49 protein-coding genes (2 of these 49 running past the window's edge) are annotated in these 57,671 nt (G+C 53.6%); 35 read left to right on the top strand and 14 right to left on the bottom strand.

Features of this window, described 5'->3' with window-relative positions; all coding sequences use genetic code 11:
- Both AC0LWF_RS08730 and AC0LWF_RS08725 read right to left on the bottom strand, forming a co-directional pair.
- On the bottom strand, positions 1-252 hold the beginning of the coding sequence (locus tag AC0LWF_RS08730; protein WP_474651153.1) for an endo-1,4-beta-xylanase. Its footprint begins 4,662 nt before the window's first position; the window shows 252 of its 4,914 coding nt (coding positions 1-252); the start codon lies at positions 250-252; the stop codon falls past the left edge of the window.
- A gap of 119 nt (positions 253-371) precedes the next feature.
- On the bottom strand, positions 372-1,250 hold the full coding sequence (locus tag AC0LWF_RS08725) for a LysR family transcriptional regulator (RefSeq protein ID WP_474651229.1): 879 nt from the start codon (positions 1,248-1,250) through the stop codon (positions 372-374).
- Between the two features lie 167 nt (positions 1,251-1,417).
- On the opposite strand from AC0LWF_RS08725, the gene zwf reads away from it, so the two are divergent.
- From zwf to fsa, 3 genes are all read left to right on the top strand, one after another.
- On the top strand, positions 1,418-2,962 hold the full coding sequence (zwf, locus tag AC0LWF_RS08720) for a glucose-6-phosphate dehydrogenase (RefSeq protein ID WP_474651152.1): 1,545 nt from the start codon (positions 1,418-1,420) through the stop codon (positions 2,960-2,962).
- Positions 2,940-4,934, top strand: a complete 1,995-nt coding sequence (gene tkt, locus AC0LWF_RS08715) for a transketolase (RefSeq protein WP_474651151.1) — start codon at positions 2,940-2,942, stop codon at positions 4,932-4,934. Before zwf ends, tkt begins: the two co-directional genes overlap by 23 nt.
- 66 nt (positions 4,935-5,000) lie before the next feature.
- Entirely contained in the window at positions 5,001-5,666 is a 666-nt protein-coding gene (gene fsa / locus AC0LWF_RS08710; protein WP_474651150.1) for a fructose-6-phosphate aldolase, read from the top strand.
- A 1,050-nt stretch (positions 5,667-6,716) separates the two neighbouring features.
- Here fsa and AC0LWF_RS08705 read toward each other — a convergent pair.
- Positions 6,717-7,385, bottom strand: coding sequence for an ankyrin repeat domain-containing protein (locus tag AC0LWF_RS08705; protein ID WP_474651228.1), 669 nt, complete (start codon positions 7,383-7,385; stop codon positions 6,717-6,719).
- Positions 7,345-7,605 carry a hypothetical protein gene (locus tag AC0LWF_RS08700; RefSeq protein WP_474651149.1) on the bottom strand — a complete coding sequence of 87 codons (261 nt, stop codon included), beginning with the start codon at positions 7,603-7,605 and terminating at the stop codon, positions 7,345-7,347. The genes AC0LWF_RS08705 and AC0LWF_RS08700 overlap by 41 nt, the downstream gene beginning before the upstream one ends.
- A 148-nt stretch (positions 7,606-7,753) precedes the next feature.
- Between AC0LWF_RS08700 and AC0LWF_RS08695 the strand changes: the two genes are divergently transcribed.
- From AC0LWF_RS08695 to AC0LWF_RS08665, 7 genes are all read left to right on the top strand, one after another.
- Entirely contained in the window at positions 7,754-8,941 is a 1,188-nt protein-coding gene (locus tag AC0LWF_RS08695) for an acyl-CoA dehydrogenase family protein (RefSeq protein WP_474651148.1), read from the top strand.
- Positions 8,934-10,145: an acetyl-CoA C-acetyltransferase gene (locus AC0LWF_RS08690; RefSeq protein WP_474651227.1), complete on the top strand. Its 1,212-nt coding sequence runs from the start codon at positions 8,934-8,936 to the stop codon at positions 10,143-10,145. The genes AC0LWF_RS08695 and AC0LWF_RS08690 overlap by 8 nt, the downstream gene beginning before the upstream one ends.
- A gap of 64 nt (positions 10,146-10,209) precedes the next feature.
- Complete coding sequence (locus AC0LWF_RS08685; protein ID WP_474651147.1) at positions 10,210-11,070, top strand: 3-hydroxybutyryl-CoA dehydrogenase; 861 nt, start codon at positions 10,210-10,212, stop codon at positions 11,068-11,070.
- Between the two features lie 9 nt (positions 11,071-11,079).
- Complete coding sequence (locus AC0LWF_RS08680) at positions 11,080-12,213, top strand: acyl-CoA dehydrogenase family protein (RefSeq protein ID WP_474651146.1); 1,134 nt, start codon at positions 11,080-11,082, stop codon at positions 12,211-12,213.
- Positions 12,214-12,283: 70 nt separating this feature from the next.
- Positions 12,284-13,198, top strand: a complete 915-nt coding sequence (prpB, locus tag AC0LWF_RS08675; RefSeq protein ID WP_474651145.1) for a methylisocitrate lyase — start codon at positions 12,284-12,286, stop codon at positions 13,196-13,198.
- 3 nt (positions 13,199-13,201) lie between these two features.
- Positions 13,202-14,500 (top strand): citrate/2-methylcitrate synthase, encoded by a 1,299-nt coding sequence (locus tag AC0LWF_RS08670; RefSeq protein WP_474651144.1) that lies wholly within the window; start codon positions 13,202-13,204, stop codon positions 14,498-14,500.
- 28 nt (positions 14,501-14,528) lie between these two features.
- A complete protein-coding gene (locus AC0LWF_RS08665; RefSeq protein WP_474651226.1) occupies positions 14,529-15,995 on the top strand; it encodes a bifunctional 2-methylcitrate dehydratase/aconitate hydratase in 1,467 nt (488 codons plus the stop codon).
- Between the two features lie 332 nt (positions 15,996-16,327).
- On the opposite strand, the gene AC0LWF_RS08660 is transcribed toward AC0LWF_RS08665, so the two are convergent.
- The gene (locus AC0LWF_RS08660; protein WP_474651143.1) at positions 16,328-18,145 is read right to left on the bottom strand and encodes an APC family permease; all 1,818 of its coding nucleotides are present in this window, start codon (positions 18,143-18,145) and stop codon (positions 16,328-16,330) included.
- A 232-nt stretch (positions 18,146-18,377) separates the two neighbouring features.
- Between AC0LWF_RS08660 and hisJ the strand changes: the two genes are divergently transcribed.
- From hisJ to AC0LWF_RS08630, 6 genes are all read left to right on the top strand, one after another.
- Entirely contained in the window at positions 18,378-19,205 is an 828-nt protein-coding gene (hisJ, locus tag AC0LWF_RS08655; protein WP_474651142.1) for a histidinol-phosphatase HisJ, read from the top strand.
- Positions 19,206-19,241: 36 nt separating this feature from the next.
- Positions 19,242-19,982 carry an MgtC/SapB family protein gene (locus tag AC0LWF_RS08650; protein WP_474651141.1) on the top strand — a complete coding sequence of 247 codons (741 nt, stop codon included), beginning with the start codon at positions 19,242-19,244 and terminating at the stop codon, positions 19,980-19,982.
- A 38-nt stretch (positions 19,983-20,020) separates the two neighbouring features.
- Positions 20,021-20,971 (top strand): metallophosphoesterase family protein, encoded by a 951-nt coding sequence (locus tag AC0LWF_RS08645; RefSeq protein WP_474651140.1) that lies wholly within the window; start codon positions 20,021-20,023, stop codon positions 20,969-20,971.
- Between the two features lie 237 nt (positions 20,972-21,208).
- Positions 21,209-21,766: an SLOG family protein gene (locus AC0LWF_RS08640; RefSeq protein WP_090580158.1), complete on the top strand. Its 558-nt coding sequence runs from the start codon at positions 21,209-21,211 to the stop codon at positions 21,764-21,766.
- Between the two features lie 21 nt (positions 21,767-21,787).
- Positions 21,788-22,126, top strand: coding sequence for a DUF1904 family protein (locus AC0LWF_RS08635; protein WP_474651225.1), 339 nt, complete (start codon positions 21,788-21,790; stop codon positions 22,124-22,126).
- A 368-nt stretch (positions 22,127-22,494) separates the two neighbouring features.
- On the top strand, positions 22,495-24,543 hold the full coding sequence (locus AC0LWF_RS08630) for a YheC/YheD family protein (protein ID WP_474651139.1): 2,049 nt from the start codon (positions 22,495-22,497) through the stop codon (positions 24,541-24,543).
- A 74-nt stretch (positions 24,544-24,617) separates the two neighbouring features.
- Here AC0LWF_RS08630 and AC0LWF_RS08625 read toward each other — a convergent pair whose 3' ends face one another.
- Positions 24,618-26,540, bottom strand: coding sequence for an S-layer homology domain-containing protein (locus AC0LWF_RS08625; RefSeq protein ID WP_474651138.1), 1,923 nt, complete (start codon positions 26,538-26,540; stop codon positions 24,618-24,620).
- Positions 26,537-28,333 carry a YheC/YheD family protein gene (locus AC0LWF_RS08620; protein ID WP_474651137.1) on the bottom strand — a complete coding sequence of 599 codons (1,797 nt, stop codon included), beginning with the start codon at positions 28,331-28,333 and terminating at the stop codon, positions 26,537-26,539. Before AC0LWF_RS08620 ends, AC0LWF_RS08625 begins: the two co-directional genes overlap by 4 nt.
- Before the next feature lie 539 nt (positions 28,334-28,872).
- Here AC0LWF_RS08620 and AC0LWF_RS08615 point away from each other — a divergent pair.
- Entirely contained in the window at positions 28,873-29,799 is a 927-nt protein-coding gene (locus tag AC0LWF_RS08615) for a nucleoside hydrolase (protein WP_474651136.1), read from the top strand.
- 71 nt (positions 29,800-29,870) lie between these two features.
- On the opposite strand, the gene AC0LWF_RS08610 is transcribed toward AC0LWF_RS08615, so the two are convergent.
- Positions 29,871-30,779 (bottom strand): M15 family metallopeptidase, encoded by a 909-nt coding sequence (locus AC0LWF_RS08610; RefSeq protein ID WP_474651135.1) that lies wholly within the window; start codon positions 30,777-30,779, stop codon positions 29,871-29,873.
- Between the two features lie 279 nt (positions 30,780-31,058).
- Between AC0LWF_RS08610 and AC0LWF_RS08605 the strand changes: the two genes are divergently transcribed.
- From AC0LWF_RS08605 to AC0LWF_RS08585, 5 genes are all read left to right on the top strand, one after another.
- Positions 31,059-32,690: a glycoside hydrolase family 26 protein gene (locus AC0LWF_RS08605; RefSeq protein ID WP_474651134.1), complete on the top strand. Its 1,632-nt coding sequence runs from the start codon at positions 31,059-31,061 to the stop codon at positions 32,688-32,690.
- Positions 32,691-32,803: 113 nt separating this feature from the next.
- Positions 32,804-32,977, top strand: coding sequence for a hypothetical protein (locus AC0LWF_RS08600; RefSeq protein ID WP_474651133.1), 174 nt, complete (start codon positions 32,804-32,806; stop codon positions 32,975-32,977).
- Positions 32,978-33,071: 94 nt separating this feature from the next.
- A complete protein-coding gene (locus AC0LWF_RS08595) occupies positions 33,072-33,278 on the top strand; it encodes a hypothetical protein (protein WP_126014522.1) in 207 nt (68 codons plus the stop codon).
- A gap of 65 nt (positions 33,279-33,343) precedes the next feature.
- Complete coding sequence (locus AC0LWF_RS08590) at positions 33,344-33,820, top strand: MEKHLA domain-containing protein (RefSeq protein WP_474651132.1); 477 nt, start codon at positions 33,344-33,346, stop codon at positions 33,818-33,820.
- A 3-nt stretch (positions 33,821-33,823) separates the two neighbouring features.
- On the top strand, positions 33,824-34,171 hold the full coding sequence (locus AC0LWF_RS08585; RefSeq protein WP_474651131.1) for an MmcQ/YjbR family DNA-binding protein: 348 nt from the start codon (positions 33,824-33,826) through the stop codon (positions 34,169-34,171).
- 35 nt (positions 34,172-34,206) lie between these two features.
- On the opposite strand, the gene AC0LWF_RS08580 is transcribed toward AC0LWF_RS08585, so the two are convergent.
- Complete coding sequence (locus AC0LWF_RS08580; RefSeq protein ID WP_474651130.1) at positions 34,207-34,995, bottom strand: lipase family protein; 789 nt, start codon at positions 34,993-34,995, stop codon at positions 34,207-34,209.
- A 152-nt stretch (positions 34,996-35,147) separates the two neighbouring features.
- Here AC0LWF_RS08580 and AC0LWF_RS08575 point away from each other — a divergent pair, with 152 nt between their 5' ends.
- Complete coding sequence (locus AC0LWF_RS08575; protein ID WP_474651129.1) at positions 35,148-36,323, top strand: PP2C family protein-serine/threonine phosphatase; 1,176 nt, start codon at positions 35,148-35,150, stop codon at positions 36,321-36,323.
- A 379-nt stretch (positions 36,324-36,702) separates the two neighbouring features.
- Here the strand turns inward: AC0LWF_RS08575 and AC0LWF_RS08570 are convergent, their stop codons facing one another.
- From AC0LWF_RS08570 to AC0LWF_RS08550, 5 genes are all read right to left on the bottom strand, one after another.
- Positions 36,703-37,914: a magnesium transporter CorA family protein gene (locus AC0LWF_RS08570; protein WP_474651128.1), complete on the bottom strand. Its 1,212-nt coding sequence runs from the start codon at positions 37,912-37,914 to the stop codon at positions 36,703-36,705.
- Between the two features lie 169 nt (positions 37,915-38,083).
- Positions 38,084-38,860 (bottom strand): sigma-70 family RNA polymerase sigma factor, encoded by a 777-nt coding sequence (locus AC0LWF_RS08565; protein ID WP_474651127.1) that lies wholly within the window; start codon positions 38,858-38,860, stop codon positions 38,084-38,086.
- Entirely contained in the window at positions 38,860-39,339 is a 480-nt protein-coding gene (gene rsbW, locus AC0LWF_RS08560; RefSeq protein WP_474651126.1) for an anti-sigma B factor RsbW, read from the bottom strand. Before rsbW ends, AC0LWF_RS08565 begins: the two co-directional genes overlap by 1 nt.
- A gap of 43 nt (positions 39,340-39,382) precedes the next feature.
- Positions 39,383-39,706 carry an STAS domain-containing protein gene (locus AC0LWF_RS08555; RefSeq protein ID WP_474651125.1) on the bottom strand — a complete coding sequence of 108 codons (324 nt, stop codon included), beginning with the start codon at positions 39,704-39,706 and terminating at the stop codon, positions 39,383-39,385.
- A gap of 81 nt (positions 39,707-39,787) precedes the next feature.
- Positions 39,788-40,930 carry a GntR family transcriptional regulator gene (locus tag AC0LWF_RS08550; protein ID WP_474651124.1) on the bottom strand — a complete coding sequence of 381 codons (1,143 nt, stop codon included), beginning with the start codon at positions 40,928-40,930 and terminating at the stop codon, positions 39,788-39,790.
- A gap of 493 nt (positions 40,931-41,423) precedes the next feature.
- On the opposite strand from AC0LWF_RS08550, the gene AC0LWF_RS08545 reads away from it, so the two are divergent.
- From AC0LWF_RS08545 to AC0LWF_RS08490, 12 genes are all read left to right on the top strand, one after another.
- Positions 41,424-43,031 (top strand): glycoside hydrolase family protein, encoded by a 1,608-nt coding sequence (locus AC0LWF_RS08545; RefSeq protein WP_474651123.1) that lies wholly within the window; start codon positions 41,424-41,426, stop codon positions 43,029-43,031.
- Between the two features lie 146 nt (positions 43,032-43,177).
- Complete coding sequence (locus AC0LWF_RS08540; RefSeq protein WP_474651122.1) at positions 43,178-44,944, top strand: type 2 periplasmic-binding domain-containing protein; 1,767 nt, start codon at positions 43,178-43,180, stop codon at positions 44,942-44,944.
- A 75-nt stretch (positions 44,945-45,019) separates the two neighbouring features.
- Positions 45,020-46,000, top strand: a complete 981-nt coding sequence (locus AC0LWF_RS08535; RefSeq protein WP_474651121.1) for an ABC transporter permease — start codon at positions 45,020-45,022, stop codon at positions 45,998-46,000.
- 14 nt (positions 46,001-46,014) lie between these two features.
- Positions 46,015-46,893 (top strand): carbohydrate ABC transporter permease, encoded by an 879-nt coding sequence (locus AC0LWF_RS08530; protein ID WP_474651120.1) that lies wholly within the window; start codon positions 46,015-46,017, stop codon positions 46,891-46,893.
- A 7-nt stretch (positions 46,894-46,900) separates the two neighbouring features.
- Positions 46,901-48,595: a hypothetical protein gene (locus AC0LWF_RS08525; protein ID WP_474651119.1), complete on the top strand. Its 1,695-nt coding sequence runs from the start codon at positions 46,901-46,903 to the stop codon at positions 48,593-48,595.
- Positions 48,596-48,598: 3 nt separating this feature from the next.
- Positions 48,599-49,348, top strand: coding sequence for a phytanoyl-CoA dioxygenase family protein (locus AC0LWF_RS08520; protein ID WP_474651118.1), 750 nt, complete (start codon positions 48,599-48,601; stop codon positions 49,346-49,348).
- A 27-nt stretch (positions 49,349-49,375) separates the two neighbouring features.
- The gene (locus AC0LWF_RS08515) at positions 49,376-50,581 is read left to right on the top strand and encodes an enolase C-terminal domain-like protein (protein ID WP_474651117.1); all 1,206 of its coding nucleotides are present in this window, start codon (positions 49,376-49,378) and stop codon (positions 50,579-50,581) included.
- 393 nt (positions 50,582-50,974) lie between these two features.
- Positions 50,975-51,499, top strand: a complete 525-nt coding sequence (locus AC0LWF_RS08510) for a general stress protein (protein ID WP_474651116.1) — start codon at positions 50,975-50,977, stop codon at positions 51,497-51,499.
- 174 nt (positions 51,500-51,673) lie between these two features.
- Positions 51,674-52,744: a LacI family DNA-binding transcriptional regulator gene (locus tag AC0LWF_RS08505; RefSeq protein WP_474651115.1), complete on the top strand. Its 1,071-nt coding sequence runs from the start codon at positions 51,674-51,676 to the stop codon at positions 52,742-52,744.
- Positions 52,745-53,115: 371 nt separating this feature from the next.
- Entirely contained in the window at positions 53,116-55,980 is a 2,865-nt protein-coding gene (locus AC0LWF_RS08500; RefSeq protein ID WP_474651114.1) for a beta-galactosidase, read from the top strand.
- Positions 55,981-56,124: 144 nt separating this feature from the next.
- Positions 56,125-57,000 carry an ABC transporter permease gene (locus AC0LWF_RS08495; protein ID WP_474651224.1) on the top strand — a complete coding sequence of 292 codons (876 nt, stop codon included), beginning with the start codon at positions 56,125-56,127 and terminating at the stop codon, positions 56,998-57,000.
- Positions 57,001-57,011: 11 nt separating this feature from the next.
- On the top strand, positions 57,012-57,671 hold the 5' portion of the coding sequence (locus AC0LWF_RS08490) for a carbohydrate ABC transporter permease (protein WP_474651113.1). Its footprint extends 246 nt past the window's final position; only the first 660 of its 906 coding nucleotides appear in the window; the start codon lies at positions 57,012-57,014; its stop codon lies off the right edge, out of view.

Genomic DNA, 57,671 nt, shown 5'->3' with positions numbered 1-57,671 from the left:
GTTACGGGAAGTACGGCCTGTGAATTTCAACGACTTGCTACCATCGGAAGCAATGTCCGTAGAGACGGCAATGTCCCCGTTCCCGCCCCAAGACAGCTTCTCCCATCCGCCGAGCTCGCCATTCTCGAAGCTCTGCTGAAGCACAATTGCCGGGTTTACTGCCGCATCGGCCCGAAGTGCGAACCAGCTCTGCGGGATAAGCAACGCGAATGCCATTAGAAGCGATATCGCTCTTCTGATGCTTGTTTGCATGTGTGTCATTCCCCCTATCAGTCGTTTAATAAAGCGCTTACATTAACAACTACATTATAAATGCCGCCCAAATTAGGCGGCACCGGAGGAACTATAGTTCATTCCTAATTAATTAAACATTACCCAATCATCTCCATAAACCTCACCGCTGCACTAGACACAGGCATGCTGCGCATCGTCATGATGCCGACCTGCGAAGGCGGCAGCTGCACGTCGAGCTTAATTTCGAACAGAGATCCGTCCTCAAGCTCCTTGGATACGAACTCCCGTGTTACATAAGAAATACCGAGACCTTTGCGCGCAAGTTCGATGAGCAGATCGACGCTGCCGACTTCAATCTCTGGCTTTATCGTATGACCGTAGCTCTGGAACAGCTCCGATATCGCCATCCGTGCCCGGCTGTTGCGCGAGAACAGAATAATAGGATATTGCTGCAGCTTCTCCAGCGACAGCGACACATTCCTCAATTCCGCATAATGCGGTCCTGCAACGAAGCAGTCCTGCAGCTGCAAGCTCTCCCGCACCTCAAGCTGTGGATCTGTAATCGGCATTCGCACGACCCCGAGATCAATACGCCCTTCTTTCAGAAAAGAGATGACCTCCGGCGTCGTCCCATGGTTTAGGTGAAGCCGTACGCCAGGATACTTCCGATGATATTCCTCTAAGTACGGGAGAATATAGTGTTTGAACAGGGAGTCGCTTCCGCCGATGCGCAGCTCGCCGCTGTCGAGATTTTTGAGCGCGGCCATCTTCTCTTCCGCGAGTGAGATGAGAATTTGCGATTGCTCGATATAAGAATATAGAACAGTTCCTTCTTGCGTGAGCGTCACACCTTTGGGATTGCGATAAAATAGCGTGATGCCGAAGCTGTCCTCCAGCTGCTTAATCGCGTGGCTGACACTTGGCTGCGTAATGTATAACGCTTTGGCTGCTTGCGTGAGACTGCCCGTCTTCGCAGCCCAGTAGAATACTTTGTACAGCTCGTAGTTTATGTTCATAGACATGGTCTATAGCTCCTGTGAAATATATTAATTACATGTATATGTGTTAATCGTATTATAGTGGAATTAACGAAGAGATGCTAGCGGCAACAAGCGGCCAGGCGATCAGTTATAGCAAGCCGCCCTGACAGAGCTGCATGGCAAAGGAAGGAGAACGATTACTTATGGAATCAATGACGCTTATTCTGTTCGGTGCCACAGGTGATTTGGCCAAACGCAAAATCTACCCGGCACTCTACAACCTATATATCGACGGCAAGCTGCCGTCGTCTTTTTCCGTATTCGGGCTTGGCAGAAGAGAACTGACGAATGAAACGTTCCAGGCGAATGTAGAGCAATCGCTGCGGACGTTCTCCAGAAGAGAACCAGGCGATGAGACAGTGGTGAAAAACTTCTCGAACGCGTTCCGCTACAGCGTGCTTAATATCGGTCATGAAGAAGATTACGCGAAGCTGCTTCGCCTTGTTGAGGAGCGGGAGGCCGCACTCGGAGCAGTGCCGAATCGGATGTTCTATCTGTCCGTCGGACCGGAGTTCTTCGAGCCAATCGCAGCGAATATTCAGTCCAGTGGGCTTGGCGGCGCTGACGGCTGGAAGCGTCTGATTATTGAGAAGCCGTTCGGTCACGACCTGCAATCGGCGAGAGAGCTGAATGAGAAGCTGAGCGGCGCTTTTGCCGAACAGGAGATTTTCCGCATTGACCATTATTTGGGCAAGCCAATGGTTCAGAAGTTAGAGTATTTGCAACGCTCGAACCCTGTCATTCAGGCGCTTTGGACGAACCGCCACATTGCGAATGTGCAAATTACCGCGAATGAGACGGTCGGCGTTGAAGAGCGCGCAGGCTATTACGATCATTCTGGCGCAGTCAGAGATATGTTCCAGAACCATATGCTGCAGCTTCTTATGATGCTGGCGATTCATATTCCGAGTAACGGCACCTCCGAGGTTGTGCGTCTGCGGAAGAAGCAAGTGATGGAGGCGCTCGTGCCATTGCAGAGCGACAACATTCAATCCTCAATCGTTCGCGGTCAATATGCTGCGGGGAACATGCAAGGCAAGCCGGTTAACGGTTATACATCCGAGCAGGGAATTCCGGAAACGTCGATGAACGATACGTTCATTGCAGCCAAGCTTGAGATCGACGATTATTTCTGGCGAGGCGTTCCGTTCTATATTCGCACCGGCAAAAGAATGCAGGAGAAATCCACGCGTATCGTAGTCGAATTCAAGGAACCGCTGAAGCAGCAAGGAACGCAGCAGTCTGAGCAGCTGGAGCCGAATTTGCTGGTCATTGATATTGGCCCTCAAGAAGGCATCACACTGCAGCTGAATATGAAGGACTCGCGGGAAAAGGGTGCTTTTGAACCGATGAATATCGAATTCCATACGAGCTCGCAAGACGTGCCGGAAGCCTATGAGAATTTGATTCACGATGCGATGCTCGGTGATCCGACGTTCTTCGCGCATTGGGATGAGGTTGAGCTGTCCTGGCAATGGGTGCAGCCGATCCTTGATGCTTACCAGGCAAACCGCATTCCGCTGCTTCCTTATCAAGCGGGATCTTATGGACCGCGCGCATCTGAGGAGCTGCTCGCCAGAGATGGTCACCGCTGGTGGTTAGATAAAGAATTGGAGCAAGAGCAAAAACAAATAAATGAGATCAAAGAAGGAGAAGAAACAACTTATGCCTACAACACAAACGATTGATCAGTTAGCGATTGATACGATCCGGACATTGTCCATCGACGCGATTAACAGCGCGAATTCAGGACATCCGGGATTGCCTATGGGAGCTGCGCCAATGGCGTACACGCTCTTCGCCAATCATCTTAGCCACAATCCGGCGCATGCCAAATGGTTCAACCGCGACCGTTTCGTTCTATCTGCGGGCCACGGCTCGGCTTTGCTGTACAGCCTGCTGCATCTGACTGGCTATCAAGTCAGCATTGAGGATCTGAAGCAGTTCCGCAAGCTGAACAGCAAGACGCCTGGTCATCCGGAGTTCGGCCATACAGACGGCGTCGATGCGACAACTGGACCGCTCGGTCAAGGTATTGCGAATGCAGTCGGCATGGCGATGGCAGAAGCGCATCTCGCTTCGAAGTACAACCAAGAGGGTTTCCCGGTTGTGGATCATTATACGTTTGCTCTAGTCGGAGATGGCTGCTTGATGGAGGGAATCTCCTACGAAGCGATGTCAATGGCGGGCCATATGAAGCTCGGCAAGCTGGTCGTGCTGTATGATTCCAATGATATTTCGCTTGATGGCGACTTGAACCTCTCGTTCGGCGAACAAATGCAGAACCGCGCAGCGTCCGCGAATTGGCAGTACCTGCGTGTTGAGGACGGCAACGACATCGAGGCGATTGGCGCAGCGATTGCAGCGGCGAAGCAGCATGATTCGCAGCCGACACTGATTGAAGTTCGTACCGTTATCGGCTATGGCAGTAAAAATGCAGGTACGCACAAGGTACACGGCAATCCACTCGGCAAAGAAGAAGCTGTCGCGACAAAAGCGGTATACGGCTGGAAATATGAAGAAGAGTTTACGGTGCCGGCAGAAGTGCGCGCGCATTTCAACGGGCTGAAGGAGCAAGGCGCGGCGAAGGAAGCGGCGTGGAATAGCTTGGTGTCGGAGTATACAGCTCAGCATCCATCGCTAGGTAAGGAGCTTGCAGAGGTCATTGATGGATCGGTTACGATCGATGCAGCGGATATCCTGACATTTGACCCATCCAAGACGGTCTCGACTCGTGTTGCTAGCGGCAATGCGATTAACCATTATGTGAAGCTCGTGCCTTCGATCTTCGGCGGCAGCGCGGATCTATCGCACTCGACGATGACAGATATCAACGGTGAGAAGAAGTTCGCAGTGGAATCCTATGCAGGACGTAATGTTTACTTCGGCGTTCGTGAGCATGCGATGGGCGCGGCGGGTAACGGTATGGCGCTGCACGGCGGCGTGAAGCCTTTTGTCAGCACGTTCTTCGTATTCAGCGATTACTTGCGTCCGTCGATTCGTCTGGCAGCTTTGCAAAAGCTTCCGGTCACGTATGTGTTCACACATGACTCCATCGCGGTGGGCGAAGATGGACCGACGCATGAGCCGGTTGAGCATCTTGCAGCGCTGCGGACGATCCCGGGTCTGACGGTTATCCGTCCAACGGATGCGAACGAAACGGCAAGCGCATGGGCCTATTCGCTGCAGCAGCAAGAAGGACCAGTCGCTCTCGTGCTGAGCAGACAGAACCTGCCTGTGTATGAAGCGACAAGCGGGAACATCGACGCTGTATCCAAAGGCGCTTATGTGCTGACGGAAACGAACGCGAATCCGGATGTGATTCTAATCGGAACAGGCTCTGAAGTATCGCTGGCAGTAAATGCGAAGGCTGAGCTGGAGAAGTCTGGCGTGTCTGTACGCGTCGTTGCGATGCCGAGCCGTGAGCTGTTCGAGCGTCAGTCTGCGAGCTACAAAGAGTCGGTGCTTCCTGCGGCAGTGACGAAGCGCGTTGCGATTGAAGCGGGCATTTCGCTCGGTTGGGATCGCTATGTTGGACCAAGCGGCACAGTGCTGTCGATTGATACATTCGGCGCGTCCGGTCCAGGCGGGGAAGTTATGGAGTATTTCGGTTTCTCGGTAGGCAATGTGGTTCGATTGGCAAAAGAATTGCTGGTGTAAACGGCTGTCGCTGTCCTACGGCAAAAGCAAGTTAAAAATATAATCGTAATGGAGGCAAGAATTGCGATGAAATTTTTTATAGATACTGCGAATTTGGAAGACATTAAGAAGGCGTATAGAGTCGGGGTGCTCTCCGGCGTAACGACGAATCCGTCCCTGGTTGCGAAGGAAGGCGTGAAGTTTGAGGATCGGATCGCGGAGATTTTGCGGGAAGTGCCTGAGGTTGAATCCGTTTCGGCTGAAGTAACGCCCGACGCACTGACGGCGGAAGAGATGATCGCACAAGCGAATGAGCTTATCAAGATCAACGACTACGATAAGAACATTACGATCAAGCTGCCAATGACGCTTGCCGGTCTTGAAGCTTGCCGTTACTTGAGCAAAAAAGGCGTCAAAACGAATGTCACGCTCATCTTCACCGTGAACCAAGCGTTGCTCGCGGCTCGCGCCGGTGCGACATACGTCTCTCCGTTCCTCGGACGACTTGACGACATTTCGGAAGATGGCGTTCAATTGGTCGCAAAAGTAGCTGAGCTGTTCCGCATTCATAACCTGGAAGCTCAAATCATCGCAGCATCTGTTCGCCACCCAGATCACGTTACTCGCGTAGCGATGGCTGGCGCGCACATCGCGACGATTCCGTTCTCGGTTATCGAGCAGATTTCTAAGCACCCGCTGACTGAGCAAGGTATGGAGAAATTTGCAGCGGATTGGAAGAAAGCTGTGTTGTAAGTTTGAGTGGACGGGACCGAGGCCAGTAGGGCTTGGTCCCGTTTTTCGTTTGTAGCGGGGCTTGGGGTCAGTAGTTGAGCAGTAGCAGAGCAGCAGCAGAACAGCTGCGCCGATCGATATTGTGACAATCTTCGGCGGTAGCTGAGAATCTTGGTGAGTTCCTAGGTGGTGGATCATCGGTGAACCCTTCGGTAGAGCATCGGTGACTCCTCCCCCGGCTAACGGACTCAGGAGACGTTATTGGTTCGTTTTTGACCGGTTCGGAATTGTAACGAATCTCAGCTGCGTTATTCCTGGCTTTTGCCCCCGAAATCGCCTCAAAAGTGCTCAATAACGACGCTACGATCCGTTAGAATTTTTTTACAGTCGTTTCGACGTCAATAAACGTTGTATGATCCGTTAGAAGATCAGCACATCTATAAGAGGACCTCCTGAATGCTGATTCAGGAGGTCTTTTATTTGGGATTAGTTTGTGGGGGAGTGTGTTTGGAAGCTGCTTACCTCATTTCCGCGAAACTTCCACTTTAGCAGTTAAACGAACCACTCACTTTGCCTCGGTTCACGGCTGGCCGTGAAGGAGTCCAGCAGACCAGCTACATTGGCCGAAAGATACTCAAAAACGTAGACGAGGTCCAGCAGACCAGCTAAATTCGCATGTTCTGGCGGAGTGTGGACCCCGGTTAGTTGGAAAAAGGGAGGCCTGGACATCAAATTGTCGTAGAAACGGGAGGTTGGTGAGCAAGAAGGGTACCTGGTACACTATATGGTCAGGAAATGGAGTAAATAGCGAGCAAGAGGGGTAACTGGTACTCTACATGGTCAGGAAATGGAGTGAATAGCGAGCAAGAGGGGTAACGGATACTCTACATGGTGAGAGAATGGAGTGAATAGCGAGCAAGAGGGGTACTTGGTACTCTACATGGTGAGAGAATGGAGTAAATAGCGAGCAAGAAGGGTACTGTGTACTCTTACATGGCGAAGAACAGTTACATAGCACGAGCCCACAAAAAAGAGAGGTACGCAGCCGGTACCTCTCCTTCCCCTACTAACCTAAGCTTCGCCGCCGAGCTGCTTCAGAAGCGCTTCGGTCTCCGCCTGCTTGAAGTGATTCGCCCATCCCGCCGGAGTAGAGTTGTACCGGCGATCGCGCTTGCCGAGGTCGGCGCCGCGGCTGTGCAGAAGCTCCACGAGCGCGGCGTTGCCCGATGCCGCAGCCCAGTGGAGCGCGGCTCCGCCGGTCGCGTCGAAGCCGCGCGGGATCGCGTTCACGTCCGCGCCGCGATCGAGCAAATACCCAGCGGCTTCCACTCTGCCGCCGATACAAGCGTAAATGAGCGCTTGTTGCAGCAGCTCATTCGCTACAGGCTCGCCGGTTATCGGCGTATTGACCGGCTCCCGGTGCACGCCGGCGCTCTCCAGCAGCTGGCCGTCTTCGCCGAAGAAGCCCGGCAGCAGCTCGGCGCGCCCCACGGCGGCAGCCAGTTCAAGATCAAGCGCCGCGCCGCGAGCGAGCAGCAGATCCCGCACCTGCGTGCAGCCATACCAGATCGCTTGAGCCAGCGGCCGGCGGTCGTCGTTCAATCCATTAACGGATGCGCCTGCATCCAGCAGAAGTGCAGCCATTTGCACATCATCGTTGCTGGCGGCCCACTGCAGCCCGGTTTCGCCGCAATCTAGATCAATTGCGCGCGCATTCACATCTGCGCCTGCCGCAAGCAGAGCCTGTCCAATCTCCAGCTGGCGCGGATAATGGCCAGCAGAGATGATGCAGCAGCGTGCGCCCCTGTATGGAGCGCGCCGCTGCAAGCGCCGGAAACTCCAGCAGCAGCTCCTCCAAACGCTCGACTGAGCCTGATTTTACCGCGCGACATGCCTCACGGAACACTTCGGATAACGCCTCGTCCCGCGCCTCGAAATCAACCTCGTTGCTATTATTCATGCAGCGAACAGCTCCATCCCTCGAATTGTCAAAACAAGCAGCTTTATCCTCACTCTATCATGAATTAGCGAACGCGAAAATACGATGTAATAAGCACCCATAGTGAAGCAGCTCTCTGTCTTTAGCCGAAGAGGGAGGAGCGTACAAGATGGATTTTCAGCTTACGGATGAACAGCTCATGATTCGCGAAATGGCGGCCCGGTTTGCAGAAAATGAAATTGCGCGTGCAGCAAACAGTTTGGATGAGGCGGAATTGTTCGATCGCAGTTCGTTTCAAGCGATGGCGGAGCTTGGCTTCACCGGCTTGCCCTGGCCCGAGGCTGCAGGCGGAGCGGGTGGCGGCTTCGTCAGCTTCGTGCTCGTGCTGGAGGAGCTGTCCCGCGTTAGCGCATCGCTCGGAGCGGCTCTATGGGCGCATGTTTATTTGGCGGCTTGGCCGCTCTATACGTACGGCAGCGGCGAGACGAAGGGGAACTACCTGAAGGCGCTCATTGACGGCAATCGAATTGGTTCAGGCGTCCTTCCGGGAACAGTGTCCGGCAGCACCTCGCTGCGCGTTGGCGTGGCGGCGGCAAGGGTGGGTGCAGAGGCGGAAGAGGAAGAGGAAGGCTACGTGCTCGACGGTGTGCAAAAATATGTCCTCGGCGGCACGACCGCAGACTTCTTCATCATCTATGCGGAAACAGGGCTGAGCAAGGCGGGCAGAAGGAAGCGCTATAGTGCGTTCATCGTGGAGCGAGATTGTCCTGGCCTCGTTATTTTGCCGGTCATGAAGAAGCTCGGGCTGCGCTCGGCGGGTATGGCGCATCTCAAATTCACGCAAAGCCGCATTCCGAAGCGGCAGCGGATCGGGCGCGAAGGACAAGGCGGTGCGATTGCGAGGCTTGCGGCGGCAAGCGTTCGCTATGGACTAGCGGCAGTAGCTGCGGGCATCGCGCAAGGGGCGGTGGATGCGGCGCTCGCTTACGCGATGGAGCGGACGCAGTTCGGCAAGCCGATTGCGAAGCATCAGGCGGTAGCTTTTATGCTTGCGGATATGCGGACGGCGGCGGACGCCTCGCGGCTTCTCGTTTATCAAGCGGCACATCGGGAGGACAGCGATGGTGCTGGTGACGATAGGAAGTCGGAGCTTGCTCTTGCTTTTGCAGCGGATGCGGCTGTCAGGTCGACTATCCAGGCCGTGCAAGTATTCGGCGGCTACGGGTATATGAAGGAGTTTGCGGTAGAGCGGTATATGCGAGACGCCAAAGCCGTGCAAATCTGCAAAGGACTCGAGCTTGCCGTGCCGAAGCTGCCGCGCAGGAAGGAGGGGCGCAATCGCCATGTCCATGGCTGAGCTTGTAATTGCCGGAGGGGCGCGTACCGCCTTCGGCAAGTTTGGCGGTGCATTGAAAGGAATGAGAGCGGTCCAGCTTGGAGGCATCGCAATCCAAGGGGCGCTGCAGAAGAGCGGGGTCCAGCCGCAGTCGGTGGACGAAGTGCTGATGGGCATGGCCGTTCAAGCGGGGGCGGGGCAGAATCCGGCGCGGCAAGCGGCGGACTATGGCGGCATACCGCCTGCTGTGCCTGCGGAGACCATTAATAAGGTGTGCGCTTCCGGCATGCGCAGCCTGACGCTCGCTTCGCAGATCATTGCCGCAGGAGATGCGGAGCTAATCGTAGCCGGCGGCATGGAAAGCATGAGCAACGTGCCATACTCGTTGCCGGATGCACGCTTCGGTCTCCGCATGGGTGACAGCAAAGTGCTCGATTTGCTGCAGCGGGACGGTCTGCGCTGCGCCTTCGCCGATATGCACATGGGTGATTATGCAGATAACATCGCTGCTGATTACGGCATTACAAGGCTTGAACAGGACGAATGGGCACTGCGCAGTCATGAACGAGCGGTGCAGGCGAGCATGCAAGGGTTGTTCCTCTCGGAAATTATTCCGGTTCCGCTGTCGGCGGGCACGCCTGCTCAGACGAAGAGCCATGTGTTCGCTATTGATACCGACGAAGCGCCGCGAGGGGATACAAGCGCGCAGAAGCTTGCCGCACTCTCCCCAGTGTTCAAGGGCGGCAGCTCCGGCACGATAACCGCCGGCAATGCCCCCGGGCTGAACGACGGCGCGGCTGCGCTCGTCGTCGCTTCGAAGGAGAGAGCGCAGCGGGACGGCTTATCCGTCCGTGCGGAGCTGCTCGGGCATGCAGCGGTCAGCGTGGAGCCGCGCAACTACCCGATTGCGCCAGCGTTCGCGGTGCAGAAGCTGCTTGCGAAGCAAGGGCTTCTGCTCGCCGCGATTGACCTTTTCGAGATCAACGAAGCTTTTGCGGTCGTTGTGTTAGCATGCAATAAGCTGCTTGGCTTGGAAGCGGACAAAGTGAACGTGCATGGCGGTGCTATCGCGCTCGGGCACCCGATTGGCGCGAGCGGTGCACGCATCGTGCTTACGCTCATTAATAGCCTGGAGCGGCGCGGCGGCGGCCTCGGCATTGCGGCGATCTGCAGCGGCGGCGGTCAGGGAGATGCGGTGCTGGTGCGAGTAGGGAGCAGTGCCTGAGCAGCTGTTAGCTGTTGTTCGGCGCACTTCCGATACACGAGCCTTTCGGAGGTGAACGAGTCAAGTGATCATTAACCATGTCGCCGTTATCGGCGCAGGGCAGATGGGCAGCGGAATTGCCCAAGTTGCGGCGCAGGCGGGCTGCCAGGTACGGTTGTACGATGCCGAAGCGGAGCGGGTAACAAAGGCGCTGGCTGGCATCGGGAAGCAGCTTGCCGGCGGAACCGCCAAGGGTAAATGGACGCAGGAGCAGGCGGAGCAAGCGCGCGATCGCATCGTGGCGGCTGGTACTCTGGAAGCAGCTGCTGAAGGCGTCGACCTCATCATTGAAGCGATCATCGAGAGCATGCCAGCGAAGAAGACGTTGCTTGCGCAGCTGGATGGACTTTGCGACGTGCATACCATTCTCGCGAGCAATACGTCTTCGCTGCCTGTTACGGAGCTTGCTTCGGCGACGAGGCGGCCAGAGCGAGTCATCGGGATGCATTTTATGAACCCGGTGCCTGTAATGAAGCTCGTCGAAATCATTCGCGGCTTGCGTACATCGGATGAGGTATACGCCACGGTGGCGGAGCTTGCGGAGCGGATGGGCAAGACGGCGCTGGAAGTGCGCGATTTTCCCGGCTTCGTGTCCAACCGAATTCTAATGCCAATGATTAACGAGGCGGTTTACACGCTGTATGAAGGGGTTGCGTCCGTCGAGGCAATCGACGGTGTCATACGGCTCGGGATGAATCATCCGATGGGGCCTCTGGCGCTTGCGGATCTGATCGGGCTCGATACATGTCTCGCGATTATGGAGACGCTGCATGAAGGCTTTGGCGATTCCAAGTACCGGCCGTGCCCGCTGCTTCGCAGCTATGTGCATGCCGGATGGCTTGGCCGCAAGAGCGGACACGGATTTTATACGTATGAAGGGGGCTGACTTCTTCTTGTGAAGCTGAAATTTACGACGGAGCAGGAGCTGCTGCGGAGCAGCGTGAGGGCGTTTGCGGCAAGCGCTGTAGCTGCGGCAATTCCTGCAATGGAAGAGAACGATACGTTTCCGAGGCCGCTCATCGATGAGATGGGGCGCCTTGGATTTATGGGCATACCGATTGCCAAGGAGTACGGTGGCCGCGGCCTTACGCTGACCTCTTATATTTTGGCGATTGAGGAGCTGTCTCGGGTAAGCGCGGCAGTTGGGGTCATTCTGTCCGTGCACACGTCGGTCGGGACGCTGCCAATCGTGTATCACGGCACCGATGAGCAGAAGCAGACGTATTTGCCGAAGCTTGCGAGCGGTCAGTGGCTCGGCGCATTTGCGTTAACGGAGCCGCACGCGGGCTCGGATGCATCTACAATCCGGACGGCAGCCGTCCGGGATTCCGATACGTATGTGCTGTCCGGTTCAAAGCTGTTCATTACGAATGGCGGCGAAGCGGACAATTACATTTTGTTCGCTGCGGTGCAGGACGGCTACACGGGAAATCGCGGCGGGATTACCGCGTTTCTGGTGGATAAGAACACGCCGGGCTTCCGCGTCGGGAAGAAAGAGAAGAAGATGGGGCTCCACGGCTCCAACACGTGCGAGCTCATTCTTGAAGAAGCGATCGTGCCAGCGGATCGGCGGCTTGGGCAGGAGGGGCAAGGCTTCGCCATTGCCAAGTCCGCTTTGAACGGCGGGCGAATCGGCATCGGCGCGCAAGCGCTCGGCATTGCGAGAGGCGCGCTTGAGCTTGCCGAGCAGCAGGCGACGGCGATGCCGCAGCGGCAGCGGAGCAGGGCGGCGTCGGAGCTGCGCGACATGGCAGCTCAAGTCGAGGCGGCAGCGCTGCTCGTGTATCGCGCGGCGGATATGCACGAGCGTGGTATCCGCTGCACGAAAGAGGCGTCGATGGCGAAGATGTTCGCGAGCGACACCGCGATGGGCATTGCCACGAAGACGCTGCAATGGTGCGGCGCAAGCGGTCTTGCCGATGAGCTGCCTGCGGAGCGGTTCTTCCGCGATGCGAAGGTGACGCAAATCTACGAAGGAACGAACGAGATTCACCGGATGGTCATATCGGGCGAGCTGCTGCGCGGCTAAGGCCGGGGCTGAGGCTTTCAGGTTGAAGCTGCGATGAGCAGCTCGCCTCTCGAAAGGAGTGAGGCCGGCTATGAGCATGACGAATATGAATCGAAGCTCGCCGGGCCGCCGGTTCCGCGAGGCGCTGCAGCAGGAGAAGCCGTTGCAAATCGCCGGCGCTATTAACGCCTATTCGGCGATGCTAGCGCAATCGACCGGGTTTCGCGCTCTCTATGTATCGGGGGCGGGGGTGGCGAACGCCTCCTTCGGCCTGCCCGATCTTGGCATCACGACGCAGGGCGACGTGCTGGAGGATGTGAGGCGCATTAGCGCCGCCGTAGAGCTGCCGCTGCTCGTTGATGCGGATACGGGCTTCGGCTCGGCATTCAATATCGCCCGGACGGTGCGGGAGATGATTCGCGCCGGAGCAGCGGGCATCCATATCGAAGATCAGGTTGCCGCCAAGCGCTGCGGGCATCGGCCGAACAAAGCGATCGTGAGCACGGCTGAGATGGCGGATCGCATAAGAGCTGCGGCGGATGCGAAGAGCGACGCGGATTTTGTACTGATGGCGCGCACGGATGCGCTCGCTTCGGAAGGGATGGAAGGCGCTGTCGCAAGAGCGCTCGCTTATGTGGAGGCGGGCGCAGATATGATTTTTCTCGAGGCGGCGGGAAGTTTGGTAGATTATGCGGCCTTCACCTCGCAAGTGAAAGTGCCGGTGCTAGCGAACATTACGGAGTTCGGGCGTACACCGCTGTTTACAGTGGAAGAGCTCGCCGGAGTCGGCGTGTCGATGGTGCTCTATCCGCTCTCGGCGTTCCGAGCGATGAATGCGGCAGCGCTGAAGGTCTACGCCGCGCTTCGCTCGCAAGGGACGCAGGCAGGTGTGCTTGGCGACATGCAGACGAGGGAGGAGCTGTACAGGTATTTAGGCTACTACGAGTATGAGCGCAAGCTGGATGCGCTGTTCGCACAAGTCGACGAGCCGTATGAGGGGGAGTGAACGATGGCTGTGAAGAAGCCCGGAGGCTTGGCCGGTATTGAGGCCGGTTCCACAGCAATCAGTACAGTAGGAAAAGATGGCAGAGGCCTAACATACCGAGGCTACTCCATTGAAGATTTGGCGGATCATGGAAGCTTCGAGGAAACGGCGTATCTGCTCATTCATGGCAAGCTGCCGAATATTGATGAGCTTACGAGCTATCGGCGTAAGCTGGCGGACGCTAGCGTCCTGCCGGAGACGCTGGCGCGCATACTGGAGCTGCTTCCGGCGGATGCCCATCCGATGGAGGTGCTGCAGGTTGGCTGCACCGCGCTCGGCACAATGGAGCCAGAGACGCAGACGCGGACGGCCGCAGATCTCGCGGACCGGCTCATTGCGCTCACAGGTCCGATGCTGCTGCATTGGTATCACTATCACCGCGGCTCGGACAGCGGCAACACGGCTCCAGCCGGCTCTCCTCCTGCAGCCGATGCCGCAGAAGCAGCAGACTCGAAGTCTTCCGCTCTCGTCATTACTGCGGATACCGCGGTGGATGACCCGCAGCAAGCTCCGACGCTGCAGCCGTCGGCAGACGTAGCTGCACCTGCATCTGCCACACCTGATGATCCGCAAGAATACGACTTCAACAATTACAGCGTTGCCGGTCATTTCCTCTATCTGCTTCACGGGCGTCACGCTGAGCGAGCAGCGATGCGCGTCTTCGACGTATCGCTCGTTCTCTACGCCGAGCATGAATTCAATGCATCGACGTTCGCAGCACGGGTGACCGCTTCGACGCTATCGAACTACCATTCGTGCATCGCCACAGGCATCGGTACGCTGCGCGGCAACTTGCACGGCGGCGCGAATGAAGCGGTAATGGAGCTGATCACCTCCTTCGAGACGCCGGAGGAAGCGGTGGCCGGCACCCGCGAACGGCTCGCAGCGAAGCAGCTCATTATGGGCTTCGGTCACCGCGTGTACACGGTGTCTGATCCGCGCTCCGACATTATTAAGAAATGGTCGGAGACGCTCTCGCTCTGGGCGCAGGATGGCCAGCTATACGCGATTTCCGAAGCGATTGAAGACGTGATGCGGCAGGAGAAAGGATTGTTCCCGAACCTCGATTTCTACAGCGCTTCCGCGTATCACTTCATGGGGGTCCCGACGCCGATGTTTACGCCAATCTTCGTCATCTCTCGTATTACGGGCTGGACCGCCCATGTTATGGAGCAGCGGCTCAATAACCGTCTCATCCGTCCGTCAGCGGCGTATATCGGACCTGACAACCAGCCGTGGGCCGATGTTCATTCGCGATTTTAGATTTAGAGAGGGGATCGAGGTGCTCTTCGTGGGAAACGGACATGGAATCGATCATAGCGGGGACAACAAAAGGCCAGAGCCGGACCAAGTGCTAGTCGATATGGCTGATTACGTAACGAGCTCTGTCATTGACAGTGAGCTCGCATACGAGACGGCTAGGCATTGCCTGATGGATACGCTCGGCTGCGGTATTTTAGCTTTAAAATACCCCGCTTGCACTAAGCTGCTAGGCCCAGTTGTACCCGGCGCGGAGCTGGCTGGCGGTGTTCCTGTTCCAGGCACAAGCTATCGTCTCGACCCGGTAACGGCGGCATTCAATATCGGCTGTATGATCCGGTGGCTCGATTATAACGATACGTGGCTTGCGGCGGAGTGGGGCCATCCTTCCGATAATCTTGGCGCCATTCTTGCTGCGGCTGATTATACGAGCAGGCTTCGCCTTGCTGCTGGGGAAGCGGCGCTTACGATGCGCGATGTGCTTACGTCGATGATCAAGGCGCATGAGCTTCAAGGCGCGATGGCGCTTGAGAACAGCTTCAACCGCGTCGGCCTCGATCACGTTGTACTTGTTAAAGTCGCATCGACGGCAGTTGCCGCTGGACTGCTCGGAGGCAGCAAGACCGACATCATCAACGCGCTTTCGCATGCTTGGCTTGACGGTCAGGCGCTGCGCACATATCGACATGCGCCGAATACCGGCTCTCGCAAGTCCTGGGCCGCGGGTGATGCGACAAGCCGCGCGCTGCGGCTTGCGCTCATCGTACTGCGGGGGGAGATGGGCTATCCGTCGGCGCTATCGGCGAAAGGATGGGGATTCTATGATGTATCTTTCAAAAGCCAGCCGTTCAAACTTAGCCGTACATACGGCTCCTACGTCATGGAGAATATACTATTCAAAATTTCCTTCCCCGCCGAGTTCCACGCACAAACGGCGGTGGAGAGCGCGATCCGTCTGCATCCGGCGGTCGCAGGCCGATTAGAAGATATCGCGAGCATCCGCATTCGGACGCATGAGTCTGCGATACGGATCATCGACAAGAAGGGGGCGCTGCATAACCCGGCTGACCGCGATCATTGCCTGCAATATATGACGGCCATCGGCCTGCTCCACGGGGAGCTTAACGCTGACCATTACGAGGATGAAGCGGCTGCTGATCCGCGCATTGACCAGCTGCGCGGCTTGATGGAAGTGACGGAGCATGTGCCGTATTCGGTCGATTATCTCGATCCGGAGAAACGCTCGATTGCGAGCAGCGTGCAGGTGTTCTTCAAGGACGGCAGCGCGACAGCGGAGCTTGCGACGGAATATCCAATCGGGCATCGTCGCCGGAGGGCGGAAGGCATTCCGCTGTTGAAGCAGAAGTTCGAGGCGAATCTAGCGACGAGATATTCCGCTGACCAAGCGCAGCGCATTGCCGAAGTGTGCAATGACCGCGAGCAGCTGGAAGCGATGACGGTGCCCGCCTTTATGGAGCTGCTTGCGCTTGTTGAATAACCTGAACGATTCTTCCACTCGCTCGTTCATTGTCTGATAGCTCGCCCTATCGCACATCACCGATAAGTGGGAATATCCACTTATCAGAGGCGATTTCGCAGCAAAGCTCGCTCATTAGTGCGAAACTCCACTTATTTGCGGCGGAATGGACGTTTTCGCGAGATTGAGTAAAGAAGAAGTGGCTATTCGCACTTATTTCTGTCGAGAACGCAAAACCTCGCCAATTAAGTGGATATTTCCACTTATTCGAAGTCAACGAAGGCAGCTGACGAGCTCGCCGGTTGCCTCAACACGAAGAAAGCCGCCCCACATCAGGGCGGCTTTCACTCGATTTATTTATGCAAACGGTAAGGCACCGTCGCAATAACGACGTCTTTCTGCGTAAACAGATATGCCCGCAGCAGCAAGCTGGATTGGTTGTGCAAAATATTATGCCACCAATGCTTCGTGATGAACTGTGGAATCAAGACCGTAATATGGTCGGTCTCTTGCGTCTTCCATTCCACGGTCTCGATAAAGCGGACCAGGGGACGGATAATGCTGCGATAACTGGAGCGCAGGACGATCAGGCGAACGCCCGGGTCCCACTCTTCCCATTTGCGCTCGAGGCGCTCGATCTCTTCTTCGTCAAAGCCGACATAGACGGCTACAACGTTGTCAGTCAGCGACTTGGCATAGCTGATCGACTGGAGAACGACTTGCGTAATGCCGGCAACTGGCACGACGATGGTGCTGCCCTTAATCGCTGGCTTCTCTTTATCAATGTTCACTCGCAGCTCGTCGGCCGTGTTTTGGTAGTGACGGTTGATCTTGAAGAAGCCCATGATAACGATCGGCAGGAAGATGAAGACCATCCAAATCTGACTAAACTTCGTGAAAATAAAGATGAGCGTAATGATCAGCGTTGTCAGCATCCCGATCGTGTTGACGCACAGGCCGACACCCCATCTAGCAGGCTTCAGCTTAATCCACCGAACCATCATGCCAAGCTGAGACAACGTGAACGGAATGAATACGCCGACCGCATAGAGCGGGATTAGATTCTCCGTGTCACCATGGAACAGCACGACAAGCAGTGCCGAGAAAACGCCTAGAAAAATAATGCCGTTCGAGAAGCCGAGACGGTCGCCGCGCACTTTGAAGGCGTTCGGCATGTATTTGTCCTTCGCCAGCATGAAGGCAAGCAGCGGGAACGCGGAGTAAGCCGTGTTTGCTGCCAGGAACAGGATGAGAGCCGTAATCGCTTGAATCGCGTAATAGATCATGCCGCGTCCGAAAGTCGCATTGGCGATTTGGGAAACGACGGTTTCCTTCTCGTTCGGCACAATGCCGTACCAGTAAGCGAGCAAGCTGATGCCGATAAACATCGCACCGAGAATCGTGCCCATCATAACGAGCGTAATGGCTGCGTTGCGTTCTTCCGGCTTCTTGAAGTTCGGAATGGCATTCGACACGGCCTCGACGCCTGTGAGCGCCGAACAGCCGGAGCTGAACGCCTTCAGCAGCATGAACAGGCTTATGTTCGACACGGCTGTCCCGATCTCCGGAATATCGGAATGTACGCCGTATACAACGACTTTAAAGACGCCTGCGATAATGAGGACGAAGACAGCGATGACAAACAGGTAGACGGGATAGGCGAGCACCGAAGCTGATTCCCCGATTCCGCGCAGGTTCATGATCGTGAGGAATATAATCATAATTAGCGCGATGAATACCCGATGATCATGCAGTGACGGGAATGCCGACGTGATCGCATCCGTTCCTGCCGAAGAGCTTACGGCAACCGTCAGGATGTAATCGACGAGCAGGGAGCCCCCTGCGAGCAGTCCAGTCGAGACGCCCAAATTATCCTTGGCGACGATGTATGCGCCGCCACCCTTCGGGTAGGCGTAGATCGTTTGGCGGTACGATATGATTAGTACGAGCAGCAGCCCGAGAACCGCGATGGAGATTGGAATGGAGTACCAGACGGCAGCGAAGCCTGCTGCAATCAAGACGAGCAGGATCTGCTCGGTACCGTACGCAACCGACGACAAGGCGTCGGACGACAGCACGGCGAGTGCCTTCAGCTTGCTAAGCCGTTCTCCTTCCAATTCTGCGCTCTTCATCGGACGCCCGATTAAAAATCGTTTAAATCGGCTGATCATGGAGTATTATTCATCCTCTTTTCTTCACCATATAAGGTAAAAGTTCACTTTCATCTCAAGGATTGTATTAGAATATCCGAAATGAACAAATTTCATTATATCAAAAATATGGTTGGTTGAAAGATACAGTTTCGTGAAGGCGCAAACATTTAGTTGAAGGCGCATAACACGGTGGTATACTTGGGTAACACAGGTTTGCCACAATAAAGGTAATGGATAGGAGAAAAAGACGATGCCGCCGATCAAATGGGATGGACACACGCACACGAAATTTTGTTATCACGGTAATGATGCTGAAGAAGAGCAGTATGTCGATCGAGCGATGGAGCTTGGTTTCGAGCGCTATTCCATTACGGAGCATCCGCCGCTGCCGTCAAACTGGGTATCGGATGAGAAGCTGATGCGGGAGCTTGCGATGCCAAGCGAAGAGCTGCCGTTGTACATGGACTATGCCAAATCCATCAAGCGGAAATACGAAGGCCGCATCGACATTGGAGTCGGGCTAGAGCTTGATTATCTGCATGGCAATCTATCATTTACGGAAGCGATCGTGGACCGCTATGAGAAGGAACTGGAGGATGTCGTCTACTCCGTTCACTATTTGCAGGGCAAGGGCGGCGGTATGAAGTGCGTCGACTTCACTGCGGATGATTTTGCCGAGAATCTGCTTTCCTATTACGGTTCGATGGAGAAGGTCGTCGACGAGTATTACAACCATGTGGAGCTAGCGATTGACTTCGCTTCGAAGCTGCCCATGCGCAAACGGATCGGACATATTAATTTAATCGAGAAATTCTCGCTGAAGCTGCCGCCTATAGACGAGGCGCAGATCAAGAGCAGACTAACCGCTATTCTGCCAAAGCTAGAGCAGGGCGGAGTTGGCATTGATGTGAATACCGCCGGGCTGCGCGTGCCGACATGCGGCAAGCCTTATGTGCCGGCATGGTTCATGGCCGAATGTACGGCGCGCGGCATTGCCCTCGTGTATGGATCGGATTCGCATCGTCCCGACCATGTCGGCTTCGGCTATGAGTGGTTCGAGGCTAATTTTGCGAAGTAAATGATACCAATCTAGCTGAAAAAGGATTGATGTAACATGGCACAAACCGCCGCGCAGGTGTTTGATCCGAGTATATGGCATATTAGCAATATGGAATTGACGCTTCGGCTCGTGCTCGCGCTCTTGCTTGGCGGGCTGATCGGGCTAGAACGCGAGTTCGGCGGCCATTCTGCGGGATTTCGGACTCATATTCTTGTTTGTGTAGGGTCGGCTGCCATTGTTTTGCTCTCTATGTATGGCTTCTCGGAGTTCGCTGCCGATCCGAATGTGCGGCTGGACCCTTCACGCCTTGCGGCGCAAGTCGTTAGCGGTATCGGCTTCCTCGGCGCAGGCACGATATTGCGAACGGGGATCACGGTGTCGGGGCTTACGACTGCGGCTTCGCTCTGGGTCGTGGCGGCAATTGGGCTGACGGTCGGAGCAGGATTCTATTATGGTTCGGCTGTGCTTACTTTTCTCGTTGTCGTCAGTTTATTCGTACTTAATAAGTTTGAGAAGAAGTTCTCGCGGGCGAAGAGCAAGCGGGATATTGTTCTGAAAATAACGAAGGATTCGGCTTGCCTCAGCAATGTCGTTACGAAGCTGCATCACTTCGGTATTCAGATTAGCAAAATCATCGTTGAGAACGAGGAAGCTGCCGCTGGCGATATTGCGGAAATGCTGATCGTTAGGCTGCAAGTGAAGCTGAACTATAAGAGGCGGTTCGAGGAAGTTATCGTATCGATTGCAACGATTGAAGGCGTCGTCGGCATCGAGTCCGGCGGTGAATCGCTCTAGCGCACGTATTTAGTCAGGTCATGGGGGATGATTTGGGGATGACGGGATTGAATCAATCATTGCATTACCGCGAGGACGGCACGTTCACAATTGTACAATTTACAGACTTGCACTGGCAGAACGGGGAACCTGCGGATGTGCTGACGAAGCTGCTGATGGAGCTTGTGCTGGATCAGACGTCTCCCGATCTTGTCGTATTTACCGGCGATATTATTTATAGCAAAGATTGTACCGATCCGAAGCAGTCTCTGCGCGACGCGGTTAGTCCGGCAGAGATACGTAGCATCCCTTGGGCGGCGGTATACGGTAATCATGATACGGAGCATCTCGTGACGCGGGATGAGCTTATGCAGGTGCAGCTGGAGCATAAGCATTGTCTTAGCAGTGCCGGGCCTGAGGGGATACATGGCGTCGGCAATTATGTATTGCAGCTAAAGGCGCATGGCAGTGATAAGCCTGAACATGTGCTCTACATGTTCGACAGCGGCAGCTACTCCACGCTGCCTCAGCTGGAGGGCTATGAATGGATTCACCGCGACCAGATCCAATGGTATGTGTCGCAGTCTACGGCGCTTCGCGCTGCGAACGGCGGGGAGCCGCTGCCAGCGCTCGCTTTCTTCCATATTCCGCTTCCGGAATATGATGAGGTGTGGGAGAAGGAGCTGTGCTTCGGCAGCAAGTATGAAGGCGTTGCTAGCCCGCGCATCAATTCCGGGTTATTCGCGGCGATGGTGGAGATGGGCGATGTGAACGGCACCTTCTGCGGCCATGATCATGTGAATGATTATTGGGGCACCTTGCATGACATCCGGCTCTGCTACGGCAGGGCAACCGGCTATCAGACGTATGGACGCGAGGGCTTCCCGCGCGGCGCGCGCATCATCCGGCTGAAGCAAGGCGAGCGGGGCTTCGTGACCGAGCTTCGTCTTGACGACGGCAGCGTCGTTCTTGAGCAGGAGGAGCATTACCCGAAAGGGATCGAGCTGTAGGAAGATGGAGACATGAGATTGACAGCGTCATGCACGTTGCTTTACCGCGCACCTTGCACGGGGAACCTAGCGAGGTGAGGTGCTGAGAAGTAGGGAGGGGAGGGCGCTTTGACTTCTGCTGCTTGGAGCAGGAGCCTTGGTGCCCTTTTTTCACGTGTAATCATGGCATAAATGCTGTATTTTCGTTTGGCGTATGCTACCCTTAACAGTATCGTCTATGTGGGAGTTCGAAGTGAGATGAAAACAATATTAGTCAGTGGCTATCGGGCAACGGAGCTGGGCATTTTCTCTGCTAAGCATCCCGGCATCGCCATTATTAAGAAGGCGCTCACGAAGCAGATTTCGGCACTCGTAGAGGACGGACTCGAATGGGTCATCATCAGCGGCGGATGGGGCGTCGAGCTGTGGGCAGCGGAAGTGACAATCGAGCTGAAGAAGAGCTATGAGAGCTTGCGGCTTGCGATAATAACGCCTTTCCTTGAGCAAGAAGAGAATTGGAATGAGCAGAAAAAGACAACGTACAGCGAGATTCTGTCCGGAGCGGATTATGTGAACAGCGTCTCCAAGCAGAAGTATGCGGGACCGTGGCAGTTCAAGGCGAGAGACCGCTTCTTGCTCGACAATTCCGATGGTCTGCTGCTCATTTACGATGAGGAACAGGACGGCTCGCCGCGTTATTTGCTGGAGCTTGCGCGTGCTCATGCCGAAGTGACGCCGGACTACGGGATTATTACGATCTCAGGCCATGATTTGCAAAATATCGCCGAAGAAGAGCAGTTCTACGATTATGAATAGTTGGAGACGGGGGCAAGCGTGATGCCGCAATTGACGGTTCGAGGAGTAGGCAATGAAACGCTAGTAGAGGTAAGTGGAGCGCTGATCGAGGAGCTGGCGCAAATTTGCGAGTGCGGGACAGACAATTTCACGCTGGACAGTCTGCCAGTCGTATCGGTATTCGGCGGATCGGTCGTCCAGACGTACCCATTCGTCGAGGTTGCTTGGTTCGACCGCGGACAGAGCGTGCAGGACAAGCTCGCCTCAGCACTGACACGCCATCTGCAGCAAGCAGGCGTCGCAGAAGTAGAAGTCGCGTTCAAGGTATACAAGGAGACGGCGTACTACATTAATGGCCGTCCATGTGCGGCGGCAGAGTAGAAAGGGCCGAGCCCGAGCTGCTGTGAGGGCCGGCGATTGGCTCGGATTGAGCCGAAATCGCGTCTGAGAGATCAAATATGATCTCTCACGCCGAGAAATCGGCGCTTTCGGAGCTGAGAGTGCAGAAATCGCACACTCAGCGTGGTGAGCGGCTCGGATTGAGCTCTGGGAGCTGCCAACAATCGGAAACGAGCGATGATTAGTGCTGAGAGAACGTATAGGTTCTCTCATGCGCAAAAAGCATCGAATTCCGAGCTGAGAGCACATTTAGGTGCTTTCGGGGCTGCGGATAAACGGAAACGAGCGATTATTACTGCTGAGAGTGCAAATACAGCATTCTCATACAACATGACAAGGGGGATATTGCAGTGCTCATAGGCGTCTTTCACCCTCACAATCCTTTTGACGTCATGACCGAGGGACGCGTTCAAGCTATAGTTGCGGAAGCCATCAAACAAGATGTGCAGCTTGTTTTTTTCAATGAATCGGGCATTAATCTGGATGACAGGACGATTGATGGTCAGGTGTATGTGGAGGACGGCTGGCAGAGCGGGACGTTTCCTTTTCCGCAAGCGATAATGAATGTGCGCCCTTGGGGTCCGCGCAGACGTTCCAATCGAGAGCTTATTTTCCGCAAAATCGTCCCGTTTACCGCGTTCTTGATCGATGATAAATGGGAGATTACGAAGAAGCTGCTTGCCGGTTCGCCATCACTAGCGCAATACGTCGTTCCAACCGCCGTCCTTGTCCAAGTGGAGCAAATTGACGAGCTATTCGAATCGCATGACAAGCTCGTCATTAAACCGATTAACGGCAGCCGCGGGGCAGGCGTGCAAGCGCTAATTCGGAGCGATAACCGCTATGGGCTGCTGCTGGGGGCGGATTGGACATGGATGGACCGCGAGGAAATGGCCGCATTCGTTGATACGTTGAACCAGAAATATTTAGTCCAGCCCTATATCGTATGTCTGACGCCTGCTGGCGAGCCGTTCGACTTCCGCGTTCTCGTTCAGCGAAACGGTGAAGGCGAATGGGCTATTGGCGCCATTTATCCGCGAATTGGAGCGGCTGATACCATTACGAGCAACGTTAGCATTAACGGCCGCACAGAACAGCTGGAATCGTTCCTGATGCATGTATTTCCGGACGAAGCTAGTGCAATTCCGTCGATCCTCGCTGACATTGGTTTGCAAATGTCCTCCTTCATTGATGCGCAATATGCCAATCCAATCAATGAGCTAGGTATCGATATTGCTATCGATGACAAGAAGAGAATATGGTTCTACGAAGCGAATACGTGTCCGGGAACTCTGCATCATGAAGTGGAGCGGGCTGTATATGCAATTGCTTATGTCAAGTATGTTGCGGAGCAGTTTGCCCGCAGCGTACAGTCACTGAGCGGCACGTCGAAGACGCTCGGTTTGCTGCTTAGCTCTCCGCCATCGCAGCATGATCTGACCGCTTACGTGGATATCGCTGCAGCAAACGGCGTACAATTAATGTATTTTTTGCTCGAAAATATAAGTGTTCGTGCTGCATCTGTCTCAGGATTCAGGATTGAAGGCAGGGAATGGGTAGAAGGCGTCTATCCGTTCCCCGATGTGGTATACAATTTAATCGACCAAGAGGATCGTGAGGCCGCTCGACTGGTGTACCGCCGCAGCTCGAATATGCCGCTCACCTCGCACGAATCGAAGGCTCCGATCTCTTCGTCGCTTTTCTTTGCAATTGCATCCAGAAACCAGCTATTGGCTAGTCACTTGCCTCATCTGCTCAAGCCGGAAAAACTAGAAGATGCGAAGAAATTCGTTGACCTCCATCGCTCTGTCGTTATGAAGTCGGAAACGGATCTGCTGATGGAAGATGTGCTCATCATTGATCGAATGCCGTCGCACTATACGGTGAGAGACGGAACTTATGTACATACGTTCGAAGAAGCCGAGTTTCTTGCTTTTCTCGAGCTGTTCAGCGATTCGGATTATATGCTGATTCAGCAAGTCATCAGCAAAACCTATGACGGCCATTCGCTTCATGTGCGTGCATATTTGTTCAAACGACCTGATGAAGCTTGGGAAATCGTTCATATTGCTCCGCTGATCTCGCTCGCTTCAGCTGATCCGCAAGGGGCATTGCCTCTGGAGGTAAACTGGGAGTGGCTGCTCTACCGAGAATATGACGAGGAGCTAGCGGCCCAAGTGGATCTGCAGCTTCGCAGCCTAGCTCTAACCGCTGCCGAGGAGCTTGAACGCTCCAACCGCAATCGCATTCATGAGCTTATTTTAGATTTCTCCATTGATCAAAATCACGGCATTCAGCTGGCAGGAGGCGAGTTCGAGGGTCCTGCCGAAGCTGTGCATCCTTATGAAGTAGCCCGTCGGATTATTCCATATGCAATGTCGCTTATGGGGTCCCAATAATCCTGCTACAACAAAGAACCTCCTGTCGTCGGCTGTTGCAGAGACTGGAGGTTCTTTCGTTTGGTTGATTATGTTTAGTTAATCAAATTTGTCATTTGCATAAATCTGCGAATAAGTGCTACTGCCTCTGCACGCGTTCCCGACTTCAGAGGGCGAATCGTTTCGTTCTCGTAACCAGTCAGAATGCCTGCTTCATTCGCATCTTGAACGGATTTCTCCGCCCAGTTCGATACTTGCTTAGTGTCACTGTATGCAGATAGATCAGTGGTGCCTGTCGATGCATCCGCTTCGTCTTCCAGCTCAAACGTCTTGTAGAACCGCATCAATGCGGCAATCATCTGTTCACGAGATACTTCCTGATTCGGTGCAAACTGCCCCTCTGATACTCCATTAAACAAGCCGTTAGCAGCTGCAATGCGAATGCTCTCCTGCGTCTTCCCGTCGGCCGGCAAGTCCGTAAATTGTGACGAATCCGATGCCGTCACTTGATGACCTAAACCGAAGGCGTCTACGAGCAGCTCGGCAAATTGAGCGCGCGTCATTGGCGTGTTCGGGCTAAAGTTGCCCTGAGCGTCTGCTGATGTATTGCCCTTATCCGCCATGAGATTAATATCGTTCGCAGCCCAGTGCTTCGCCGAATCCGAGAAGCTCTCATTGCGCTGAATCAGGACGACCGTCGCATTCGAAGGCGCATGGATGACCGCATGTCCGGCATCATCAATGAAGACGGGAGCAGGCATATATTTGCCATCGACGACAATTTCCGCTCCAAGCGAATTCAAATTGGTAACGCCTTCTGGAATAGGGATTGTAAATTTAGCGTAATTAGAGCCATATTGCGTTATTGGCGCCGTTGTGGTCCCATCGTTAACTTGCATGCTGAACTTGTACGGCTGACCGATGACAGTCGCATTCTGCGTAACTGCCCATTCGGCTGCTTCTTCTTTCACAGCATCGGACTGCTTTTCAATTTTAATTTCGATCTTGATCTGATCGGTCGATAAGCCGCTGCTTGCCGCGAGTCGTTCGATTGGAATCGACTTCGTAGGGAACTCAATGGCTACATCCCCAGTCAGAACAGCCAGTTTCTGCTCATTCGACTTCAGCTTCGCTATCGCATCTCCTGCGATGTCCGCATTGACGACACTTGCGCCTGTAATCGTCTTAGCTCGTACCGCAATCGTTTCCTTTTTGCTTGCGCCCACGGAAGAATCATTCACGCCATCGGATAAGAAATGGAAGGACGCTGTCGTGTTGTTATCCTTGTCCTTGGTCAATGTAAGCTTGGCTGCGTTCTGGGTCTGTTCATCCTTCTTGACTGCGACCAATTCAATTAAGGATTCCTCTTCTGGAGTAGTGGTATCTGTTACTTCTGCTGTTGGTGCCGGTGCCGAAGTAGGGGCTGCAGCCACCTTAGAGGTCGTTGTACTCTCAACTGCTATGCCCTGCATTGGCTCAACGTTCGTTTTTGGCGTTACGACGAATGTTATGTATTTGCCTTTGTCGCTGTTTTTTAATTTGTAGGTTTTGCCTGTGGCACCAGTAATCTTCTCATAATTGAGCGTTTGGTCAGCATCATCCGAACGGTACCATTCGAAGGTCGAGCCAGTATCATCGTCACCGTTCACATCAACGAAGTCATAATTGCCGGTTAGCGTATGGCCTACTGTCACTGTACCTGTAATCCTTACAGAAGCCGCTGTCGGCGCTGTTGGCTCAGTCTCTCCGCTGTTCATAGGATTGAAGGTAGAAGATGGCAAAAATTGATGTTGGAAATAAGCTAATGAATTGCCAGTGTATTGAGTCGGAGCAATGCTTGCTTGATGAGTCGGAAGGCCAGATGCATGAGCTTCGCCCGCAGCCCCCGGATGCGCCAAATTGACGCCCATCGTAATTGCCAGCATCGAAGTGCGTGCCAGCTTGGAATATTTGTTCATTTTCGCCCGTTGGCGCAACGATTCATTCAAGTCCTTATTATTGTTCTTATTATCACTCATACCGTACTTCCTCCTGATTGAATAGATTGAACATGATGCTGGCGGGAAACCAGATACAGCGCATAACTGATGCCGTACTTTGCTGCTTGAGCCTCATGGAAATTCATCCCGACATTGCCCAGATTCGCTTCGAAAATCTTAATCGTTCCACTCTCGTCAATGCCAAGATCTAGCCCAGCTTCATGAAAGCCTCCGCCTAGCTTTCTTTCAAGAAAAGATGTCAGGCGATAGGAGAACGCTTTGACTTTACTATCAAAGACTCCGCCTGGCTTCTCGCCGAACTGGCTTTGCAAAAACCATTCCCACTTGGATACGCCCCGGAACGTGTTTTTGTGGTTCGTAATTTTCATATAAGGGGTCAATGAAATCGAAGGGAAAATAAAGATGATCTTCCAATTACCGACTTCGTCCTTCATTAAGTGCACGCGAAAATGAAACACATACCCTTCCTTGGTGCGGCTTTCAATTAATTGCTGAATGAAATAGCTGTGCTCGCTGAACAGATTGAATAGCTCGTCCAATTGTTCCCTTGTCATCATGTGAACAACATGCTGATCAAACACTTCATAGTGCTCGCCCGATCGAGTAACCGTGACAATATCTCGGCCGTTCGACCCTCTGTTCGGCTTCAAAATGACTTTATTATAGCGGCCGATAAAGCTCCCTGCTTGCTTCTGATCCACTAGCGGCTCGAACGGAATAATTGCAGTAGCGAGGTCTGGGTCGGAGAGAATATGTTGGTAGATCTTCATTTTGTTGAACGAACCAAAGGCTACTTGATGCGTAAAAGGAATGGAAGATAAAGCTTCGTATAGCCAGCTGTACTTCTTGCTCTTTCGGCGCATTCGGTCATAGACGACGTCAGGATAACCGAAATACGCTTGTTTCCACTTACCGTCTTGCCAATGCCAGCCGAATATTTGCCGCTTCTCTGTATCTACCTGACTTGGATAGAAATAAAAGAAACGTGCTCCGCTCGATTCAGCGTAAAGACGGCATGCGTCCAAAAATGGCTTCGAAAGCGCCCATCCAAGGAGCATTCCAATTGTCGTGATTTTGCTGGCAGTCTGGGCTGAAGAAGCGGTAAACGAGACAACTTCTCGCAGCCTCTCGCTCGGAGTCTCTCCGATATTCGCACCTAGAAACGAGGTGCGCTTATCGTGGTCTATGGCTAAATCCACATAGAAGGGAGGCAATATCAGTGAACTTAAGGTATCTATCAGCCTCGCTGCTTCTAATGCCAAATACTTGAGATGGGCTTCTATGAATATATGAGAATCCGGGAATGCCGCTTGCAGCGCAACATCCAGTTCCATTGAGGTATCGGATTCACTTCTTAATTCAATCGCAGCCATCTTCGAAGTCTTATCGTATGTTTGATTTAGCTGAGGCCGAATCCGAAACGTAAGCGATTCCTGCGTTCTCCCCTGCCCAGCAAGCTCACTACGCAACGAGGATTGCAGCAAACGTCGACACAGATCCTCATGCGATTCCGGCATGTCTGCTGCAACAATGACCGTGTGCTCTCTCAGCCATTCGAGTCTATCGGACTTGTCGGCATCATCTATCTGCAAACCGATCACTGCTGAGGGGAGTGCGGTACGCTGCTGCTGCCAGAGGCCATCGCTGTAAATACTCCCGAGCACGGTGAATGTGCTGCAATCCAGGCCATTTTGGTTAAAAATAATAACCTGTACCCCGCACTTCTCCGCTTCATGAGCAATGGTGGCAATAGAATCGTCCCATTCAAGAGCGAATTCGTCGTAATTGCTATGGAACACACCTATTATCACGGCCACCATCCTTTCGAAACCAACAACTGGTAGGGTCTATATACCCCTATGATGTCGATTATTGTCTAATTATAGCATATTCGCATGTGCCGATGGTCCTATATTCTTTGTTTGTTGAGGCGGTGAGTTGATAGGATATAGGATTGAAAAAATCGCAGTAAGGCAGCTTCGGAGCTGGCGCTGTAATAGCCTCCGGGAGCGAGCGGTAAAACCTTCTCTCGCAGCCGAGACAGCCATGCTTCACGGCGATGATTAAGGCTGAGAGAACGTATATGTTCTCTCGTGCGCAAACAGCAGTGATATTGAGGCTGAGAGAACGTATACGTTCTCTCAGCTTTTATATTGGCTACAAAAGAGCGGAGCGGGAACGTTGAACAGGGGGTTGTTTGATCCGAGCTTGTTTCGATGTCTCTGTCTGCTCGTCTCCAATTCATGCAAACATACAGCCGAAACGTGCAATTACACGCCGAATCGTTCGTTGTACAATATGGGTGATCAAGCATGAAGCAACCATTTTTCGAGGAGGATTCGAACGTCATATGAGCGCATTTCCTGTTTTGTCTCAGCAAAAGCTGCTGCAGCGCTTGGCCCATCCGCAGCGCAAAATTCGTATGGTACTCGATACGGATACGTACAACGAAATTGACGACCAATTCGCAGTTATTTATGCTATGAAATCCCCGGATAGCATGACGGTGGAAGCGTTCTACGCAGCGCCATTCTTCAACGACCTGTCGACAGGCCCGAAAGACGGCATGGAAAAAAGCTATAACGAGCTGAAGCGCATCGCTTCCATCCTGCCGGAAATGGAAGGCGTACCGGTCTACCGCGGATCGGAGAGCTACCTGCTTGAAGCAGGCGCACCAGTCGAGAGCGAAGCGGCAAGAAACCTTGTTGAGCGCGCGATGGCGGCGCCTGACGATGATCCGCTCTATGTGGTCGCAATCGGCGCGATTACGAACGTTGCTTCGGCTATTCTGATGGAGCCGCGCATCATCGAGAAGATCGTCGTCGTCTGGCTGGGCGGCCATGCGCTGCACTGGCGAGATACGACCGAGTTCAATCTTGCCCAAGATTTGCACGCGTCACGTACTGTGCTTGATAGCGGCGTGCCGCTCGTACTTATTCCATGCGGCGGCGTTGCTTCGCACCTGTCGACGACGCTATCCGAGATTAACGATTACGTACGCAATACAGGCCCAATCGGCGAGTACTTGTACGAAACGTTCAAGAACTGCCACCCGGACCATTTCGGTTATTCGCGCGTCATCTGGGACATTTCGACGATCGCATTCCTGAACAACGAGGAATGGACGCCGAGCACGCTCGTGCACAGCCCGGTGCTGTCCTCCGACTTCCGTTGGAGCGTCGACCGCAATCGCCATTTCATCCGCTGCGTAGAACATATCCACCGCGACAGCGTGTTCAAAGACTTGTTCAGAAAGCTGGATAGCAACAATAAATAAGCGCCGCTCCACATCAAAAAAGCTAACCACACCACTGCCACGAGCAGTAGGTTGGTTAGCTTTTTTACTAATTAATACTTCGCCAGAAACTGTTCCAGCGTCTCATTGTCCTTCTTGACCTGCTGAGCAACGACCACGCCGACATATCGGATATGCCAAGGCTCGTACATGTAGCCGGTCAGCCCTTCTTTGCCTTTCTCATAACGGATGATGAAGCCGTAATCCGCCGCGTGCTCCGCCAGCCACTTGCCTTCCTTGGACTCGCCGAAGCTCTCGTCGAGATTATAGTTCACGCTCGCGCTGGAGACGTCCATCGCAAGTCCAGTCTGATGCTCGCTCTGGCCAGGGTGAGCGCTGAACGTATTCGCTTCATCTTCGCCGTTCTCGCGGGCATAGTTGTCAAATATCGATTTCTGAGCCACATACGACCGATATCCGGATACCGCAGCCAGCTTGATATCATCCTTCTTCGCGCCAGCGAACAATTTCTCCAGCGCTTGTGCAGCAATGGCACGGAGCTGCTGCTTCGGGCTGGTGCCTGAGAAGGAGAAAGTAACCTTGGCAACGACGAGATCCTTAGGCGAATAAGTCGAGGCAAGCTCACGTTTCTTATTGACGAGGACGAGCGGACTGTTCGTATTCGTTACGATATCTTTACCACCGGCGTTCTTCGTAACCGTCAGCGCAGGTGAATTCGCGTGCATAAATGCCTGGAAAGCAGCCTGGCTGCTCGTCATTGTTGCAGATGCGGCTGTCACTTCTTTGTCGTCCGTCTGCCCCGCTGTATCATTGCCCTTCGTCCCTGTTGGCTTCGTGGAAGTAGAGCTATCTTGATTATGCTGACTGCTTCCAACTGAAGATGGGGCTTTATTATTCACAAGGCTGAACAGATCGCCAAGGATTGTAGTTTGTGAGGATAAAATAACGACTGCGGCAGCAACGCCGAGTACGACCGAGCTAATTGCAATTGATTTTTTCAAAGACCTTGCCTCCTACATAATGCGCTTCTACAACAATTATAGACGCTGGGCCCCCTTTTACAACTGGGGACAGGTGCCAAAGTACGTCAATCTCTTGTCCTGTGTAAGTGAAGACGAATAGCTGTCACATTTTGTTGCAATGCGCTGTTATATATCGCGAAAAGGTGGATATTCAGTAAAATCCTGCTAAAAAATGTCTTTCCTAGTCGCTGCCAATTGGTGTAAAATTTCTGCTGTAGCTGTATACATAAATAGAGATCATCATGGAGGAACGAGAGAGTGAAGACCAACAGTAGCAAGCTAACTTTCGCAAGAAAACTAGTACTCGCAATGGTTACCATTATTATCGCTTTTACAACATTCCACACGTATGAAGCGCACGCAATGAACGTATGGGGAATCTACAAAGAGGCGGTAGCGCTCGAGCAAAAAGGCAAATATGCCGAAGCGATCGCCAAGTATAAGCTCATTATTCCCGAGTTTGTGAAGAATAAGGAGTACGGCAATTCCGCGAATATGTACCGCTATGTCGGCAACGATTATGCAAAGCTGAAGCAGTACGACGATGCTGTGGCAGCTTGGGATAAGGAAGCGGAATACTCCGGTAAAGCGAATCAGACTCAGATCAGCATCGCCGCTAAGCGCAAAGCAGATATGCTTCGCAGCTCCGCGAAGCTGTTCGTAGAGACCAAAGCAGCCGACGTTGGCACATCGTACACGCATGGCGCGAAGTTCGAGCCGAAGAACGGCGCTTATATTGGCGCTTATGCAGAGCGCGATCCGGCGGTTCACGATGCAGCGACGTCGAAACCGTTCTACACCGAGAAGTTTCCTGAGCTGACAGGCAAGAAGCACGCTGCGTATTTGTTCTATTTTACATACGGTCAGCCGCTGTCCGCGATTAAGAGTCACTTGGATCATGCGCGCGCTGCCGGTACGGCGATTGAGCTTGGCGTTCAGCCGCTGGCAGGTCTCGACAAAGTAGTAGACGACGAATACTTGCACCAGCTGGCACGTGATATCGAAGCTTCCGGCGTGAAGGTCTTCTTACGCTTCGCAAACGAAATGAATGGCGATTGGGTGCCATGGCACGTAGATCCGAAGGTGTACATCGAGAAGTTCAGACTCGTTGCTAAAGTGTTCCACCAGGAAGCTCCTACTAATGTTGCAATGGTGTGGGCTCCGGATCGTCAGCCGGAGTACAGTATCGAGAGCTACTACCCGGGCGATGATGCGGTCGATTGGGTTGGCGTAAGTTTGTACTCGATCTTTAACCCGACGCTTGACCCGCTCAAACAAGGCCAGGACCGCTCGAGTCACCTCGAGAAGTTCGATTTTATTTATAAGAAGTACTCCGCGCGCAAGCCTGTCTTCATCTCCGAAGGCGGTGTTGCGTACATGTATCCAGAGAAGCAGCAGGATAAGACCGATTGGGCTGTTTACAAAATGAAAGAGTTCTACTCGACCCTGCCAATGCTCTATCCAAAGGTGAAAGCGGCGTTCTGGTTCGACAGCAACCACGATCAGACTGCAGCCTCGACACGGATGAAATACTACATGCTTTCGGCAAATGAGAAGCTATTAAACGCTTATAAGAAGTCTGTCGCTAATCCGTTCTACCTCAGCACCGTTGGCGATGAATCTCCGGTTGCATACAAGCCAGTGAACACCGCTTCGGCTGTAGCTGCAGGAACACAGAAGATTTCCGCTTATATGAAGACATGGTCGCCGACGCTTGCCAAGGTGACGTATGAAATCGGAGGTAAGCTCGTTGCCACAGCAACCGATTCGCCATGGACAGCAAGCATCAATTTCGCGCCGTACAAAGGCAAGAAGATTGACGTTGTGCTGAAGGCTTACAGCAACAACGCGCTCATTACGACGCAGAAGGTCGCCGTCAGCGTGAAATAAGCTCGTTATAAGGAATCCGGGGTGCCTAGCTTAAGGCGCTCCGGGTTTTATTTTGCAGACGATTCGCGTTACAATAGAGCTAGTCGAGTGTAAGGCATGGGAGGGTAAGCCAGGTGGATGATATCATAACGCTTCAGGAGCAGCTGCGGCTGGCGAAAGCGGAGATAGAAGCGCTGCGCAAGGACAAGCTGCGGCTTACGCAGGAGCTCGTGAAAGCACGCGGCATGCTGCGTGCAGGCGGTGCGGACAACATGTCCACGAAGCTGAAGGAAGCGCTGCGGGAATAGTTATTTTGCAGTAGAAAATTACCGTTCGTGCTACTGGAAAGAAAGCGGAAAAAGCGCTACAATACAACTAGTACACACTAACGAGGTGATCTTAATGTCCGAGAACGAGACGACGCCGGAAGTGCAGGAGCCGAAGAAGGTTTCCCTAGCAGAAGCTGTAAAGCAGAAGCTGGCTCAGAAGAAGCAGGAGCAGGCGAATGGTGCAGGTAAACAGAAGCATGGTCCAGGCGGAAACCAACAAACAATGAAAAGCCAAAATCATAAAAAAGTGAACAACCAGCGCAAGAAAATGGGCGTATAGTTCAAACAAGAAACTGAAGGTGAATGTGCCTTCAGTTTTTTTGATATTAAAGGAGCGTATGGGAATTGGAAAAGCAGGGGATCGGTGCTTCGGAGCGCCATGCGAATATTATTCTGAACAGCTATCAACGGCTGCTTGGCAAGCCTCTTGTGGAGAGAGAGGCAGTCACAAAATCGGCGGCAGCGCTGCTGTTCGAAGCTCCGATTGTTGTACTCTCACATGGGACGCAGGCGGACCCCGTGCTGAACTACGGCAATCGTGCGGCACTTGGTCTGTGGGAGATGGACTGGGATGCGTTCACGAATATAGAGTCGCGGCACACGGCGGAGCCGATGATTCAAGCCGAGCGGCAGCGGTTTCTCGAAGCAGTCGCGAGCCAAGGCTACATAGACGACTACAACGGCATCCGCATCTCGAGCAGCGGACGGAGATTCCGAATCGAGCAAGCGATTGTCTGGAATCTCTATGATGAGGATGGCGTTTATTATGGACAAGCTGCGACTTTTGAAAACTATACTTTTGTGCAGGAAGGGGAATGCTAGCAGATGGAAGCGTTAATCGGACACTGCTTGTCCAAGGCAGGCGCTGTGAAGGAATATCCGTTTGGCCCTGATCCGCTGGTCATGAAGGCTGGGGGCAAAATGTTCGCGCTCATTTCAGGCGATGGATCGGGCATTTCGCTCAAATGCGATCCTGTCATCGCGGAGAATTTGCGCCAGCAGTACGAGGCGATAACTCCGGGGTATCATCTGAACAAGAAGCATTGGAACTCCATTACGCTGGACGGCTCTGTCCCTGTGCCGGAGCTGCTTGATATGATCGATCATTCATACGAGCTGGTGCTGAAAGGAATGACGAAGGCGGAGCGTGCCCGTATTGCTTCGATCAATTAATCAGATATGTATCCACCGGCAATTTCTCCGGTTTCTCAAGGCAGTGGGCACATGCCTGGCGACTCCCCGCATAGCATGGCTGCGAAATCAGGCGCTTCCTTTGCTAAATTGGCAAAATAGCTGCCGATAATATGGTTTCCCGAGACGGAACCATTGTGGAAACTGCGCATCACTGCTTCCTTGACGTGCATATAATAATAGGTTTTCTTGCTTTTCGGTAATGTATATACAAGCGGCGGCAAATGCGGGACAATGTCAAATTCATTCTGGATACGAAATGTGAGCGGCACAACTTCATTGTATGAACGTACAAATTCAGGATCGCCTGCCCTCGGCGCGCCGAACGTGTAAGTGATGATTTGCTTTGGATTGCGATTGACCGCGATATCAAGCCCAGCATGTGTGGCTAGTGCTCCGCCAAGACTGTGACCTGTTATAAAGAGCGGTTTTTCGTTCGACACTTGATCTAGCAGACGGAAGATTTGAGCGCGGGCTGACATATAAACTTCTGAAAACCCGCGGTGCGTTTTACAGCCTCGCTTGATCGGCTTAAACAAGACCTGCTGAGCAATCATATCCGTAACCCAGTCTGTCGCTGAGCTTGTTCCGCGGAATGCTAGAATAACCGCCTGGTCGGAATCCAAAACGAAGCCAAAGGGTTCTTCATTGATCGAATAAGAGGACGCAGCATTGAATGTACCTACAAGACGGTAGGATCGGGGCACAAGAAATTTGCCATCATTTCTGTATAAATTATAAGTTTGCTCGCAAACTGCAGCCAAGAAGATGGCCGTTCGAATATCCATCTTATTTTTATTTGACATGACCTCCATCCTCCTTGCTTCCATTGTATGTTCTAATAGGCCAATGTGCTTTAGGCCGTTGCCCTCGCCCGTAACGATTCAAACGATTGAAGTAGGGGTAACGATTAACATAGAGAAGAAGAGAAGAAATAAGCAGGTTAGGGAGATGGGAAATGCGAATTGCCGTCGTTGACGATAATCCGATGAACATAACGGTGGTCAGAGAAATTTTGAAACGTGCGGGCTACACCGACATTGAGTCGGCGGGATCGGCAGGAGAGATGTTCTTGCTCCTCGGGCTTACGTTGCAGGGCGAAGAGCCGGCTGATGGGCCGGGGAATGACGGGCACGGCGTTGATTTGATTTTGCTCGATATGATGATGCCTGGCATAGATGGAATTACAGCTTGCGCGCTGCTGCAGCGATCCGCGCGGCTTAAAGATATTCCGGTTATTATGGTGACGGCGATCGGCGACTCCAAGAAGCTCGCGGAAGCGCTTGACGCTGGGGCGATCGACTATGTGACGAAGCCGATTAATCGCATCGAGCTGCTTGCCCGCATTCGCGTGGCGCTGCGGCTGAAGGTGGAGAAGGATTGGCATAAGGAGCGGGACCGACGGGTGCGCGAGGAGCTGCAGCTGGCGCGGGAAGTACAGCTTGCAGCACTGCCGCAAAAGCTCGATGACGAGGGTGTTGCGATTGATGCCATCTTCCGCCCGTCCGAGGAGCTGTCCGGCGACTTGTACGCGTGGAACCGAATCGACGATCACCGCTATGGCATCGCCGTGATGGATGCGATGGGGCACGGCATCTCATCATCGCTTGCTTGCATGTTCATCGCCTCGGTGCTGAAGGAAGCGATGTCGAAGCAGGTGGAGCCGAAGCGGGTCATCCGGGAGCTGAACCGCCGCTCGCTGCAGCTGCAGTTTGCGGATCAGCTGATCCAGTATTATTTTACGGGTCTGTATATCGTCGTTGATCTCATTGAAGGCGTCGTCGAATATGTCAATGCGGGCCATCCGCCGGGCATGATTATCCGCCAGGGCGGCGAGGTGGAGACGTTCGCGCAAGGCGGCGTGGCAATTGGAATGTTCGGCGATATTGTCGTCGAGAAGCATACGCTGCCGATCAGCTCAGGCGACCGGATCGTGCTGCTGACTGACGGTATCTACGATCTCGTAGGCAGCGATAGCGAGGAGGACCGGCCGGCGAGCTTGACCACGCTGCTGCAGCCGTACGGCAGCACGACCTCGCTCGCAGAGCTCGAAGCGGCGTTGTTCCATGCCGGTCAGCGAGCGGAGGAGCTCCAGTCGGACGACCGCTGCTTGGTCGTTGTAGATATAAAGTGATAATAGGGAGCCCCTGCCATGGCTACGGCGGGGGCTCTTTTTTGCGCCAAAACTAACCCCAAAAAACCTATGAGAGAACATATACGTTCTCTCGACACAAGCCGAGCCCCCAATGAGCTCGTAAGAGCGGGAAAACCCTCTCTCACCGGTCAAACTCGGGCACACTCCAGTCAATGCGGTCTAACTCAGATTTCGCTGGTAAGAAAACTTAACTTAGGGGGAGAATCCGCAATTAATCAAAACTCTCAAAATCTCTCAGCGCAATAGCCCAAGTAAAATGGGCGCTATAGAGCCCTGAGAGCTTGCGACTGCGACTTTTAGGGCAACCTAAAAAAGCGGCGTGCAGGGAAAATCCCTGCACGCCGCTTTTCAAATCAACCTATCGACTCGACCGCGATGGCAGCGGCGCGTCTTTCTCGTCGCGGCTGGTCCCATCGGTGCCGCTCGCGCCGCCTGCGCCTTGCGCACCGCGCACGCGGTTACTGCGGCTTGGCAATGGGCGTGGCATGTTGCCGCTAGCTGCAACGGCATCGATGCCCGTGCGGGGGCCGACGATTTCGCCACGGTGACGGCCGTTCAGCAGATCGCCGGTCCAGCCTTTATGCCAGAGCCACCAATAGATCAGCATGGTGACGATGACGATGATGGAGCAGACAGCGACGAAGCCCCACGGCTCGCCTGCCCAAGGGATGCGCTTGAAATTCATGCCCCATACCGCACCAATAACCGTTGCAGGCATGAATAGGGCCGTGAAGATCGTCAGCGTCTTCATAATATCGTTGCCGCGGAAGTTCGAGATGGCGTCATCCATCATGAGGAGCGTATCGATCTCCATTGCATAATGTCTGAGCAGCGCTTCGATGCGCTCGAGCTTGAGTTCCATCCGTTTGTACTCTTCCTGATCAAGCAGCGTGTCCATGAATGCTTCCTTGGCTGCGCCTTGAATTTCCTTAATCGGAATGAACAAGTGGCTCCAATGCAGCAGCTCATATCGCCGTTCGAAGATGGTGTTCATCAGTCCGGTACGGTTCTGCTTGCGCATCTTATGCTCCAGGTCGCCAAGCCGCGTCTCGAAACGGTCGAGCCCAATGTGGAACGTCTCCAGAATGGACCCGAGAACGACGAAGAAGCCCTCTGGTGCGCTCTGGCAGCGGTTCAGCTTGTCCTGCCACGGGTCAAGCTGCAGCCGAACGGATAAGCGCATGTCGCCAGCAAGCGTCACAAGGCGAGACCTCGTGACGCGAAAATGCAGCGGCAATACATCGGTCTCGTCCTCAGACACTTGAAACATAAGCGTCCCCTGCAGCACGCATTCGCCGCCGGCCAGCTCTCTGACGATAATTTGGTTGTGAGTGTTGCCTTCAATATCGCTTAGCCAGCCCGCAAGCTCAGGATAAGCCTGCTTCAGGGCCGCGGCGCTTGCCTGCTTCACTTCAGCCTGCTCCTCGGCATGTTCTGCGAGCGCGGCTTCGACAGAAGCGCCGCCGGCAGCTCGACTGCTGCTGCGGCTGAGGCCGGATGATTCAGGCCGCGGCTCGCTCAGCACGAGCCATTCCCATTTGGAAGGAAACTGCAGCAAACGATGCATCATGGTTTAGAGCCTCCCGCGTGTCCGTTCATACGTGTTGCTACCATCATAACGCGAACAATACACCGAGTACAACTCTAGCGCCGACAATTTTATCCAAAAGGGTTCCGGATAACGAAAGAAGCGCGCCATCCGCGGTTCACAATGTTCGTGCCGCAAGGATAGCGCGCTTCTAATCGTCAAGCTCTTCTTGTTCGCTTAACAGCTTCTTCAGCTTGAGCGTCGCCCTCCGTTGAATGCGGGAGATGCTCATCTGCGAGATGCCGAGCATGTCGGCGATTTGCCGCTGCGGCAGTCCATCCTGATAGGCGAGCAGCAGCACGCGCTGCTCCGCAGGTTCAAGCTGCGCCATGGCGGCTTCCAGATCGAGCCGCTTATCAACACTCTCGAAATCATCGAGCGGCGATCCAAGTAGATCGCCGAGCGTCGAGTTGCTGTCCTCCTCGGATATTGGCGTATCGAGGGAGACGTAATGATACAGCTCGCGTCCGGCAAGAATTTCGGTCGTTTCTTCGACGGATAGCTCCATACGCTCCGCGATCTCATCCATTCTGGGGGAGCGTTCGAGAGAGACCGTTAATTCGTCAATCGCGTGCTGAAGAGCAATGCCTTTCTCCTTAATGCGGCGGGGAACCTGGACATACCACGACTTGTCGCGCAGGAAGTTTTTCATATGGCCGATGATGCTCTTCATCGCATAAGGCTCGAATTGCACACCAAGGGTGCTATCGAATTGGCTGAACAGGCGAAGGAGCGCCATCTGGCCGATTTGAATCAAATCCTCGTACAGGTCGGGACGATTACGTGATATTTTACCGGCAGCCATTCGAACCATAGGCTCATAATGGACGATCAGAAGCTCAGCGGTCTCATTGTTCGGGTTTTTCTGATAGGCCGTAATGAGTTCGATGCCGCCAGCGCTCCGATGATTAGCCGGTTGCGTGCTCATTAGAGATCACCGCTTCGGAGGAGCCGCTTGGTCAGCACGACCTCGGTTCCCATCTCGCTGCTCACGATCACATCGTCCATCAACGCTTGCATCAAGTAGAGTCCGAGACCGCCGGCTTGCAGCTCATCGATCGTTTGCCCGTCCACAGGTTGAGCCAGCTTCGACGCCGCCGCGGCATCGAAGCTGGATCCCTCGTCCTTCACAATGATGGAGAGGGCGTCGTACTTCTTCACGAAACGCACTTCAATCTGAGGCACACTAGCCCCTGTCAGCACCGCACGGCTCCGCATGTCGCCATACGCATGAAGCACTGCATTGTTACATGCCTCCGAAACCGCAACTTTCATATCTTCGATTTCCTCGTAGGAGAAACCGATTTTGGCAGCGAGGCCATAGAGCGTCAGCCGTACCAAGTCAATATATTCCGCCGCTGCTGGCACTTTGAGCGTGATTAAGTCTTCATTATCGTTATCGTTCATAGTTGTGAATTCCTTTCTGAAGGCTGGCCCCAGCCTATCGCCTTTAGGCCTGTTTCAGTAAAAATGGTGTAATGCCTGTCATATCGAACAGCTTACGAATGTGCGGAGGTACAGCGGTTACAGTGAATGGCGCTTCCTTCGCATGGCGGGCTTTCAGTACCGAGACAAGAATCCCGATACCCGTACTGTCGACGTAGCGCAGCTCTTGCAGGTTTAGAACCAATTCACGATCAGTCAGCTCGATGAGCGGGGTCATTGCCGCACGCATCTGAACTGCTGATTCCAGGTCAAGCTCGCCGCCGACATAGACGGTGCACTTGCCCTCTTGATTTTCCGTTCGCAGCACTAATTTATCGGTGTGTTTCATTGCGCAACGCTCCCAAATCGAATAATTTCTATACGCATATTACCCACGGAGACTTCGTTTGAATCAACTTGCAATTCCAAGTTATGTAAAATTATCCGGCGCCGCTGTCGTTCCGCCTACGACAAGCCGAGGAGGCAGCACGATCTTCTTGCGTTCCTGATCCGGGTTCTCGGCGAGTGAGAGGAGCAGCTTCGTCGCTTGTATCCCGATCTCTTCCTCTTGCTGAAGAACGCATGACGGACGTTTCGCCCAGCGATAGGAATGCTCCAGATCATCGAAGAAAATAACGGACAGCTGCTCAGGGATCGAGAATTCGAGTCTTTCCGCCGCCAACATCACTTTCAGGCCGAGCGAGGAGTTAAGCGCGAAGACGGCGGTCACATCGGTGCTCTCACGCAGGAACCTCTCGATCTGCAAGGGATCCGTATTCGTGAAAACGAGTCTGGGATCGCTGGAAATTCCGTGATCGGACAGTGCTCTGCGGTACCCTTCAAGCCGATCCTCCATGCTCGATGTTCCTTTGGCCGGAGCGGTCAGGAAAGCGATTCGCGTGTGGCCGGATTGAATGAGATGCTTCGTCGCTTCATAAGCGCCGCCGAAGTGATCGGAGCAGACGCAGTTCGTCTCAAGCCCTTTCAAATAACGATCGATGACGACGATCGGATAGCCGCGCAGCGACATTCGCAGGATGTCTTCGTTATAGCTTTCTCCTTCAACGGGATAAACAATTACACCGTCCACGCCAAATTCGTCAGCTTCTGCCAGAAGCGTGCACTCGGTATCTACAGACTCATGCGTGAGCGACACGATAACCCGGTAGCCTCCCAGCGCAGCTTCCTTCTCGACGCCTTGCACGAGATGGACCATATAAGAGGTCTTGAGGCTCGGAATCATCAAGGAGATCAGCTTCATTTTGCGCGGCTTCACGAGAGTAGCTGCAGATGCTAGCGATGATTCGGAGGCAGGAGGGTAAAGGACGGGTTCTCTGCTTTGCGGTCCATCGGCGACGTAGGAGCCTCTCCCTTGAATACGGTAGACAGCCCCTTCTGCTACGAGGGTGGACAGTGCGCCTTTCACCGTAATGCGGCTGACTCCAAAATGCTCGGCTAGCTCGTTCTCTGAGGGCAGACGCTCTCCAGGCTTTAATTTGCCCTGTGTGATCTGATCAACGATGTATGTGCGAATTTGCGTATATAATGGCACTCGCTTTATTGGAACGGACATCGGTCTCCCACTCTCTTCTAGATTGATATTATATAAGGATGGCGTCAGCCGGTTTCGCTTGATATATTGAATATACAACTTTTTACAGTCCATTCAAATCTTTTTCTTTACAGCATAGAGGGATCGGAGTATGATGCAATTAATTGAATATTGTTAACAATGGTGTTGAACGATAGTTGTATATTTGTTATAAGCAGCTTGTTCATGTTCATACCTTCAATGTCCTAACCCTCAGCGTTTATCTTCTATAGCTATTTATGCACGATCCACCTCACAAAGCAATTGACTCCACGAGCATTTTCTATTGCTAGCAAGCCACTTACAAAACAACCACAAGCACTACAAACAAAACAACCACAAGCACTACAAACAACAGAACACCCAAACCAACTGCTCAAAAATGTAAGCGCTCTTTTTACGTGTCAGTCTCCATGATCAGCACGCTTGTTTGCCGATTCCACATGAATCACATGCGAATTAGTCAGGGGGAGTAATGATGGTAATGGATGTAAAGCTGCAATCAAGGCCGCAGACCTATTTCCTGCAGGAGGCGATTGAACGAGGCTTCAGCGCGATAGCGAACCGGCTGGACAGAGAACAGAATTACCGGCCGTACTTCCTGCTTCGTCTGGCGCCAGAACCAAAGCTGGAGCATCATATTTGGGATCTTGGCGATATGTGCAGCCGCTTCACGGATGCGTACTTGTTAGGCCGTTCGGTGACGGGATCCTCCGAATACAAGGAAGAAGAAGAAGCCCTTCGCGCCATGCTGGACACATGCAATCCGTTCCTCAATCCATTCATGGCAGGCAGAATGCTGCTTGCGTATGTCGATTTGTATCTTGATGCTCCGAGCGAGGAGCGCCGGGAAACCGTAGAGCGGTTAGCCGCCTCGATCCGCGACAATGTGAAGCATGAAGGCGACTATAGCTACTGGTTCAAGAACGCTGAAGGCTGGAACACGATGGAGCACGCGGTATTCGGCGATTTCAACGGCTACCCGACATTCCCGCTCGGCGGAATTATGCTGGCGCTGGCTCGCTTCACGGAGAGCGTCGACGATGCGCCGGATTGCGAGGATCTGCTCGATAGAATGTCCCGTTTCGTGCTGAATGTCAGCGGTACCTTTGAAGCTGACGGCCGCTATCAAGGGCATACGCACTCCGGCGGCATTCTGACTGCAGCCGTAGCCATCATGCGGCGGGCGCTGCGGACGAATGATTCGGCAGTTGTGCAGCAGATGAAGAGCGTGTTCGACTGGACGCTTCGCTTCTCAAGCAAGTGGGGCTGGGTGCCGGACGGCGTAGGTCCAGACGATGCCTCCTGCGAATCATGCACAATTACGGATGCCATTCACCTTGGCTTGCTTATCGCTCGCCATATCGACGAGAGCTATTACGCCATTCTGGAGCGGTTCACACGCAATCAGCTGCTTGAGAACCAATTCGTACATACGGATCCGATGCTGCCTCAAGGCGATTTCCCCGAGAAGCCGATCCTTGAACGCGCGCTATATGGCAGCTGGGCTTCCTGGTCGAAGCCAGGCTCGCTCGACAATTGCAGCGAGAGCGTCGAGGGCTGCTGCCTAGGCGCAGGCATTCGCGCTTGCTACCTCGTCTGGGACGATATCGTGACGAAGAAAGATGGCGTCGTCAGTGTGAACATGGCGCTCAGCCGCAACAGCGAGTGGCTGGAAGTTATCAGCTATCAGCCCTATGAAGGCAAGCTGGAGCTGCTCATGCACGACGCCCAAGCGCTGCGAGTGAAAATGCCGGATTGGCTCGCTCGCGAGGATGCCGTGCTTTCCGTTGATGGAGAGGCGTTGCCGATTACTGCCGACGATAGCGGTTATATCCGCCTCGAGGGCTTGCGGCCAGGCCAGCTTGTCCAGCTGCTGTACCCGCTGACGACGGTTGAGACGGTCGAGCGCGTATCCGGCCGCGATTACAACGTCCGCTGGCGAGGCGATACCGTGTTGTCGGTGACGCCGTCGGGTCAAATCTATCCACTCTACCAGAGGAAATGGATGGAGCAAGATAACGCCCCGATGACTAAGGGCATCCCTTACGCGGAGCAGCGCGGGGGAAATGTGCATTGGTAGATTTGACGTAAAGGGGAGTGGAACTCGGTTCAATTGTTTTGGCATGAGGGCTGGCGACTTGAACGGACAGGGCTTGGCGGGGGAGCTTCAAACTTCAAACTGATGTTTGCATGAACAACCTATCACATATTCAGGGGGAATAACTTGTGAGAATCCGTCAGAATGTAGGTATTTTGCTTACAGCAGCTTTAACGGTAGGTTTGGTCGGATGCGGCGGCAACAATGGCAACAATGCGGGCAACAGCAGCAACAGCGGCAATTCATCCAGCAATGGGGCGAATTCCGCGAATACCACGAACTCCACGAATACGTCGAATTCATCGAACAGCTCGAATAACGCCAGCGCATCCAACTCTTCGAACACATCCGCTGGGGAAGTCGGCACCGTCGATAAACTGAAGATTACCGCGTTCAACTGGGGCTGGGATAACCCTGACCCGGCGAAGGACGTCGTCTTGCCGGAGCTGAAGAAGCGTCTTGGTCTGACAGACCTGACGTATGACGTTATCAAGACAGGCGGCTACGACGACGTCGTGCAGAAGCTGCAGCTGTGGGCATCCACCGGCGGCTCCGACTGGCCGGATTTCGTGGCAACAGGCGCGGACGCCAGAACAAAGCTGATTCTGAACAACTTGGGCGAGAGCGGCAAGCTCGAAGATTTAACGCCATGGCTGGAGAAATATCCGAATGTGAAGAACGCAGTAGAGAAGCTGCTTCCATTCACTTCAGATCCGCATGACGGCAAAGTCTACAGCATCGCGCAAAACTTCTCCAACATGAAGGCGTACGCCATCGACCAGCCAACGATCTGGATTCGCAAGGATTGGCTCGACAAGCTGAACCTGCCGCTGCCGAAGACGGTCGACGATTTGTACAACGATCTAAAGGCATTCAAGGAGCAAATTAAAGACGTGAACGGCCAGCCGGTCATTCCATATGCGGCATTCGGCGAGAACTTCCGCAATATGATCAAGCTGTTCTTCCCACCGGACCAGAACGACGGAACAGGCGTATGGTACACCGATGCGGACGGCAAGCCGGCCCGTTCCGATGTCAGTCAGTCAGAGAACTTGATCCGTGCGCTTACGTTCTACAACAAGCTGTATAACGAAGGCTTGATCGAGAAAGAAGCATTCACGCTCAAGCAAGGCCAGATCGACGAGAAAGGCAACCAAGGCCGCTATGGCGCTGTGCACGGCGCGTATTGGGAGCAAGCGAATCCGTTCACAGACAGCATGAAGAAGACGGATCCGAAAGCGGAATTCGTTGGCGTTCAGCTGTATGATCCGACAATCGCTTCCGGCCCAAGTCTGCCGAAGTTCAGACTGGAAGCATGGAGCCTCTGGGCGGTGAAAGCCGGCCTGCCGAAGGAAGAAGTCAATACGTTCTTCAAGACGCTGGACTATGTCCTCTCTGAGGAAGGCACGATTCTAACGAAGTACGGCATCGAAGGCGGGCAGTGGGAGCGCAACGCAGACGGTAAAGTCGTCGATACGAAAGCGTTCTTCGACGAAACGCAAGGCGACTGGAACAAGCGCGCACACTTCGGTATCGACGTGTACTCCTTCATTCCTAACTATGATGCGCTCATTAAGAACCAAGCGCCAACCGGCTATGAGATGCGCGAAGATATGATTGAGACGTGGAAAAACCTAGGCTCCAAATTCCCAACCGAATACATTACAGATCCGCAGCGTTATGTAGAGCCAGGCGATGTGGAGAACAAAGCGACTGTCGGCCAGAGCGAGCGCTACAAGCAATTGGTTGCGAAGGCGGTAACGGCGAAAAATCCGGACGGCATCAAGAAGCTCGTCGAGGATTGGGGCAAGAACGTCAAAGCGCTTGGCTATGACAAAATCGTCGCAGAGCGCGAAGAAGCGGCGAAGTCGATCCACCTGGAGAATTTGAAGTAAACGTTTCAACGGGGGGAGCGCTATTAAGGCGCTCTCCTTGAATCATTCTTTGGCAAGAAGGAGGGTCACTTACCGATGACAACTCTCGTAGAAAGCCAGACGAACTCCGTTACGGAACCAAGGCGCAAGGCAATGACGAAGAGGATCCTGCGCAAAATGTGGGACCAGCGCTGGCTTTACATTTTCACCATACCGGGCATTATCTTCTTCCTCTTGTTCTCGTATTATCCGATGGTCGGCATCGTTATCGCTTTCCAGGACTACAATCCGGTCAAAGGCTATTCCGGCAGCGAGTTCGTTGGACTCGACAACTTCAAGACGATCTTTAACTTGCCTGATTTCACGAATGCGCTTCGCAATACGATTATTATCAGCGGGCTCAAGCTGCTGATCGGCTTTCCCGTTACCATTCTGTTCGCGCTACTCATTAACGAAATTCATCAGACGGTATTTAAGCGCTTCGTGCAGACGATCAGCTACTTGCCGTACTTCATCTCTTGGGTCATCGCTGCAGGATTGTGGTACAAGATGCTGTCTCCGGACGGCGGACTCATTAACGAGATGCTGACGCGCATCGGCTTCTTGAACGAACCGTTCTACTTCATGGGCAGCACGCAAGCTTTTCTGCCGATCGTCATCTTCACGGAACTTTGGAAAAATATCGGCTTCAACGCCATTATCTATTTGGCTGCGCTGTCAGGCATCGATCCGCATCTGTACGAAGTGTCCAGCATCGACGGGGCAAGCCGTATTCGCCAAATTTGGCATATTGCGCTGCCAGGCATCCGCGGCACGATGGTGCTGCTGTTCATCCTGAGTGCTTCCGGCCTAATGAGCGCAGGGTTCGACCAGCTGTGGACGATGGGTAACCTGCAAGTGCAGGAGGTCGGCCAAATTCTCGATACGCTCATCTTGAGCTATCTGCGCAACTCGGGCGGTTTCATGGGGCTCTCGCTCGGCGCAACAATGGGTGTGTTCCAAGCGACAGTCGGACTTATTCTGTTCCTCGTCTGTAACTTTGTTGCCAAGTTAATCAAGCAAGAGTCACTCATATAGGGAGGCGTGCCGGCATGCAGAGATCACGGGGAGAACGATGGTTCAACGTCGTCAATATGGTGTTCATGCTCGCTTTTTCGTTTCTGTGCTTGTATCCGTTTATTTATATTTTGGCCATCTCCTTCAACGATGCAATGGATGCGCAGAAGGGCGGCATCTATATCTGGCCCCGCATGTTCAGCTTGAAGAACTACGGCGTCATCTTTAGCGATCAAAATATTTTCCTCGCTTACGGTGTAACGATAGCGCGGGTGGTTGTCGGCGTTATTACGCAGGTGCTGCTTGTGGCCATGTTTGCGTATGTGCTGACGAAGAAGAACTTCCCGCTGCGCAAGTTTCTGAACTGGTGGATCGTTATCCCGATGTTCCTAAGCGGCGGGCTCATCCCGTTCTACATCACGCTGCAGCAGCTCCATCTGCTCAATAGCTTCTGGACGTACATCATTCCTGGCTTGTACGGCGCATTCAACATCATGCTCGTGCGCACATTCATGACCGAGCTGCCGGAAGCGCTGGAGGAGTCGGCGAAGATAGACGGGGCGTCGGATGCTCGAATTTTCTTCAGCATTATTTTCCCTCTGTCGAAGCCAGTGCTTGCGACCATTGCGCTGTTCGTCGGCGTTAGCCACTGGAATGACTGGTTCACGGGCTTCACCTTCATCTCGAATACGAAGCTGTGGACGGCGCAGAACCTGCTGCTCTTCCTCATTCAGTCGAACGAGGCGTCGAACCTAGCGGTGCTGAGCAAGATGCATCAAGGCGCGGTGACCGTCACGGCGGAATCGATCAAGATGGCGATGCTGATCGTCACGACTGCGCCGATTCTGTGCATTTATCCGTTCTTGCAGAAGTATTTTGTTAAAGGCATCATGCTAGGCTCACTGAAAGGATGATCTTAAGATGGAACACGGCAAACTTGGCAAGTTAGGCAAGGCGCTTGATTATCGGGAATTGGCGGCTCTGGCCATCAATCATTACGAGCAGATGCTCGATCCGGATTACCATTACTTGCCGTACTTCTTCGCGAAGATCGGCAGTGACGAGTCGTTCGCATGGCATAGCGAATGGGACTTCGGCGATGCGGTGGGACGGTTCTTGGATGCATCGATTCTGTGCGGCGAAATCATCGGCAAGCGGATCGGACGCGAGGCAGAGGAGCATATGAAAGAGGCGCTCCGCTGGATGCAGAGCGAGTCCGACGGGCTGTTCTACCGGATGAGCAACGAGTGGGGCGTGCCTGCGGGAGCGAATATGTTCGATCAGCGAAGCGTCTTCCTCGGTCTGCTCAGCTGGCATAAGTTCGATCAGGACGTGGAGGCGCTTGTGCGTATCGAACGCATGCTGAAGGGGATGCGGAATATTGCGGTAGAGCGGGACGATTACATTTGCTACCCATTCGAGACGTATGTGCCTGGAATGGTTGTGCCGGAGGAGATCTATACCGAGCATGGCTTTATCGTCGAGCCGACCCATTACGGGGGCGGTGTGTTCATTCTGCCGTTGGCGATCTATTACGAGCGTACAGGCGATCCGTTAGCCGCAGAAATGCTGGAGAAGCTGACGAACTTCGTCGTGTACCACTCGAAGGTTTTCGCTGAAGACGGCAGCTTCTGGTCGCAGGGGCGATACCCGGATGACGGTCATTTCCATTCGAAAATGGGCGCTGTCGCAGGCATTCTCCGCTATGCGACTTTGAAGCAGGACCGTACGCTGATCGACTGGTGCCAGAAGGTGTATAACTGGGCTTGCTCGATGGGCAGTACATACGGCTGGTTCCCTGAAGGTACCGGCTTAAATGGCGAAGAGCCGGTTGATGAGCGTTACCGGTGGCTTCCGGGTGTCATTCAACACAGCGAAACCTGCTGCACGACGGATATGATCCATACGGCCATTTATCTTGCGAAGAATGGCAATGCCGCCTGCTGGGACGATGCGGATCGGTTCGCCAATACGCTGGTCGCCTCGCAGGTACGGGATATTTCGTGGGCGAAGACGGTGACGGACAAGGAAGATACGAGTACAAGAACGTACCGTGACGTGCCTGCGCGTTATCGCGGAGGGTTCACAGGCCGGATGAATCCGAACGACTTCTCGAACGGGGGCAAAGTCGATACGATGGCTTGCTGCTGCGCGGCAGGCGGACGGGGACTGCATCTGGTCTGGGATCATGCAACGTCATGGGATGAGAACCAGCAGCGGCTGTACGTCAACATTTGGCTGAATAAGGTGAACGAGGATGTGCGAATGGAGTATGGCGTGCCGGAGGAAGGCGTGCTCTGCGTAACGCCGATGCGGGCAGGCGATGTTCATATTCGGTTGCCGGAGTGGCTGAAGGCGGATGAAGTGAAGTGCCAAGCGCCTCGCGGGCTTGCTAGCGTGATGTCGGATGAGGGGCGTTATCTCGTTGTGTCAGGCCTCCGAGCCGGTGAAACCGTAGCGCTTACGTTCGAGCCGAAGCTCGTGTCGCGTGCCGAAGTGGTAGCAGGTAAGCCATATGAGGGAGCTTGGATCGGCAATCGCCTGTTCGATGTGAAGCCGCATGGCGTGATGCCGATGTACAATGCGCTCGTATTGGAGTTAGAGGAGGGGGAGTAAGCGGTGAGTCTGACATTGAACGAGCAAGTCGCGCAGTTTGAGCGCGATGGTTATTTGGTTGTGAAGCAAGCGCTGAGCAAGGAGCAAGTGTCGTTGCTGATCGATCGCGTCATTGCGATTTCCGAAGGGTTCACGACGCGCGAAATTCCTGACATTATCGACCGGGATGAAGCGTTCGTTCCGCTTCTTGTTCACCCGCCTGTCTTTAACGTGATGCGCGCGCTGATGGGGCCGAAGCTGCAGATGGAGAGCGTCAATGCGACGCGGATTAAGCCGGGCAAAGGAATGCCGGTCGGCTGGCATATGGACTCGCATGTGTATCCAGAGCCGCTGCCGCCGTATTGGTACTTCCCTGTATCGATCAACTGCGCGTATTATCTCGATAATATTACGAGGGAGAAAGGTCCGCTTGTCGTCGTGCCAGGCTCGCATAAGAGCGGGAAAAATCCGCCCGAAGGCCTTGATCACATCGAAGGCCAAGTGGAGGTGCTCGTGGACGCTGGCGATGCGGTCATCTTCCACGGTGCACTCTGGCATGCTGCGCTGCCGAACGAGCATCCGACCGAGGAGCGCCGCGCCTTGTATTACAACCACTTGCAGTCATTCTGCAAGAACCGCGTGGACAATTTTGTTGGCGAGCGCTCGCAGCAGCTGCGCGAGAGCGGTCCATTCTATATCCAACAAATGCTCGGCAAATTCGATGGCTGGCATGAGATTCCTGCGGATGCTGAGGAGCAACTAGCGAACCTGTAGGTTCGAAATGAGGAGCTGTCGCTTTGCATGGTGGAACAATTGCAAATTAGAGACGTGCGCGTCATTCTGACCGCGCCAGATGGCGTGAACCTGGTCATTGTGAAGATCGAAACGAATGAGCCCGGTCTCTACGGCCTTGGCTGTGCAACGTTTACGCAGCGCCACCTTGCTGTGGCGACTGCGGTGGAGCAGTACTTGAAGCCTTTTCTAATCGGCAAGGATCCGCGCCGCATCGAAGATATTTGGCAGACGGCGATGGTCAGCGGCTATTGGCGCAACGGACCTGTGCTGAACAACGCCGTGTCCGGCGTCGATATGGCGCTATGGGACATCAAGGGAAAAATATCGAATCAACCCGTATATGAAATGTTCGGCGGCAAGCTTCGTGAAGCAGCGGCGATTTACCGCCATGCGGACGGACGTGATCCTGCGGAGGTCGAAGACAATGTGCGTGCCTTCATGGAGCAGGGCTGCCGCTATGTTCGCTGCCAGCTTGGCGGCTACGGCGGTCAAGGGCATAAGCTGCACCAGCCGGACCATGTGCTGCCTGGTGCTTATTTCGACCCTGATGCCTATGTCCGCAGCGTGCCTCGAATGTTCGACCATCTTCGCGGTGCGCTCGGCTATGAAGTCGAATTGCTGCACGATATTCATGAGCGAATCGTGCCGATTGAAGCGGTGCGGCTCGCGAAGCAGCTCGAGGAGCATCGGCTGTTCTTCCTCGAGGATGCGCTGCCGCCGGAGCAAATCGACTGGTTCCGCCATATCCGCGGACAATGTGCGACACCGCTAGCGATGGGCGAGCTGTTCGTCCATTCCGCGGAATGGCTGCCCCTTGTGACCGAGCGGCTGATCGACTTCATCCGCTGCCATATTAGCGCCATCGGAGGACTGACGCCAGCGAAGAAGCTTGGCACCGTCTGCGAAGCGTTCGGCATTCGCACCGCTTGGCATGGTCCGCCGGACCTGTCGCCTGTCGGTCAGGCGGCGAACCTTCACCTCGATCTATCGAGCCCGAACTTCGGCGTTCAGGAATGGAGCGCGCTGTCGGAACGAATGCATGAGGTGTTCCCAGGCTGCCCGACGATTCGCGCCGGCTATGCGTATGTGAACGACAAGCCGGGGCTCGGCGTCGACATCGACGAGAAGAAGGCAGCGCTGTATCCGTGCCATAATGTGCTGCCGGGCTGGACGTTGTCGCGCATTCCGGACGGCTCGCCGTCGCGGCCTTGATAACTGTATGCATTCAGTGATTCAGCTGAAATTGAGCCGCGCCACCTAACTGCCCTGCTCTCCTCTCCTCCGGCTAACGAATCGTATAACGCTTATTTAGCCAATTTCGGCTGGATAAATCGGCTAATGAACTGGTGACATGCGATTGAGCGGATTTTGCTACCCAAATGGCTCAAATCCGCTGAATAACGTTACCTGAGTTCATTAGCTATCCAAGCCCTCCAAATTTGCTTGAATAACGCCGCTTGAGTTCGTTAGAGGGGGAGCGGGGTTGGTGGAGTGCTCTTTATAGCAAGTTGCATCCTCATACCTGGAACCGAATTCCGGTTATTTCCTCCGCAAACAGGGCATACCAAGGGTGGTATAGTTTAGCGGTATGCGGAGGCGAACGAATTGACTTACAGAATAGGCATTTTCAACACGGAGAACGAAGCGATTGAAGCGGTGAATGCACTTGAGAAGGCAGGCTTTACGCGGAATGAATTGAGGGTAATCGCGAAGGATCGGGACCATTCAAGACGCATCGAATCGGAGACGGATGTCCATGCCGATGAGATGACGGACCTCATGCTGACCCGTGCAGCTGCTGATGATCACGATAATAACGATCTTGGCATCGCAGCTCCTGTTCCGGTCAGCGGCATGAATACGGGCGTCTTCGGCGGTGTGGCGTTCCCGAGCAACGGGATATTGGCAGCAGCCGCTGCATATGACAGTGACAGCACGCTCGAGAGCGCGCTCGTCGACGTCGGCCTTGATGCGAGTGATGCCGGCGCATGCCGTGATGCGCTTGCGCGCGGAGCGATATTGGTAGCTGCCGACATGGGCGATAACCAGCTTGCTGACGGGCCGGATTTGTCGGTTGGCGGCACGGCGGAAGCGGTATTCCGCGATTGCGGAGCTGCGCGCATTTTGTAGTAATTTGAAGCTATGGGAATCCGAGGTCATGTCGAGCTGCGGCGAATAGCTGTGTCGACATGACTCTTTTTATTGATCAACTGGTAATGTAGGTCATTTACAAGTGGCAAAACACTCTGCTATGCTAGGTAAAACTGTCGAACGCGACAAATCAAGCGCGAGGGGTGAGCGAACATGAAACCGGTTACTGTTTACGACATTGCTAGAGAAGCTAATGTTTCCGTTGCTACGGTTTCTCGCGTTCTGAACAACACGGCACCTGTGAAGGCATCGACACGAGAAAAAATTGTAGGTCTCATCAACAAGCATCAGTTCCAGCCGAATGCGCTTGCGAGAAGCCTGATCAAGAAAGAGACAGGGATGATCGGCATTATTTTGCCTGACATTACGAATCCGTTCTTTCCCGAGGTGCTCGCAGGTCTTGAGCAGGAAGCGCGCAACAATGGCTATACATTCTTCCTGTGCGACACCAACTCGTACAATCAGGATTCGAAAGAGCAATACAAGCGGGAATCGCAATATTTGCGCATTCTGGCAGAGAAGCAGGTCGACGGCATTATTATGATCGGCGGTCGTATTGATTTGCAGAAATCGACCAGAGAAATGACCAAAGAAGTGCAAGAAGTGAACAAACGTCTGCCTGTCGTGCTCATTAACGGCAACCTGCCGGGCGGGAAGTTTAACCGCGTCATTATTGACGAGGTTGGCGGAGCTATGTGCGTAACGGACCATCTCATCGAGCTTGGGCACACCGATATCGCTTTTATTGGCGGATATAATCAGATGTCAAACACCGTGCAGCGTATGACGGGTTTTCGACTTGCCATGGAACGGGCAGGTATTCCTGTACGCGAGGACTGGATTATTACGGGCGGATTCTCGATCCATGCAGGCAAGAACTTCATGAACGAGCTGCTCAGCAAGGGTGGCCGCAAGCCGACGGCGATAGTCTGCGCCAACGATCTGGTCGCTATCGGTGCTATTAAATCCGCGGTTAAAGCAGGTATGAGTATTCCGGGCGACGTCTCGATCACCGGCTTTGACGATATTCCGCTCGCTGAGAGCATCATTCCGGAGCTGACGACAATATCGCTCCGCTGTCTTGAGCTTGGGCAGACGGCTGCGAGTATTATGCACCAGCTTATTACGCGCAATAATCAGGTCAGCGAGCTGACGACGCTGCAGCCGAAGCTTGTCATTCGCGAGAGCACAGCGCCCCCAGCCGGCAAGAGAGTCGAAGAATAAAGCTAAATTTTTTTTTCAAAATCACCTTGACAGCGCTATCATTTTGCGAGTAAACTTCAAATCAAGATAACCCTCACAAGAAGGGTTTAATTTCAACCCAGTTATGAAATGGGTTTCATTTTAGCCCAATGATGAAATGGGTTTCATTTTTTCTTAATTATGAAATGGGTTTCATGAAATTGAAGGTTGGCATCGCCGCAGCACAATAGCTATCACCGTTCGCATTTTATTCAGAAATACACTTTAATCAACGGTATCTGTGACGTTTACGAACATCGCTTAATCCCGCATAAACAAAGTGTATTTTTCTTTTGAAGACTAATGAAACGGGTTTCATAAAAGCTCTGACATCTTGGGGGAGGTTCGAATACATGAACATGGAAGTGAAAACAGATCCAGCAATGCAGCTATCAGCATCAACGCTCCGCGTAGACGGTAACGCCGAAATTATCCTCTGTGCCTCCTTGTTTTACTTCCGCAACCCTCGCGCTCATTGGCGCGAACGAATGGTACAGCTCAAAGCATTCGGTTACAATGCCATCGACGTGTACTTTCCTTGGAACTTTCATGAACCAAGCGAAGGCGTCTGGGATTTCTCAGGTGAACGGGATGTAGAAGCCTTCCTGCAGCTAGCCGCTGAAATCGGCCTCTGGGTCGTTGCAAGACCGGGACCTTACATCTGCTCGGAATGGGATGGCGGAGCACTTCCAGCTTATCTGTTCGGGAAGCCGGGCATCGTCATACGGAGTACGGAAGCAAGTTATATGGCGGCGGTGGAGCGCTGGTTCGACCAAATACTCCCGATTCTGGCCAAGTACGAGCAGCAGCGAGGCGGCTCCATTATCTGCGTGCAGCTGGAGAATGAGCTCGACTTCTACGATTGCCCAGATCCGGATGCCTACATAACGGTACTGCGCGATATGGCCATTAATCGCGGTATAACCGCGAAACTAATTGCTTGCGCTGGGCAAGGCGGACTGTATGAAGCATCTGGTCTTGTGGATGGCGTCGTTCCGACCTGCAACTTCTATCCCAACGATATGGATCCTGAATTCGAGATGAAAGTATCCGCGTATGAAGCTCGACTTGCCGAGCTGGACCTTCCGCTTCTCGTTACGGAAACGAACCGCTCGCACTTCCTGCTTCGCCGCCTCCTTTCCTGCGGGGCAAAGCTGCTTGGACCTTATCTGCAAGTGTCCGGCACGAACTTCGGTTTTACGAACGGCACGAACAACTGGGGCAAGCCGCTTGCGTTCATGACGAGCGACTACGACTTCTATGGCATGATTTCGCCGGAAGGCCATGTGCGCAGCGAGGCTTATGAAGGGCGCTTGATGCGAAGAGTGATTAACGCTTACGGCAGTTCGCTTGCCGAGGCGGTAACAGCAGCGGCTGCTGAGCTAGCCAATGTCGTTCATCGTGACGGCGCAGGCACAATCGCCGCACGCCAGCTGCAGCTTAAGCAAGGTGGACATCTACTCTTTGCGGCTAATGTCGGGAAACAGGAAGAAACGGTACAACTTGAACTGCTTAGCGCCGGAGACGCACAAGTGCGAGTGCCGCAAGCATCGCAGCTTGTCACTGTGCCGGGCCGATGCGAGATACTGCCGATTGCAGTTCCGTTAAGCCACTGGGGCTTGGAAGGCACGCTTAACTATGCAACTGCCGAATTGTCGGATGTGTACCACGCTGCTGATGGCAAGAAGACAATCATCGTCTTCCACAGTGAGCATGAAGGTGAGATTTCGTTAACACTGAAGCAGCCGGTCATGGCATCGGAAGTCGAAGCGGGCATGGAGCTGCACGAGCAGCTGGAGGAAGGAACACATCTGTTTGCGTTCTCCGCGGAAGCAAGGCAGATCGCCATCGGGAGACTCGAGCTAGCAAATGGTCAAACGATTGAACTAGTCGGGATTGCTAGAGCGGATGCGCTGCTTATGAATTCGCAAGTAAATGATAGCGGTTACATTTCGATCGGCTGCCCGCTTGTGTACGATGACACACCTCGTGATGTCGCGGTCGATTGGTCGCTGAAGCAAGTCGATTCGATCGCGCCGCTTGCTGCACTGCCGGCATATACACAGCTCGCTGATGGAGCGGACTACTTAGAGAAGAACGGTATCCAGCGCGGATATGCATGGTATGAAGCGGTTGACCAAACACCGGCAGGTCAGCAGGTGCAAGGCATCTTGCTTCAGCAAGGCAGCGATGTTGTCTCGCTATATGCGGATCAGACTTATCTTGGCACCTGTGTGCCGGGAGGCAGCAGCCGGTTCATTGGCACAGGCAGCAGCCGTGCAGGCAGCAAGCTGACTGCACGGGTCGAAATATGGGGACATACCAATTTCGATGACGCAAGGCTGCCGGCGCTAAGGCTGGATTCGATGAAAGGGATCAAAGGATTGACTTCCGTTACAAGAGCGCAGCCACTTCGGAACTGGCGAGTGCTGCGGACGAAGTCAGGAACCGGAACGCTTCAGCCAGAGCTACTCGCACCTGAATGCGATGACAGTGCTTGGGCGATTGTAAACTTCGGCGGCTGGTTGTCGCCGGATCATCCTTCCGCTGAGTACTTCCGCAAGTCATTCAGAGCTTCACAGACTGCCGATTCATGGACCCTTCATTTCCAGGGCATTCAAGCGCACGCTCAAGTGTTCGTCAATGGTTCGGCAATCGGTTCCGTTCACTCGTACGATCCATACATGAACATCTCCGCTCACGTCACGCCGGGCGAAGAGGTACATGTAGCCGTATTCCTGGAACGGGTCCTCGGACTCGGAGCAGGGGAAGTCGTCCTGTATGAAGGCAACGCGGCGAGCGGTTGGCAGCTTTCGGCATGCGAGGAAGCTGGATTGTTGGAACATGCGGCGAAGGAGCGTCCATCCGCTGAATCGCATGAGCTGCCTGTGAATCTAGAAGCCGGAGCGGTGGCTTGGCTCTATGGGAAGCTGGATCAGCCGAGTGATGGGAACGGTTGGCGCGTACAAGTGAAAGGCAGCAACATGAAGCTTACTGTGTTCCTCGGCGACGTCATTGTCGGTCGGTTATGGACAGCAAGCGGCGCTTCGCGCCCAAGCTTCAGCGGCGGCGATCAGGAGTCGTTCTTCTTGCCAGGGCCTTGGCTGAGTATCGGCGATCAGAACGAGCTAACCATACTGCTCGAAGCGGTAGAACGAGGCGAACCTGCACTGCTAGAGAGCCTGACCTTCCTGCCGGTCGGCGTTCTGAAGGAATAATAAGACTGTAACCTCGCTTGCGAAAGGGGAGAAACACGGATGAAAACAATCGCGCAGCCGGCTCAGCCGGCTCAGGCGGCGGTAGAGACGCCGAGACGAGCGCTTCGCGCGCGCACCAAACGATTTTGGAACAACCGTACATTGATGCTCATGTGCTTACCGACGATACTCTTTTTCCTCATCTTCGCGTATTTGCCGATGCCAGGCTTGTACTTGGCCTTTATTAAATACAACTACACCGATGGTATCTTCAAGAGCAAGTTTATCGGAATGGAAAACTTCCGGTTTCTCGTCATGACGGGCGACCTGTGGCGGCTCACATTCAATACGATTGCCTACAATCTGGGCTTCATCATCTTCGGCAATTTTCTGCAAATCTTCGTAGCGATTCTGCTCAATGAGCTGCGCAAGAAGTGGTTCAAGAAGGTCTCGCAGACCCTCATGTTCCTGCCGTTCTTTATTTCATTCGTCATTATCGGTCTCATTGCCTACAACATCCTGAGTTACGACTACGGTATCCTCAACAATATCTTGAAGTCGCTCGGGGCTGATCCGGTGAAGACGTACTCCAATGGGCACATTTGGCCACTGATCATTCTTCTGACTTACTTGTGGCAGTCTACCGGCTATGGTTCGATCGTGTACTTCGCAGCGATCATGGGACTAGATTCCGAAGTCGTGGAAGCCTCTGAGATTGACGGTGCCAATGCGCTGCAGCGTATCCGCTACATCGTACTCCCTTGGCTGAAGCCGACCTTCATCATTCTGCTATTGTTCTCGCTTGGGGGCGTGCTTCGAGGAAACTTCGGTCTCTTCTACAATCTCGTCGGAGCGAACAATACCGCGCTCTACTCGACAACAGACATTATAGAGACGTACGTCTTCCGCTCGCTCATGAACAACTTTAACTTCTCGATGGGCAGCGCGGTTAGCTTGTATCAATCCGTATTTGGTTTCATCGTTGTTATAACAGCGAACTGGCTGGTCAAGAAGGCATCGCCAGATAATTCATTGTTCTAGGAGGGACTCACATGGATGTTGTCCAGAAACGCATTCGGACGGATGGGACGTCCTTGTTCGTTAGAGCTTTTGGTTATGTATTTATCGGGTTGTTCGCACTCTGCTGCTTGCTTCCATTCCTGGTCGTTGTCGGTACCTCGTTTACGAAGGAAGCGTCCATTACGAAGAATGGCTTCAATATTTGGCCGAGGGAGTTCTCAACCTTTGCTTACAAAATCGTGTTTGAAAACCCGAATCTTATCATCGGCTCCTATGTCGTATCCATCTGTTTGACCGTTGTCGGCACGCTTATCGGGCTCTTCCTCGTTGCAATGACCGGCTACGCGCTGCAGCGGCCAGACTTCGAGCAGCGCAACGGCATTTCGTTCTTTATCTACTTCACAACGCTATTCTCCGGCGGTATTGTCCCGTTCTACTTGCTCATTAATCAGTATTTGGGTCTTCGGGATAATTACTTAGCTGTATTGCTGCCAGGACTTATGAGTCCGTTCCTTATTATTATGATGAAAAGCTTTACGAGGTCGATTCCGCATGCAATTACGGAATCTGCGAAGATCGATGGCGCAGGCGACTTCACGATCTTCATGCGCCTCATCTTGCCGATGACGACACCGGCGCTTGCCACCATCGGACTGTTCATTGCCCTTGGTTATTGGAACGAATGGTATAAT

The organism is Paenibacillus sp. sgz302114 (genome assembly GCF_056120345.1).
Note: the sequence above shows the minus strand (reverse complement) of the source record. Positions and strands in the feature narration are given on the sequence as shown.

Bases quoted from the DNA above. Each gene is read 5' to 3' on its own strand.
- AC0LWF_RS08650 (WP_474651141.1), top strand. From the start codon at position 19,242: ATGGCACAAACCGCCGCGCAGGTGTTTGATCCGAGTATATGGCATATT.
- AC0LWF_RS08545 (WP_474651123.1), top strand. From the start codon at position 41,424: ATGATGGTAATGGATGTAAAGCTGCAATCAAGGCCGCAGACCTATTTC.
- prpB (WP_474651145.1), top strand. From the start codon at position 12,284: ATGAGCATGACGAATATGAATCGAAGCTCGCCGGGCCGCCGGTTCCGC.
- AC0LWF_RS08555 (WP_474651125.1), bottom strand. From the start codon at position 39,706: ATGAAACACACCGATAAATTAGTGCTGCGAACGGAAAATCAAGAGGGC.
- AC0LWF_RS08550 (WP_474651124.1), bottom strand. From the start codon at position 40,930: ATGTCCGTTCCAATAAAGCGAGTGCCATTATATACGCAAATTCGCACA.
- AC0LWF_RS08505 (WP_474651115.1), top strand. From the start codon at position 51,674: ATGAAACCGGTTACTGTTTACGACATTGCTAGAGAAGCTAATGTTTCC.
- AC0LWF_RS08565 (WP_474651127.1), bottom strand. From the start codon at position 38,860: ATGAGCACGCAACCGGCTAATCATCGGAGCGCTGGCGGCATCGAACTC.
- AC0LWF_RS08635 (WP_474651225.1), top strand. From the start codon at position 21,788: ATGCCGCAATTGACGGTTCGAGGAGTAGGCAATGAAACGCTAGTAGAG.
- AC0LWF_RS08495 (WP_474651224.1), top strand. From the start codon at position 56,125: ATGCTCATGTGCTTACCGACGATACTCTTTTTCCTCATCTTCGCGTAT.
- AC0LWF_RS08500 (WP_474651114.1), top strand. From the start codon at position 53,116: ATGAACATGGAAGTGAAAACAGATCCAGCAATGCAGCTATCAGCATCA.
- AC0LWF_RS08530 (WP_474651120.1), top strand. From the start codon at position 46,015: ATGCAGAGATCACGGGGAGAACGATGGTTCAACGTCGTCAATATGGTG.
- AC0LWF_RS08580 (WP_474651130.1), bottom strand. From the start codon at position 34,995: ATGTCAAATAAAAATAAGATGGATATTCGAACGGCCATCTTCTTGGCT.
- AC0LWF_RS08640 (WP_090580158.1), top strand. From the start codon at position 21,209: ATGAAAACAATATTAGTCAGTGGCTATCGGGCAACGGAGCTGGGCATT.
- AC0LWF_RS08645 (WP_474651140.1), top strand. From the start codon at position 20,021: ATGACGGGATTGAATCAATCATTGCATTACCGCGAGGACGGCACGTTC.
- AC0LWF_RS08690 (WP_474651227.1), top strand. From the start codon at position 8,934: ATGGCTGAGCTTGTAATTGCCGGAGGGGCGCGTACCGCCTTCGGCAAG.
- AC0LWF_RS08660 (WP_474651143.1), bottom strand. From the start codon at position 18,145: ATGATCAGCCGATTTAAACGATTTTTAATCGGGCGTCCGATGAAGAGC.
- AC0LWF_RS08670 (WP_474651144.1), top strand. From the start codon at position 13,202: ATGGCTGTGAAGAAGCCCGGAGGCTTGGCCGGTATTGAGGCCGGTTCC.
- AC0LWF_RS08615 (WP_474651136.1), top strand. From the start codon at position 28,873: ATGAGCGCATTTCCTGTTTTGTCTCAGCAAAAGCTGCTGCAGCGCTTG.
- AC0LWF_RS08595 (WP_126014522.1), top strand. From the start codon at position 33,072: ATGTCCGAGAACGAGACGACGCCGGAAGTGCAGGAGCCGAAGAAGGTT.
- zwf (WP_474651152.1), top strand. From the start codon at position 1,418: ATGGAATCAATGACGCTTATTCTGTTCGGTGCCACAGGTGATTTGGCC.
- AC0LWF_RS08575 (WP_474651129.1), top strand. From the start codon at position 35,148: ATGCGAATTGCCGTCGTTGACGATAATCCGATGAACATAACGGTGGTC.
- AC0LWF_RS08570 (WP_474651128.1), bottom strand. From the start codon at position 37,914: ATGATGCATCGTTTGCTGCAGTTTCCTTCCAAATGGGAATGGCTCGTG.
- rsbW (WP_474651126.1), bottom strand. From the start codon at position 39,339: ATGAACGATAACGATAATGAAGACTTAATCACGCTCAAAGTGCCAGCA.
- fsa (WP_474651150.1), top strand. From the start codon at position 5,001: ATGAAATTTTTTATAGATACTGCGAATTTGGAAGACATTAAGAAGGCG.
- AC0LWF_RS08725 (WP_474651229.1), bottom strand. From the start codon at position 1,250: ATGAACATAAACTACGAGCTGTACAAAGTATTCTACTGGGCTGCGAAG.
- AC0LWF_RS08625 (WP_474651138.1), bottom strand. From the start codon at position 26,540: ATGAGTGATAATAAGAACAATAATAAGGACTTGAATGAATCGTTGCGC.
- AC0LWF_RS08535 (WP_474651121.1), top strand. From the start codon at position 45,020: ATGACAACTCTCGTAGAAAGCCAGACGAACTCCGTTACGGAACCAAGG.
- AC0LWF_RS08700 (WP_474651149.1), bottom strand. From the start codon at position 7,605: ATGAATAATAGCAACGAGGTTGATTTCGAGGCGCGGGACGAGGCGTTA.
- AC0LWF_RS08525 (WP_474651119.1), top strand. From the start codon at position 46,901: ATGGAACACGGCAAACTTGGCAAGTTAGGCAAGGCGCTTGATTATCGG.
- hisJ (WP_474651142.1), top strand. From the start codon at position 18,378: ATGCCGCCGATCAAATGGGATGGACACACGCACACGAAATTTTGTTAT.
- AC0LWF_RS08585 (WP_474651131.1), top strand. From the start codon at position 33,824: ATGGAAGCGTTAATCGGACACTGCTTGTCCAAGGCAGGCGCTGTGAAG.
- AC0LWF_RS08695 (WP_474651148.1), top strand. From the start codon at position 7,754: ATGGATTTTCAGCTTACGGATGAACAGCTCATGATTCGCGAAATGGCG.
- tkt (WP_474651151.1), top strand. From the start codon at position 2,940: ATGCCTACAACACAAACGATTGATCAGTTAGCGATTGATACGATCCGG.
- AC0LWF_RS08515 (WP_474651117.1), top strand. From the start codon at position 49,376: ATGGTGGAACAATTGCAAATTAGAGACGTGCGCGTCATTCTGACCGCG.